The organism is Providencia sp., assembly GCF_003533305.1.
In the GTDB taxonomy this organism is placed as follows: domain Bacteria; phylum Pseudomonadota; class Gammaproteobacteria; order Enterobacterales; family Enterobacteriaceae; genus Providencia.
Map to the genome: position 1 here is coordinate 115,344 of NZ_DOEH01000023.1, position 48,829 is coordinate 164,172.

At 40.4% G+C, this 48,829-nt stretch carries 40 protein-coding genes (1 of these 40 running past the window's edge); 24 read left to right on the forward strand and 16 right to left on the reverse strand.

Going from position 1 to position 48,829, the window contains the following annotated elements:
* On the reverse strand, positions 1 to 640 hold the 5' portion of the coding sequence (gene rdgC, locus DD649_RS14935; protein ID WP_294108351.1) for a recombination-associated protein RdgC. Its footprint begins 266 nt before the window's first position; only the first 640 of its 906 coding nucleotides appear in the window; the start codon lies at positions 638 to 640; its stop codon lies off the left edge, out of view.
* 211 nt (positions 641 to 851) lie between these two features.
* On the opposite strand from rdgC, the gene mak reads away from it, so the two are divergent.
* Both mak and DD649_RS14945 read left to right on the forward strand, forming a co-directional pair.
* Positions 852 to 1,757: a fructokinase gene (mak, locus tag DD649_RS14940; protein WP_294108354.1), complete on the forward strand. Its 906-nt coding sequence runs from the start codon at positions 852 to 854 to the stop codon at positions 1,755 to 1,757.
* Positions 1,758 to 2,341: 584 nt separating this feature from the next.
* Positions 2,342 to 4,294, forward strand: coding sequence for a bifunctional 2',3'-cyclic-nucleotide 2'-phosphodiesterase/3'-nucleotidase (locus tag DD649_RS14945; protein ID WP_294109052.1), 1,953 nt, complete (start codon positions 2,342 to 2,344; stop codon positions 4,292 to 4,294).
* A 207-nt stretch (positions 4,295 to 4,501) separates the two neighbouring features.
* On the opposite strand, the gene DD649_RS14950 is transcribed toward DD649_RS14945, so the two are convergent.
* The 3 genes from DD649_RS14950 to DD649_RS14960 all read right to left on the reverse strand — a co-directional run bounded on the left by DD649_RS14950 (position 4,502) and on the right by DD649_RS14960 (position 7,125).
* The gene (locus DD649_RS14950) at positions 4,502 to 4,801 is read right to left on the reverse strand and encodes a hypothetical protein (RefSeq protein ID WP_294108356.1); all 300 of its coding nucleotides are present in this window, start codon (positions 4,799 to 4,801) and stop codon (positions 4,502 to 4,504) included.
* Positions 4,802 to 5,255: 454 nt separating this feature from the next.
* The gene (locus DD649_RS14955; RefSeq protein ID WP_294108358.1) at positions 5,256 to 5,855 is read right to left on the reverse strand and encodes a nitroreductase family protein; all 600 of its coding nucleotides are present in this window, start codon (positions 5,853 to 5,855) and stop codon (positions 5,256 to 5,258) included.
* Positions 5,856 to 6,264: 409 nt separating this feature from the next.
* Entirely contained in the window at positions 6,265 to 7,125 is an 861-nt protein-coding gene (locus DD649_RS14960) for a MetQ/NlpA family ABC transporter substrate-binding protein (RefSeq protein ID WP_294108363.1), read from the reverse strand.
* A 264-nt stretch (positions 7,126 to 7,389) separates the two neighbouring features.
* Between DD649_RS14960 and DD649_RS14965 the strand changes: the two genes are divergently transcribed.
* A complete protein-coding gene (locus tag DD649_RS14965) occupies positions 7,390 to 8,424 on the forward strand; it encodes a 2-oxoglutarate and iron-dependent oxygenase domain-containing protein (protein ID WP_294108365.1) in 1,035 nt (344 codons plus the stop codon).
* 43 nt (positions 8,425 to 8,467) lie between these two features.
* Positions 8,468 to 9,751, forward strand: a complete 1,284-nt coding sequence (locus DD649_RS14970) for a cystathionine gamma-synthase family protein (RefSeq protein ID WP_294108367.1) — start codon at positions 8,468 to 8,470, stop codon at positions 9,749 to 9,751.
* 62 nt (positions 9,752 to 9,813) lie between these two features.
* On the opposite strand, the gene DD649_RS14975 is transcribed toward DD649_RS14970, so the two are convergent.
* Both DD649_RS14975 and sbcD read right to left on the reverse strand, forming a co-directional pair.
* A complete protein-coding gene (locus tag DD649_RS14975; protein ID WP_294108368.1) occupies positions 9,814 to 13,497 on the reverse strand; it encodes an AAA family ATPase in 3,684 nt (1,227 codons plus the stop codon).
* Positions 13,494 to 14,714: an exonuclease subunit SbcD gene (gene sbcD, locus DD649_RS14980; RefSeq protein WP_336430901.1), complete on the reverse strand. Its 1,221-nt coding sequence runs from the start codon at positions 14,712 to 14,714 to the stop codon at positions 13,494 to 13,496. The genes DD649_RS14975 and sbcD overlap by 4 nt, the downstream gene beginning before the upstream one ends.
* Positions 14,715 to 15,058: 344 nt before the next feature.
* Between sbcD and phoB the strand changes: the two genes are divergently transcribed.
* The 3 genes from phoB to brnQ all read left to right on the forward strand — a co-directional run bounded on the left by phoB (position 15,059) and on the right by brnQ (position 18,899).
* Complete coding sequence (gene phoB / locus DD649_RS14985) at positions 15,059 to 15,748, forward strand: phosphate regulon transcriptional regulator PhoB (RefSeq protein WP_336430902.1); 690 nt, start codon at positions 15,059 to 15,061, stop codon at positions 15,746 to 15,748.
* A 23-nt stretch (positions 15,749 to 15,771) separates the two neighbouring features.
* The gene (phoR, locus tag DD649_RS14990; RefSeq protein ID WP_294108374.1) at positions 15,772 to 17,073 is read left to right on the forward strand and encodes a phosphate regulon sensor histidine kinase PhoR; all 1,302 of its coding nucleotides are present in this window, start codon (positions 15,772 to 15,774) and stop codon (positions 17,071 to 17,073) included.
* A 500-nt stretch (positions 17,074 to 17,573) separates the two neighbouring features.
* Positions 17,574 to 18,899: a branched-chain amino acid transport system II carrier protein gene (gene brnQ / locus DD649_RS14995; RefSeq protein WP_294108376.1), complete on the forward strand. Its 1,326-nt coding sequence runs from the start codon at positions 17,574 to 17,576 to the stop codon at positions 18,897 to 18,899.
* A 75-nt stretch (positions 18,900 to 18,974) separates the two neighbouring features.
* Here the strand turns inward: brnQ and ggt are convergent, their stop codons facing one another.
* The 3 genes from ggt to DD649_RS15010 all read right to left on the reverse strand — a co-directional run bounded on the left by ggt (position 18,975) and on the right by DD649_RS15010 (position 22,422).
* The gene (ggt, locus tag DD649_RS15000) at positions 18,975 to 20,756 is read right to left on the reverse strand and encodes a gamma-glutamyltransferase (RefSeq protein WP_294108378.1); all 1,782 of its coding nucleotides are present in this window, start codon (positions 20,754 to 20,756) and stop codon (positions 18,975 to 18,977) included.
* A 274-nt stretch (positions 20,757 to 21,030) separates the two neighbouring features.
* A complete protein-coding gene (locus tag DD649_RS15005; RefSeq protein WP_294108380.1) occupies positions 21,031 to 21,630 on the reverse strand; it encodes a peroxiredoxin C in 600 nt (199 codons plus the stop codon).
* Between the two features lie 180 nt (positions 21,631 to 21,810).
* Complete coding sequence (locus DD649_RS15010; RefSeq protein WP_294108382.1) at positions 21,811 to 22,422, reverse strand: ACP phosphodiesterase; 612 nt, start codon at positions 22,420 to 22,422, stop codon at positions 21,811 to 21,813.
* Positions 22,423 to 22,874: 452 nt separating this feature from the next.
* Between DD649_RS15010 and queA the strand changes: the two genes are divergently transcribed.
* The 11 genes from queA (at position 22,875) to pgpA (ending at position 33,142) form a co-directional block, all read left to right on the forward strand.
* Positions 22,875 to 23,945, forward strand: a complete 1,071-nt coding sequence (gene queA, locus DD649_RS15015; RefSeq protein ID WP_294108384.1) for a tRNA preQ1(34) S-adenosylmethionine ribosyltransferase-isomerase QueA — start codon at positions 22,875 to 22,877, stop codon at positions 23,943 to 23,945.
* Positions 23,946 to 24,047: 102 nt separating this feature from the next.
* A complete protein-coding gene (gene tgt / locus DD649_RS15020; protein WP_336430904.1) occupies positions 24,048 to 25,175 on the forward strand; it encodes a tRNA guanosine(34) transglycosylase Tgt in 1,128 nt (375 codons plus the stop codon).
* A 293-nt stretch (positions 25,176 to 25,468) separates the two neighbouring features.
* Entirely contained in the window at positions 25,469 to 25,801 is a 333-nt protein-coding gene (yajC, locus tag DD649_RS15025) for a preprotein translocase subunit YajC (RefSeq protein WP_294108388.1), read from the forward strand.
* A gap of 27 nt (positions 25,802 to 25,828) precedes the next feature.
* Positions 25,829 to 27,676 carry a protein translocase subunit SecD gene (gene secD / locus DD649_RS15030; protein WP_294108391.1) on the forward strand — a complete coding sequence of 616 codons (1,848 nt, stop codon included), beginning with the start codon at positions 25,829 to 25,831 and terminating at the stop codon, positions 27,674 to 27,676.
* 10 nt (positions 27,677 to 27,686) lie between these two features.
* The gene (gene secF / locus DD649_RS15035; RefSeq protein ID WP_294108393.1) at positions 27,687 to 28,655 is read left to right on the forward strand and encodes a protein translocase subunit SecF; all 969 of its coding nucleotides are present in this window, start codon (positions 27,687 to 27,689) and stop codon (positions 28,653 to 28,655) included.
* A 267-nt stretch (positions 28,656 to 28,922) separates the two neighbouring features.
* On the forward strand, positions 28,923 to 29,372 hold the full coding sequence (gene nrdR, locus DD649_RS15040) for a transcriptional regulator NrdR (RefSeq protein WP_294108395.1): 450 nt from the start codon (positions 28,923 to 28,925) through the stop codon (positions 29,370 to 29,372).
* 8 nt (positions 29,373 to 29,380) lie between these two features.
* Complete coding sequence (ribD, locus tag DD649_RS15045; RefSeq protein WP_294109062.1) at positions 29,381 to 30,493, forward strand: bifunctional diaminohydroxyphosphoribosylaminopyrimidine deaminase/5-amino-6-(5-phosphoribosylamino)uracil reductase RibD; 1,113 nt, start codon at positions 29,381 to 29,383, stop codon at positions 30,491 to 30,493.
* A gap of 102 nt (positions 30,494 to 30,595) precedes the next feature.
* The gene (gene ribE, locus DD649_RS15050; RefSeq protein ID WP_336430905.1) at positions 30,596 to 31,066 is read left to right on the forward strand and encodes a 6,7-dimethyl-8-ribityllumazine synthase; all 471 of its coding nucleotides are present in this window, start codon (positions 30,596 to 30,598) and stop codon (positions 31,064 to 31,066) included.
* A gap of 28 nt (positions 31,067 to 31,094) precedes the next feature.
* Positions 31,095 to 31,511 (forward strand): transcription antitermination factor NusB, encoded by a 417-nt coding sequence (gene nusB / locus DD649_RS15055; protein ID WP_294108399.1) that lies wholly within the window; start codon positions 31,095 to 31,097, stop codon positions 31,509 to 31,511.
* Positions 31,512 to 31,659: 148 nt separating this feature from the next.
* Positions 31,660 to 32,649 carry a thiamine-phosphate kinase gene (gene thiL, locus DD649_RS15060; protein ID WP_336430907.1) on the forward strand — a complete coding sequence of 330 codons (990 nt, stop codon included), beginning with the start codon at positions 31,660 to 31,662 and terminating at the stop codon, positions 32,647 to 32,649.
* Positions 32,642 to 33,142: a phosphatidylglycerophosphatase A gene (gene pgpA / locus DD649_RS15065; RefSeq protein WP_294108403.1), complete on the forward strand. Its 501-nt coding sequence runs from the start codon at positions 32,642 to 32,644 to the stop codon at positions 33,140 to 33,142. The genes thiL and pgpA overlap by 8 nt, the downstream gene beginning before the upstream one ends.
* 258 nt (positions 33,143 to 33,400) lie before the next feature.
* Here the strand turns inward: pgpA and DD649_RS15070 are convergent, their stop codons facing one another.
* From DD649_RS15070 to fixA, 5 genes are all read right to left on the reverse strand, one after another.
* Complete coding sequence (locus DD649_RS15070; protein ID WP_294109082.1) at positions 33,401 to 34,729, reverse strand: MFS transporter; 1,329 nt, start codon at positions 34,727 to 34,729, stop codon at positions 33,401 to 33,403.
* A gap of 80 nt (positions 34,730 to 34,809) precedes the next feature.
* Entirely contained in the window at positions 34,810 to 35,097 is a 288-nt protein-coding gene (gene fixX / locus DD649_RS15075) for a ferredoxin-like protein FixX (protein ID WP_336430909.1), read from the reverse strand.
* The gene (fixC, locus tag DD649_RS15080; RefSeq protein WP_336430911.1) at positions 35,094 to 36,380 is read right to left on the reverse strand and encodes an FAD-dependent oxidoreductase FixC; all 1,287 of its coding nucleotides are present in this window, start codon (positions 36,378 to 36,380) and stop codon (positions 35,094 to 35,096) included. The genes fixX and fixC overlap by 4 nt, the downstream gene beginning before the upstream one ends.
* A gap of 54 nt (positions 36,381 to 36,434) precedes the next feature.
* Positions 36,435 to 37,376 (reverse strand): FAD-binding protein, encoded by a 942-nt coding sequence (locus DD649_RS15085; RefSeq protein ID WP_336430912.1) that lies wholly within the window; start codon positions 37,374 to 37,376, stop codon positions 36,435 to 36,437.
* 11 nt (positions 37,377 to 37,387) lie between these two features.
* On the reverse strand, positions 37,388 to 38,161 hold the full coding sequence (fixA, locus tag DD649_RS15090; RefSeq protein ID WP_294108412.1) for a putative electron transfer flavoprotein FixA: 774 nt from the start codon (positions 38,159 to 38,161) through the stop codon (positions 37,388 to 37,390).
* 532 nt (positions 38,162 to 38,693) lie between these two features.
* Here fixA and caiT point away from each other — a divergent pair.
* The 6 genes from caiT (at position 38,694) to caiE (ending at position 45,799) form a co-directional block, all read left to right on the forward strand.
* A complete protein-coding gene (gene caiT, locus DD649_RS15095) occupies positions 38,694 to 40,211 on the forward strand; it encodes an L-carnitine/gamma-butyrobetaine antiporter (RefSeq protein ID WP_294108414.1) in 1,518 nt (505 codons plus the stop codon).
* Positions 40,212 to 40,249: 38 nt separating this feature from the next.
* Positions 40,250 to 41,392 carry a crotonobetainyl-CoA dehydrogenase gene (caiA, locus tag DD649_RS15100; RefSeq protein ID WP_294108415.1) on the forward strand — a complete coding sequence of 381 codons (1,143 nt, stop codon included), beginning with the start codon at positions 40,250 to 40,252 and terminating at the stop codon, positions 41,390 to 41,392.
* Positions 41,393 to 41,462: 70 nt separating this feature from the next.
* Positions 41,463 to 42,683, forward strand: coding sequence for an L-carnitine CoA-transferase (caiB, locus tag DD649_RS15105; protein ID WP_294108417.1), 1,221 nt, complete (start codon positions 41,463 to 41,465; stop codon positions 42,681 to 42,683).
* Positions 42,684 to 42,755: 72 nt separating this feature from the next.
* Entirely contained in the window at positions 42,756 to 44,312 is a 1,557-nt protein-coding gene (caiC, locus tag DD649_RS15110) for a crotonobetaine/carnitine-CoA ligase (RefSeq protein WP_294108419.1), read from the forward strand.
* A gap of 83 nt (positions 44,313 to 44,395) precedes the next feature.
* Positions 44,396 to 45,181 carry a crotonobetainyl-CoA hydratase gene (gene caiD, locus DD649_RS15115; protein ID WP_294108421.1) on the forward strand — a complete coding sequence of 262 codons (786 nt, stop codon included), beginning with the start codon at positions 44,396 to 44,398 and terminating at the stop codon, positions 45,179 to 45,181.
* A 24-nt stretch (positions 45,182 to 45,205) separates the two neighbouring features.
* Complete coding sequence (gene caiE, locus DD649_RS15120) at positions 45,206 to 45,799, forward strand: carnitine operon protein CaiE (protein WP_294108424.1); 594 nt, start codon at positions 45,206 to 45,208, stop codon at positions 45,797 to 45,799.
* 79 nt (positions 45,800 to 45,878) lie between these two features.
* On the opposite strand, the gene caiF is transcribed toward caiE, so the two are convergent.
* Positions 45,879 to 46,280, reverse strand: a complete 402-nt coding sequence (caiF, locus tag DD649_RS15125) for a carnitine metabolism transcriptional regulator CaiF (RefSeq protein WP_294108426.1) — start codon at positions 46,278 to 46,280, stop codon at positions 45,879 to 45,881.
* Positions 46,281 to 46,893: 613 nt separating this feature from the next.
* Positions 46,894 to 48,762 carry a 1-deoxy-D-xylulose-5-phosphate synthase gene (gene dxs, locus DD649_RS15130; RefSeq protein ID WP_294109102.1) on the reverse strand — a complete coding sequence of 623 codons (1,869 nt, stop codon included), beginning with the start codon at positions 48,760 to 48,762 and terminating at the stop codon, positions 46,894 to 46,896.
* Positions 48,763 to 48,829: the final 67 nt, after the last annotated feature.

Below are 48,829 nucleotides of genomic sequence, written 5' to 3' on the forward strand. Positions count from 1 at the left end.
AAATGAGATCTTGTTTCTTACAGCGGATAATACCGCCTTCTTCTAAGATAGCCTTTAACTCTGCCTCATCCATAACGGCAAAACCCTGAGGTAAAGATCCAGAACGGATCCACTCAGTGAGTGTGAGCTCAATAGGATCTTTAAAAGTTAGAGGAACAACGGGTAATGAACCTAAGCTTTTACGTAATAAAGCTAAGTTATCTTCAGCTCGTTTGGCACTTGCGGCATCGACAATAATTAATTGATTGACGGTATCAATCCAAATGTAAGTTTTACTAAATTTACTAAAAGCACGAGGTAGTAAGGTATGGACGACTTCATCTTTTAAGGCGTCTTTTTCTGTTTTTTTCAGTTTACGGCCTTGGTCTGCTTCAATCTTTTCAATTTTATCTTGTAATTCTTGCTTAATGACAGGAGATGGCAGCATTTTCATTTCTTTTTTTGCACAAATAAGAATTTGATTGCCTGCTGCATGAGTCAGTGCATCTGCACCGCGCATAGGGGATACCCAACCTGTTTTCATCATATCTTGACTGCCACATGGCTGATAGGCTAGCGGGGCAAGCTGTCTTTCCAAATCATCTGCAGAGAGCGCCAAATCACGATTTAGGCGATAGACCAATATATTCTTGAACCACATGAAAAACCTACCTTTGTTGAAAAATTGCCAGTTATAGCCGGGAGCTATGATAGCGAATTGTCAGTTATTAAGCGAAAAAAAATGTCATTTAGCAATTATCTTTCTTTTTAGTTAATTTTATCAATCGTCTCTCAATTTTACTTTCTGCATATTGATATCAATAATGTATATAGGCAATGATATGTAAAATTGATAATAAGAGAGAGTCACAATGAGAATCGGTATTGATTTAGGCGGCACAAAAATAGAGGTGATTGCATTAGATGATGCGGGTGACTCCTTGTTTAGAAAGCGTATACCGACCCCGCGGGGGGATTATTTAGCCACATTGAATGCAATTGTAGGCTTAGTTAATGAGGCTGAAGCAGCAACCGGTATGACAGGTACTGTAGGTGTTGGAATTCCAGGGACTCTTTCTCCTGTGACGGGGAAAGTGAAAAATGCCAATTCAACATGGTTAAATGGGCAATACTTTGATGCAGATTTGTCTAAGTTGCTTGAACGTCCAGTAAAGGTGGCAAACGATGCTAATTGCCTTGCTGTTTCTGAAGCGGTCGATGGTGCAGGCGCAGGCGCTAAAGTTGTTTTTGCCGTCATTATTGGAACCGGTTGCGGCGCAGGAATTGCCATCAATGGGCAAGTTCATTCAGGTGGAAATGGAGTTGCTGGTGAATGGGGACACAATCCTCTACCTTGGCAGGATGATAAAGACAGATTATTTCTCGATGATGAGATTTGCTACTGCGGCCTAACAGGTTGTACAGAGTTATTTGTTTCAGGTACAGGCTTCATCGCTGATTATAAAAAGCTTTCAGGGGAACAAAAAACAGGTTTGGAAATTGTTAAGTTAGCGCAAGAAGGCAATAAACAAGCCGCCATAGCGATGGACCACTACCAAACACGTTTAGCAAAAGCACTGGCTCAAGCAATTAATATGCTGGACCCCGACGTCATCGTGTTAGGCGGGGGAATGAGCAATGTCGATAGTTTGTATGATGCACTGCCAGAAAAGATCCGCAATTGGGTGTTTGGTCGAGAGTGTGATACGCCGATTCGAAAAGCGGTGCATGGAGATTCGAGCGGGGTGCGCGGCGCCGCATGGTTATACTCGTCATAATTACAAACTGTAGGGGTGTTGGCTGCGCTCAGCTACAATTTGAATTATTTAGAGTATAAAGCTTGAAATGAAAGTGCTTGAAATGAAAGGTTTTAGATAAAAATTTAAGTGAAGAGTCTGAGGTGATGAGTTTTTAGCAAATATTCAAATGAAGGACTTTAGGTTAAATTAAATAAAAATTTCTGATATAGCTTATTTGCCACAAATTTAATTTTTCTGACTCTATGTTTAATGATACTTATTGCCGTATTGCTGCAATAAGTGATGTAAATCACACCCCTTTATTTCAGCACTAAAATTGAGTCGGTTATTGTTCATATAACTTCAATAATTTTGGCTTTATAACTCAACATTAATTCATTTTTGTGACCGATATTAAAGTCGGGGTCTATAAAAAGACTAAAACCGTGATTTAGTCACATTTAATGGTTACTGTTTGCAGTGTAATATCATTAAAAATTGAAGTAATGCACATTGTAGACAATTGTAGTCCTAATTTCGTTGTTTATTTAACCAATGGGCTAGAACTGAATATAACGATTCGAGAGGCAACTTTGTCTCGTTAAGGGCAGCTAAGGGGATTCATAGTGAATAAAGTATTGAAATTATCATCGCTTGCTTTGCTAGTCGCATTTAATGCGAATGCAGCAACTGTTGATTTACGTGTTATGGAAACATCAGATGTTCACAGTAATCTGATTGATTTTGATTATTATAAAGATAAGCCAACAGAGCAGTTTGGCTTGGTACGTACAGCGACTTTGATTAAAGCCGCTAAAAAAGAAGCGACTAATGCCGTTTTAGTCGACAATGGTGACTTGATCCAAGGTAGCCCGCTTGCTGATTACATGGCAGGCAAAGGCTTGAAAAAAGGGGAGTCACACCCAGCACATAGTTTGATGAACACCATGGGTTATACCGTGGGTAACTTTGGTAATCATGAATTTAACTTTGGTTTAGAATACCTGCAAAAAGCTATTGCAGGTGCACAATTCCCATATATTAATGCCAATATTATAGATGCGAAAACAGGTAAAAACTATTTCAACCCTTATATCATTGTTGATACCCCAGTTAAGGATCGTGATGGTAAAACGCATAATCTAAAAATTGGTTATATCGGCTTTGTGCCACCACAAATTCTAATTTGGGATAAGCCAAATCTAGAAGGAAAAGTGGTTGTTAATGATATTACTGAAACAGCTAAAAAATTCGTTCCTCAAATGAAAAAAGAGGGAGCAGATATTATTGTTGCTATCCCTCACTCAGGCTTTTCACAAGAGCCATACAAAGCAATGGCTGAAAACTCGGTTTATTATCTCAGTGAAGTACCGGGTATTAATGCCATCATGTTTGGCCACTCACATGGGGTTTTCCCAAGTAAAGAGTTTGCAGACATCAAAGGCGTTGATCTCACTAAAGGAACCGTTAATGGCGTTCCAGCAGTAATGCCGGGTCAGTGGGGCGATCACTTAGGTGTGGTTGATCTTGTAGTCAACAATGACAAAGGTAACTGGGAAGTTGTTAATGCAGCGGCACATGCGCGCCCTGTCTATGATAAAGCCAATAAAAAGGCACTCGTAGAGCGTGATGAAAGCCTGGTTAAAATTATCAATGAACAACACGAAGGTACTCGTGACTTCGTCGGTAAGTTAATTGGTAAAGCATCTGAAAATATGTACAGTTATTTGGCCTTGGTTCAAAGCGATCCAACTGTTCAAATTGTTAATGATGCACAGATTGATTACACCAAAACCTTTATTCAAGGCGATCCAGATCTTGCAGATTTGCCGGTATTAGCTGCGGCAGCACCGTTTAAAGCGGGCGGTCGTAAAAATGCACCATCTGAATTTATCGAAGTTGAAAAGGGTGATCTAACCTTCCGTAATGCTGCGGATCTTTACCTCTATCCAAATACTTTAGTTGTTGTAAAAGCAACAGGTGCAGATGTGGTTGAGTGGTTAGAATGCTCGGCAGGTATGTTTAATCAAATTGACCCACAATCAACAGCACCACAAAGTTTGATTAACTGGGGCGGTTTCAGAACATATAATTTTGATACAATTAGTGGTGTTAATTATCAAATTGATTTAACGCAACCTGCTAAATACGATGTTGATTGCCAAACTGTAAATAAAGATGCGAATAGAATCAAAAATGTCACTTACCAAGGCAAGCCAATTGATCCGAAAGCAACATTCTTAGTCGCTACCAACAACTATCGTGGATACGGCGGTAAATTTGCAGGAACAGGCGATAACAACATTGCGTTTGCTTCTCCAGATGAAAACCGTTCAATCTTAGCGGCTTATATTGCGAAAGTTTCTAAAGAGAAAGGTGAAATAACGTCTAAGGCTGATAATAATTGGTCATTCACACCAATTAAAACGGATAAGAAGTTAGATGTTCGTTTTGAAACTTCACCAAGCGATAAAGCAGCTGAATTCATTAAAGAACATGCTCAATATCCTATGAAGCAAGTGGGTACTGATGAAATCGGTTTTGCAATTTATCAAGTAGACTTAACTGAGAAGTAATTATCTTAGTTGAGATATAATGGCCTACCAAGGATTGGTAGGCTTTTTCATATGCAGTATATTGAAAAAGCGGTTAAGGTTATTTACCTTAATTACGGTTGTTAATTTGCGAATAAGTTAAATTTAGATTATTAATAAAATTCAGGATACTTAGAACTGATAATAAATTAAGTATCCTGAATTATGATTATTTCGAATTTCATTAATTTATTCATAAATTACATTCAACATAGGTAATTTTCTTGTTCTATCATATTCAACTTTTACATAGTCAGACTCTATTTTTTTCCCATCTTTCAATGAGCCAGTCGTCGATATGTTTTTACCATTTCTAAAGCACTGAACATTTATTTGACTTTTATTGGTTAAATTTATTTCACATTGAGGCTCATATACATAGCCTGAAAACGAGATTGTTCCTCCTGTAGAATTAGAAGTTGCATAACTAAAGGAACTGCTTGAAATGAGTATTGCTACAATGGTTGTAAATAAAGATAAACGTTTCATAGTCCACCTCGATAATAGCACTAACTAACATTTAACTGTGCAATTTTGCTCTTATATTTAGTGTAGTTCAAATATTGATAATACATAATAAAAAATGGAAATTATTTTAAAAATATCTTTGGTGTGATTTAATGTGTTGATTTTAAATCAAAAAAACATAAGCTAAATGTTGTTCGATTGATTGAAAATCAATTAAATATATAGATATGTTAATAGGGGGTTGTAATGAGGAATGTTTGTTTCGTTAATGTTTTTAAGTATATTATTTATTTATAAATAAGAAAATATTACAACTAATTTAAGATAGGTTTATTTATTATTGTTGTTTTATTTGTTAAGTATTATTTTACCCTGATATTGGCATATATTATCAACTTAAATTGATTAAAACTGAGTTCTCTCAATAATAAGATAAGTGAGAGAACTCAGATGAAAATTAATTTAAAGCTAGTGCTTATTTGAAAATTTTGAAACGAACTTCGTCATCCATAAAGCCTTTATCGCCAGCGGGCTCATTAATTGAACCAAATACCATCTGAGCGCGTAATATCCAGTTAGCTGGAATATTCCATTCCTTTTGAACTTGGCTATCAATAATCGGATTATAGTGCTGTAGAGATGCACCGACATTTTCTTGTGCTAATGCAGTCCATACGGCAAATTGAGCAATACCACTTGCTTGTTCAGACCAAACAGGAAAATTGTCCGCATATAATGGGAATTGCTCTTGTAACCCAGTAACTACATCTTTATCTTCAAAAAATAAAATAGAGCCAGCGCCAGCAGCGAAGCTATCAATTTTTTGTGCTGTACCTGCAAAAGCTTGCTCAGGAACGATAGCGCGCAAAGTTTCTTTCACCATATTCCACAGTTTCTTATGCTCAGCACCAAATAAAACAACGACGCGAGAAGTCTGTGAGTTAAATGAAGATGGAGAATGTTTAACCGCTTCTTTAATTAATTTTGTGACATGCTCTTCAGATACGGGTAATGCATCGCCAAGGTTATAAATTGTACGACGGTTTTTAATCATTTCGATAAATGCGTTAGACATGTTGTCTCCTAGCTTTAGTTAGCACACGGCAGTTATTGAATAAATCTCAGAAGCCGCAGATTGTTTCGATGGTTATTACTATAGCGAGATAGCTTAAAAATCATAGGAAAAAAATTTAACGATAAGGTTCAAATTTTTGCGTGTAGATCTTAAAGAGATTAACTTCATTTAAATCAGAGTGATATATGAAATAGTATCTTACAAAATAATATTTCTATCATCAAGTGGGCAAAAAATGGGATAGTGAGTATAAAAATATTGAGGAAAAAGGATAGAAAAAGACAAATTGATGAGATTTTTTGTTTCCATTAATGTTCATCACACTGAAAGTTACATGATTATTGACTAATCGATTTTAACCGAGTCACATCGTTTATCCATGCTTCTCGGTTAATGATATGTATTAAGGTTAATTCAATTCGCTGAGATCCTTTTTAATTTGTATTTTTGTACCGCCAAAATTATCATCAATATATTTCTTTACGGCTTCGCTATGATAGAGATCGTTTAATTTAGCAAATTTAGGATCGTTTTTATTATCAGATTTAGTAACTAATATATTAATATTATTTTTAATAGTGTCATCGTTTTGCTCTCTAAATAAAGAGTCTTTTAAAACGTTAAGTCCACCTTCTTGTGCAGCTGTATTTCCGATTACTGCAATGTCTACATCCGGTAGCGCTCTAGGACCATGTGCATATTTTATTTGTCTAAAGACTAATTCTTTAGGATTATTTGTAATATCACTAATAGATCCCGTGGCTTGATTGAATTCAGGTTTCAAGCTGATTAACTTTGAGTTCTCTAATAGTTTAAGTGCTCTTGCATGATTGGCTGCATCGTTTGGGATCGCGACAATCGCTTTGTTGGGTAAATCAGCTAAATTTTTATATTTTACAGAATAGATCCCCATCGGTTCAAAATAAGTCGTGAAGATTGGTGAGAGCTTATTATCATGATTTTTATTGAAATCTTTTAGAAATCCCCACGATTGAAAGGCATTGACATCCACATCACCATCGATGGTGGCGACATTCAAGGTGATCCCATCGTCAATGATTTTAACATCAATATCTAAATTTGCATCTTTAGCGCTTTGAGATTCCGCGATAAAATTCCAGATATCAGCATCACTGCCATGGCTGCCAACGATGATTTTTTGTTTGGGATCTTTTTGTTGAGGTGCTTTTTCAGCAGTGCTGTCCTCAGGTGAGCAAGCCGTTAAAGCAGAAACCGACAATGCCAATATTAATGCAGTTATTTTTTTCATTTTAAATTCTCATTAGTTATTTGTTAGTAATATCTAATCAGACAAGATCTGACTTTTATAAATAATATTTAATTATTTATTTGTGTTTTTTGTTATATGGATTAGAAAGTATCTATTCATTGAAATGGTTATATCGATATAGTTTTATATTATTATTAGTATTTTTAAAGTTGGTATTTAATCGACTGTTAAATAGATGAATAGCTATTTTTATTATTCACTAAATTCATATTCTATAAATACAGAGAGTGAAAAGGATTAAATATGTCAGCGACTCAATTACCTATTATTGATTTAAATGAACTTGATAACCCAGAGACGCAAGCAGATTTTTATAAGAAATTACGCTTCATTGCGCGGGAAATTGGCTTTTTTTACCTTGTTGGACATAATATTACGCCTGAAACTCGGGAGCAGTTGTTGGCAATAACAAAACAGTTTTTTGCTTTGCCAAAGGATGCCAAAGAACAAATCTCAATGAGTCATTCAAGACACTTTCGCGGATATACAGCCTCAACACAAGAGAGTACGAGAAATCAACCTGACTTTCGTGAACAAATTGATATTGGTGAGGAATTGCCGGCTTTACAACTAACTGACCAAGATCCGATTTGGCTGAATTTACAAGGACCAAATCAGTGGCCACAAGCATTGCCTGAGTTGAAAACACAAGCCCTTGCATGGCAAAAAGAGATGCGAGATATCGCTATTAAGTTAATTAAAGCCTTTTTGGTTGCACTTGAGTTACCTGAAAATAGTTTCGATAGCGTTACCGCCGAACCGGCACAGCATTTATTAAAATTAATACATTACCCTGCTCGTACTGATAATCATGAGGGAGAGCAAGGCGTTGGTGCCCATAAAGATGCGGGGATTTTGACACTACTTTGGCAAGATAATAGCGGTGGACTACAAGTTGAGACAGATAATGGCTGGATAGATGTCGCACCATTAGAAGATGCATTTGTAGTAAATATTGGTGAGGTATTTGAATTAGCAACCAATGGTTATTTACGTGCAAATGTTCATCAGGTTGTTAGGGGGAAAAATAGCGATTCACGTTATTCTATCGCTTATTTTATTACCCCAAGTGTTTTTGCCGATGAAGTTCCCTTATTGCCGCTACCTTCCTATTTAGCTCAACAAGCGTTGGGGCCTGATAGCGATCCTTTAAATCCATTATTTACCAATTTAGGCAAAAATGTCATTAAAGGCCGTTTGCGTTCCCATTTATCTGTTACTCGCCAATTTTATCCTCACGAGTACGAGCAAATTATTAACAATAGTAATATTGTATAACTGATAATGTGATGATTTATGAATAAAAAGTTGGAGCTTGTGAATGTCAGATAAAAGCGATAAAAAAGATTTAAATGGGAGAGAACTATCCCCTGAAACATTAATGATGAGCTATGGGTACGACCCACAATTATCGGAAGGATCGATAAAACCTCCTGTGTTTCTGACATCAACTTTTGTCTTTAAAACGGCTCAAGAAGGTAAAGATTTTTTTAACTTGGTTAGCGGACGCGTACAAGCGCCTGATAACCAAAAACAAGGTTTGGTTTATTCGCGCTTCAATCATCCCAATAGTGAAATTGTTGAAGATAGATTGGCTCTTTATGAAGGGGCGCAAAGTGCTGCTTTATTTTCATCAGGTATGTCGGCTATTACGACTTGCTTGATGGCAGTCTTAAAACCTGGCGATGTATTGCTACACTCTCAACCTCTATATGGTGGTACTGAAACCTTATTTTTGAATACGTTAACACGGTTTGGTATTACTTCAGTTCCTTTTCAAAATGGTTGTGATTTAGCGGCTATTCTTGATGTAGTAAAAGGGATTGGGGCAGGTAAAAAAATTGCGGCGATTTATATTGAGACACCGTCAAATCCGCTAAATACGGTGGTGGATATTCAACTGCTCAGTCAAGCTGCCAAGCAAATTGCACATCAACAAAATGGCGAAATTCCATTATTGATTTGTGATAATACGTTACTGGGGCCCATATTCCAGAAACCTATTGCGCTCGGTGCTGACTTAAGTGTGTACTCACTAACAAAATATGTCGGTGGGCACTCTGATCTGGTTGCGGGTGCCGTTGTCGGAAGTCGCGATTTAGTCAAAAAAGTCAAAGCGCAGCGTAATGCGATTGGGACACAGCTCGACCCACACTCAAGTTGGATGTTGGGGAGATCTTTAGAAACACTGCAACTTAGGATGGAAAGAGCCAATGATAATGCAAAAATTTTGGCCCATTTTCTCAACCAGCATCCTAAAGTCGGTAAAGTTCATTTTCCTGAATTTTTGCCGAAAGACAGTGCAGAGTATCGAGCTTATCAACAACAATGCTCAGGCGCAGGCTCTACATTCTCAATCAATGTTGGCGAAAATGAAGCCGATGCCTTTCGTTTTTTAGATAATTTGGCGTTATTTAAACTTGCGGTGAGCTTAGGGGGCACAGAGTCATTAGCGAGCCACCCTGCATCGACTACGCATTCAGGTGTAGCGCAAACTGTTCGTCAAAATATCGGCATCAGCGATAATTTAGTGCGTTTATCTATTGGCATTGAAAATGTCGATGATTTGAAATATGCGTTACAGCTAGCGCTAGACGCAGTTTAACTTACTCCATGATGGCAGAGAATTTAAACTCTCTGCCATTTGTTTGGCTAAATCATAGTGGGTTAATTGATTCGATACTGCGCTGGCAACTCGCTAAATCCGAGACCATTCACTTTTTTCACCGGAATTTGCACTGGAATTCGTTCTTTCATTGCTTCAACGTGGCTGATCACCCCAATCGTTTTACCGGATGCATTTAAACTTTCTAATGCATCGAGAGCGATATCTAAGGTTTCTGCATCGAGTGTGCCAAAGCCTTCATCCAAAAATAGTGACTCTAATTGGGTTCTGTTACTCACCATATCGGATAGTGCTAGGGCTAATGCGAGACTGACTAAGAAGCTTTCACCACCCGATAAGGTTTTGATGTCTCTGAGACTATCAGCTTGCCACCCATCGATAACTTGTAGTTCAAGGTTAGTTTGATGACTACGTTGTAGTAGATAGCGGCCGTGTAATTTATCGAGCTGCTGGTTGGCTAAGGTAATGAGACAATCAAGTGTTAAGCCTTGTGCATAACGGCGGAATTTATCCCCTTCGGCGGAGCCAATGAGCGTGCTGAGATAACTCCAATCATCATAACTAAGCTGTCCATCTTCAATTTGTTGTAGTAAATCTCGTTGCTGGTGGCGCTGCTGTTTATCCGTTTCTAACTGGCTGATAATTCTACCCTGTTCTTGATTAAGATTTTTTATTTCTTCATCAAATTGAGCAATTGCTTGTTTTAATTGCTCTTGTGAAATGCCTGTAAAATCTTCAAGACGTTGTTGTTCATGGGCGGTTAGCGCCAGTAAAGCTTCTTTATGACGGGTTTCGCTTTGCAGTAATGCTTGGCTAATATTTTGTTTTAGCTGTTCTAATTGTATTTTTTCTTCAGTGGCTAGTAATGCATTGAGGAAGATTTGCTGTGAATCAAATGGGCTTTGGGTTAATGCTTGATTAAATTGTGTTTGTGCATTTATCAATAATTGAGTGATTTTCTTAACCGATTCAATGATGGCTTGATGGCTGCCATTGAGGACGGAAATATTTCTTTCAATGTCATTGATATTTTTGGTTAAGAGTTCTAATTGATGGGCTAAACGAGTTTGTTTTTCCTGCATCCCTTCAATAAATTGGCTGACAGTGAGTCCATTTAATAAGTTTTGGCGTTGATTTTTTTTCTCAATCAGCTCATTACTGCATTGTAATTGCTGTTGTTTTCCATTTTCGAGCTGTTTCAATAATTGCGTTTTTTGTGCTATTTCAGCCGCCAATGTCGCATTACTGACATCTATTTGTTGCGTGAGTTTCTGTGCCGCTATTTTTTGTGATTCGTAGAATTGACTGCGTTGTTCAATGTTGCTGAACCATGCATCAAAATCATTATTTTCGGGCAATATTAACTGAAATTGAGTGAGGGCTGACTGTAATTGCTCTGTTTGTTCATTTTTGCGTTGTTGTAGCTGATTTTGTTCTTTTTGCATCTCATCAAACATCTGAGCGTGATATTTAAGACGTTCTTCGAGTAATGCGAGAGTGGCTTGCTGTTGTTTAACGAGCGCTTGTTGCTCATTTAATTGATTTTTAGCCTGCTGATAATCGCGTTCTAATAGCGTGAAATCCGTAATCACTTTTTGTTTTGTGGATAACTGTGTTTTTAAATCAGCAAGAAGTAAATTAACCGCTTGTTCGGTTTGCGCTAATTCTGGAGTAAGTGCTTGCTCACAGGTACTACGCCATTTTTGATTTAATTCATCAAGCTGTTCGGATAGTTGTGTTTTGAGCTGTAAATTTTCACTTTGACGCAACTTTTGATTTTGTAAGTACGATTGTTGCTCTGATAATTTGATCTTATTGCTATCGAGTTGCTCAGTGAGTTGTTTTAAGCGCTGTTGTGTATCTGAGGATTTTATTAATTGATAGGCCTCAACCGCAGGGTGCTCGTGAGAGCCACAAAGTGGACACGGGGAACCTTCAATGAGTTGCTGGCGCTCTTTTTCTAAGCTAACAATTTTTTGCTCTAATTGCAGTTGTTGTGTGAGATCTTGAATATGGGGCTGTAAATTGCTGATATTCGTTTGTACTGATGCTAATTCTTTTTCAGTTTGAGCAATTGATTCAATTAATAAAATCTGCTGTGTTGCTTGCTTTTGTGATTGAACTTGTTGAGCGAGACACTGTGACAATATAAAGGGTAATAATTGCGCATGTTGTAGCTTGGTTTGTAGTTGTACAATAGAGTGATTTACTTCATTAATATTCTGTTTTTCTTGGCAGTTTTTATAGTTATTTTCTAATTGATTAAACGCGTCAGTTTCTTTGTCTAAAGCCGTTTGCGTTTGTGTCAACTGAGCGGATTGCGTTTGTTTTTCTGCCTGTAATACTTGCAGTTCTTGTGAAATTTTGTGCTGCTTTTGGGTTAGTATCGAGAGCTGTTCAGTAAGTTCATTGAGGTAACGTGCTTGTTGCTTCCAACTGCCTAGTTGCCCGCTAATTTCTGCATCTTTTTGTTTTTCTTTTAGAAAAACATTTAGTTGTTTCAGTTGGTTATTTGCGTGTTGTAACTTCACCTCGGCTTCATTGATAGACTGTTGTTTTTGGTCATATTCAGATTGAAATTGGGTTACAAGCTTAGAGAGTTCACTGAGTTGTTGGTTAAGATGCGTTATTTGGTTATCCAACGGGCGAACTTCGTTATCAATTAATTTATTCTGCTGCTGCATATACGCCAAAAATTGCGTATTTTCATTGTTAGCTTGATCTTGTTTTGCTTTCAGTGGTGCAAGTTGTTTCTGCATTTCCTCAAGACTTTGTTGAAGATGTTGTTGCTTTTCATTGTGTTCAGCTAACGACTGTTGTTGGCGCTGAACATCTTGCCATAAAGGACGCAAAGCCTCTGCGGGAGCGCTGTCTGCTAATTTTTGTAGACTGGGTTTTGCAGCCTGAAAATCCTGTTCTGACTTGTCTAGCTCTGCTTGTAATTGTTGTAAGCGTTGAGTCAGTTGGTGCTGTTGTTGCCACCAATTTATGGCTTGTTGATAACGATTTTTTTTATGGCTGATTTGTGCGGCTTGTTGTGCGAGTACCGTTTGTTGTTCTAATCGTTGTTGGTGCTCAGATTCAGTCAGCAAATTAATGCTTTGTGCTCTCGCCTTCAGTAAGTCTAATTCGGTTTTGACTTGTTTGTGTTGGTTATAAATATAAATTGAGATTTGGCTATAGATTTCAGTCCCAGTTATCTCTTCTAAAAGGTCAGCGCGTTCTTTTTCTGTTGCGTTTAAAAAGGCGGCAAAATCCCCTTGGGAAAGTAGAATCGATTTAGTGAAACGACCAAAGTCGAGTCCCGTAATTTGAGTGATCCGCTCTCTAATTTCAGTGACTTTAACCGCAAGTATTTGCCCATCAGCTACCGTCGCTAGCTCGGCTTTAGGCTGTTGAAGGTTTCCTTCAGATTTACCGCCTGCACGACGTTGGCTCCAAAATGCGCGGTAAGCAACACCTTTTACTTCGAATTCAACTTCCGCTAAACATTCGCCCGTATGGCGCGTCATGAGCTCATTTTGGCTAGCAGATAGAGAGCCTAAACGAGGTGTTTGATGGTAAAGCGCGAGACAAATCGCATCCAGTAAGGTGGTTTTACCTGCACCGGTCGCACCAGTTATCGCAAACAATCCTTGGCTAGCAAAAGGTTCTTGCGTGAAATCAATTTTCCATTCGCCTTTTAGTGAATTAATATTTTTTAAGCGAAGACTCAGGATTTTCATGCTTGACCCTCTTGTTCTGAACGTAGTGCGTCATAGGATTGTTTGAACAGTTGTCGCAAGCGTTGTTCTTGTTCGGCATCGTCAAGTGATTCTTCTGCAAGACGGCGTAAAAAGACCTCTTCAGCAGTTAATTCATTGAGTGTTTCATTGGCTAATACACTTTGCTGTCCTTGCTTTTGTTTACGTGCTCGGCGCAGTAATACGACCTCAACTGGTAAGGTTTGGGTTAAGGCTTCTATACGTTGTTGGATATCTGAAAGATAGTCTTGTGACGCGACTTCGATATCTAACCATACCGGTTTATCACCTTGATAGTCTTGCCAAACTTCCAGTTGTTGCTGGATTTCTTTTAGAGACCCTTTGACACTTTGTAGTGGCTGCGAAATTGGAATTGGTAATTGAGTGATATCAGTAAGCGTGCTGCCATTAAACTCAACCAGACAGACACTTTTTTGTTGTTGTGCTTCATCAAAACTTAATGGAATTGGTGAACCGCAATAACGAATATGTTGTTGGCCACCAATGACTTGGGGTCGATGAATATGCCCTAGCGCAATGTAATCTGCGGGTGGAAATGCGCCAGAAGGAAACGCGTCAAGTGTGCCAATATAGATGTCGCGGACTGAATCTGTCAGCGCCGCGCCGACAACGGTGAGATGCCCTGTCGCGATAATCGGGATATCAAGGCCTAGTGTTTCTCGTTGTGCGACGGCAAGTTGGTAGCTGGCTTGGTAATAGTCATGAATGGCCGTTTGCAGTGATAATTGTTTTTCTTCACTACTTTGTCCTGCAATACTTATCTGAATGTCTCGAGGGCGCAGGAATGGGATGGCGCAGACGAGGCCGCTAGGCAATCCTTGGTTATCCATTAAAGTAATAATATTAGGTTCAGCGCCAGAGGTTATTACGCTGGTATTGAGGTAAGCCAGCAAAGAGCTGGATTCATTGAGAACGGAAACGGAATCGTGGTTTCCACTTAAAATAACCAACTGGCATCCAGTTTTTTGTAAATCGACGATAAATTTATTATAGAGTTCTCGTGCATAGCTCGGCGGTGAGCCAGTATCAAAAATATCCCCTGCGACAATCACTGCGCTAACCTGATGGAGCGTAACTTGTTCAATAAGCCAATTTAAAAAACATTGATGTTCAGCGGCACGACTTTTAGTGAAAAAATATTGGCCAAGGTGCCAGTCAGAAGTGTGGATCATGCGCATGAGCTATCATTCCTTGTGATTGTGCCATTTTATTAGTGAAGAGGCCTCGATATTCTGTCGGTCAGTATACCTTATCGCGGTAATACGATGGAGTGTTATGCAATGGAAAATGATGCTGTGATATGAATAAAGCCGTTAAAATTGTTATTACAGTAAGATAATTATTAGTCTGCAAATGGATGATAATTATATTGCGCTATGTGATTAATGTTTCACTTAGATGATCTTTTCCTGTAATTATTAGGTGGAATGTCAGTCATCACCGATAATAGTCATAATTCTGTCATAAAAGTGACGCATAATGCGTTCACATTAAAAATATCTTCTTATTTACAGGAACAATCATGGCAAGACGCATTCTAGTTGTTGAAGATGAGACGCCCATCCGTGAAATGGTTTGTTTTGTATTGGAACAGAATGGTTTTCAGCCGATTGAAGCTGATGATTATGACTCTGCAATTGCGCAGCTTGTTGACCCGTTACCTGATTTAGTTTTACTCGATTGGATGATCCCAGGTGGCTCTGGCATTCAGGTTATTAAACATATGAAGCGTGATAGCGCAACTCGCGATGTCCCTGTCATGATGTTGACTGCCAGAGGTGAGGAAGAGGATCGCGTGAAAGGTTTAGAAGTGGGCGCGGATGATTTTTTAATCAAACCCTTTTCGCCAAAAGAATTGATTGCTCGCGTAAAAGCGATTTTACGCCGAATTTCGCCAATGGCGACAGAAGATATTATTGAAATGAATGGCTTGATGCTTGACCCAACCTCTCATCGTGTTACTTGTCGTGAAATTCCTATCGATATGGGACCAACCGAATATAAATTATTACATTTTTTTATGACTCATCCGGAGCGTGTTTATAGCCGTGAACAGCTATTAAATAATGTTTGGGGAGCCAATGTTTATGTTGAAGATAGAACCGTAGATGTTCATATTCGTCGTTTAAGAAAAGCACTGGAAACAGAAGGGCATGATAAAATGGTACAAACAGTACGTGGTACTGGATACCGTTTCTCTGTTCGTTACTGAGAATTCATTAGGGAGAGACCCAAGTGCTTGAACGTTTATCCATAAAACAGCTAATTTGGGGGCTGTTTTTATTTATTTTACCCGCACTCATATTATCAGTATTTATAGGCCATCTAGCATGGCTTTTAGTCATTTCTTTGCTAGCTGCATTATTTTGGCACGGGTATAACCTGCTAAAATTATCCTATTGGTTATGGTTAGATAAAAGCATGCTTCCACCCGCAGGTAAAGGGGGTTGGGAGCCAATATTTTATGGCATTTATCAAATGCAGCAACGTAACCGTAAACGTCGTCGTGAGCTAGGGCAGCTAATTAAGCGTTTTCGCAGCGGGGCTGAATCATTACCCGATGCGGTAGTGATGATGACAACGGAAGGTAATATTTTTTGGTGTAATCGCCATGCGCAGCATTTATTAGGTTTTCGTTGGCCTGAAGATAATGGGCAGCATATTTTTAATCTGTTGCGTTATCCTGATTTTAGCCGCTATTTTACGGTTAAGAGTTATGATCAAGCGCTGACAATTGAGCTTAACAGTGGTGAAATTGTCGAGTTTCGTATTTTGCCTTACACTGAGGGGCAGCTTTTAATGGTTGCCCGGGATGTGACGGAAAAACGACGATTAGAAAAGGCTCGTAGAGACTTTTTTGCTAACGTGAGTCATGAATTACGTACACCATTAACGGTCATTCAAGGGTATCTTGAAGTGATGGATGATCAAGAAGGGACCTCTGCGGTTAACAAAAAAGCCTTGAATGTGATGCAAGAGCAAGCTTATCGAATGGATAATCTGATCAAGCAGTTATTGCAGTTATCACGAATTGAAATCGCCCCTCATATTAATCTGGACGAACAAGTTAATATTCCCGTTATTCTTAAGATGATTGAACAAGAAGCGCTGAGTCTGAGTCACGGCCAGCACCAATTTGAGTTTAATGTTGATGAAAAATTACGCGTAAATGGCAATGAAGAGCAACTACGTAGTGCCGTTGCTAACCTTGTGTACAATGCCATTAACCACACACCTGAGGGAACTAAAATACGGGTTGATTGGCAGAAAACCAGTCATGGTGCTCGTTTTAGTGTCAGTGATAATGGCCCTGGTATCCCTACGGAGCATATATCGCGTTTGACGGAGCGTTTTTATCGAGTGGATAAAGCGCGTTCGCGCCAAGGTGGTGGTGGAACGGGGCTTGGATTAGCTATTGTGAAACATGCAGTTCAGCACCATAGCAGTCAACTCGTAATTACTAGTCAATTAGGTAAAGGTAGTGAATTTTCTTTTACACTCCCTCCTGTTTTAATTGTGTCTGATAAAAAAAGCTAAAACAGGGAAAATAATCACCTTATTAATATTAATCATAGGGTTAGTAAGGTGAATTTATCTGTGATATTTATTAAATTCGCAATTTATTTAATAATCGCGACATATTCTCCCTAAAACTATTTATATTTTTTTATCTTATCCTACCTTTTAATAAAAACGATGAGTGATAAAATGATTAAGTGATGATTTTTTAAACAAATCATATAACGGATATTCTAATTTTACTGACAGTAATCACTAGTTCTGAAAATTAGTTTGGTTGTTTATTCTTGTTTTGGGGTTTGCTATTGCCTTTTTGCCCTATAAAAGTTTTACTTGTCGTCAGTTATTGGCGGTTTTTTCTGTTTTTTAACGTTTCATTTCAAATGATTTAATAAATCATATATTTTATATTGTTAATGATATGTTTTATCAGAATTCTATCTCGTCATATAAATTTCAAAGGGTTGCTAGTTAAATACCCATATCTTTTTATTTTCGTTACTTAAAATTAACATAATATGGCTCATCGTTTATCATCAAGAGATATTATCGCGTTAGGTTTTATGACCTTTGCGTTATTTGTTGGAGCAGGAAATATCATTTTCCCTCCTATGGTTGGTTTGCAAGCAGGTGAACAAGTTTGGACGGCTGCACTTGGCTTTCTGGTTACTGGTGTCGGTCTTCCCGTTTTAACCATTATCGCACTGGCAAAAGTGGGTGGTGGTATTGAAGCGTTAAGTACTCCAGTAGGTAAAAAAGCCGGATTATTACTCGCTGTTGTCGCATACTTATCCGTCGGTCCATTATTCGCAACACCAAGAACCGCCACCGTATCGTATAAAGTCGGTATCGCCCCATTGTTTGGTGGTGAATCTGATATGTTATTATTGATTTACAGCGTGGTTTATTTTGTCTTAGTGATTGGTATTTCACTTTACCCAGGCAAATTACTCGATAGCGTCGGTCATATACTTGCACCCGTTAAAATGCTCGCACTTGCGCTTCTAGGTGTTGCTGCGGTGTTATGGCCTGCCGGTTCTCCTATCCCGTCTACTATCGAATATCGCGATATGGCATTTTCAAATGGCTTTATTAATGGCTATCTCACCATGGATACACTTGGGGCGATGGTATTTGGTATTGTGATTGTGAATGCAGCACGTTCAAGAGGTATTGATAATTCGTCATTGTTAACCCGTTACACTATGTGGGCTGGGTTAATAGCGGGGGTTCTGCTCACACTGGTTTATCTTTCACTTTTCAAACTCGGTGAAAACAGTGGTTCTTTGATTCCGAATCCGGCGGATGGCGCAGATATTTTGCATACTTATGTGCAATATACCTTTGGCGATTACGGTAGTTTCTTCCTTGCGGTATTGATTTTCGTTGCTTGTATGGTGACCGCAGTTGGGCTAACTTGTGCATGTGCCGAATTCTTCAGTCGCTATGTGCCGATTTCTTATCGTAGCTTAGTGTTGATATTGGGCCTCTTCTCGATGGTTGTTTCTAACCTAGGCCTGAGCAAATTAATTGCATTCTCATTACCTGTGTTGGTATCGATTTATCCACCTTGTATTGTGCTTATATTAATGAGTTTTACGCTGAGATGGTGGCGAAATCCAACGGTCGTGATTGCACCAACGATGCTGACAAGCTTTGTAGTGGGATTAATTGGCGCAGTGAAAGCCTCGGATAACCTGAAAACGTATATCCCAGAATGGATGACGTCGATTCCATTGTATAAGCAAGACCTTATGTGGTTATTACCATCTTTAGTGGTATTGGTTGTTGCAGTGCTTTGCGATAGATTTATTTCACCTTCAGTTGTGCATAAACAAGCTTAATTAATTGTGCTTGTATTGTGATAAAACCCACTAATCAGTGGGTTTTATCATTTATAGTCTCAGTTAATTAATGCATTAATTAACACCTACTGCGCTACCTGCTGGTCGACGGACATCATTAGAGCCGTAGATAAAGCCCTCTCGTACTTTTCCTGAAACCGCTGAGTCGTTACCTGATGATTTGGTACTAACACCCGCGCCTTCAGGTATCCCAACCATAATCAGTTCGGCTGCACCCCAAGGTGTTTGTTCAACCATCTTGTATCCCATTTTATCTAGTAACACTAAGCTATCTTTAGATAAGCCTCTTTGCTCATAGTAAACTTCATCTGGTAGCCATTGATGGTGAATTCTGGGCGCATTGACCGCTTCTTGTGGTGGCATTCCGTGATCAATAATATTCAATGCGGTTTGCAAGGTAATTGAAATAATTCTTGAACCACCCGGGGAGCCGAGCACTAAGAAAACTTTACCATCTTTCGTCACGATTGTTGGGCTCATGGAAGATAGTGGGCGCTTACCGGGGGCGATAGAATTTCGTTCCCCTTGTACCAAGCCATAAAGATTTTTTTCACCTACTTTAGTGGTGAAGTCATCCATTTCATCATTTAAGAAAAAGCCTGTTCCGGGTGGAATAACCACAGAACCAAAACGCCCATTAATCGTATAAGTGGTGGAAACGGCATTACCTTTGTCATCAACGACAGAATAATGGGTAGTTTCTGGTTTTTCATGTGGACCGATACCCGGTTGTACCTGTGTGGATGCAGTGGCTTGATTCGGTTTGATCTCTTTGCGTAACTCTTCTGCATAAGCTTTGCTGAGCAGTTTATCTGTTGGGTTATTGACGAATTCAGGGTCACCTAAGAAGGTATTGCGATCCATATAGGTATGGCGCATTGCTTCAGTGAGTGTATGAACGTAATCAGCTGAATTGAACCCCATTTCTTTTAAGTCATAGCCTTCTAAAATATTGAGAGTTTGGCAGATAGTGACTCCACCAGAACTCGGTGGTGGTGCAGAGATAAATTTGTAGCCGCGATAGGTACAGCTAATTGGTGTAGTATCACTGATGGTGTAGTTTGCAAAATCTTTAGCGGTGAGAATTCCACCATTTTTCTTGGCGGCTTCTTCAACAATTTTTGGAATATCACCTTCATAGAAGGCTGAAGGGCCATTTTTAGCAATTTTTTCAAGAGTATTAGCTAAATCTGTTTGTACGAGTTTGTCACCGGGTTGGTAAGTGCTTCCATCTGGTTTTAAGAATATGCGGGCCACTTCGGGGTCCTGTTTGAATCGTTCTGTCGTGGTGTCTAAAACATCGGTATCCGCTCGAGTTAACGTGAAGCCGTCTCTGGCAAGTTTAATCGCAGGTTCCATGACTTGCTGGCGGTTCATCGTGCCATATTTTTCTAATGCATAATCTAAGCCTTTGACTGTACCGGGAACCCCGGAAGCTAGGTAGCCGTACAGGCTCGCATCTTTGATTAATTTTCCATCTTTATCTAAATACATATCTGCGTTAGAGGCGGCAGGGGCAGTCTCTCTGAAGTTGATAAATAGGTCTTTACCATCGGCAAGGTGAATTGTCATGAAACCACCCCCACCAATATTGCCACAGCAGGGATTTACAACTGCTTGAGCATAGCCTACCGCGACAGCGGCATCGATGGCATTACCACCAGACTTTAAAATGTCAGCGCCAATTTGAGAGGCTAAATGTTGGGATGAAACAACCATACCTTTTTGTGCTTCAACTGCGGGCTCTGAAGCCGCATACAGTTGTGTTGAGACAAGCAAAGAAAGTACAGATAAAGAGCGAAGTAGCACAGAGGGTGCCGATGATTTTTTTATCATTAGTATCTCCGGATAGCAGTGGATGTGATATCTATTTGCGTTGATTGTTATTTAAATAAAAATAATTTGTTAATTATTTGTGTCTATAATTTATAGCACGAAATGGTGGGAAGGGTTGAACATTTGAGTTAAGAAATATTAACTAGTGGGAGATACTTGAAATAATTGTTACAAAAAAGGGTTATTAAGTTGCATATGGAGAGGTTTTTTTTAAAAAAAAGCGGATTTAGACCTTTGATCTAAATCCGCTTTTAAAAGACTGAATCAGTTTTAATTACAGAGCAGTAGCATTCTTAGTCAGGTAGTCTGCAACGCCTTTAGGAGATGCATTCATACCTTCTTTGCCTTTTTCCCACTGAGCTGGACAAACTTCACCGTGCTCTTCGTGGAATTGCAGTGCATCAACCATACGTAACATTTCATCAATATTACGGCCTAATGGCAGGTCGTTAACGACTTGGTGACGGACAACGCCTTCTTTATCAATTAAGAAAGAACCACGCAGTGCAACACCTTCTGGGTGCTCGATACCGTAAGCTTTGATGATTTCGCGTTTGATATCAGCAACCATCGGATATTTAACTTCACCGATACCGCCTTTATCTACAGGCGTTTTACGCCATGCATCATGAACAAACGCAGAGTCAAAAGAAACACCAATGATTTCTACGCCGCGTTTTTGGAATTCTTCAAAACGGTGATCAAATGCGATCAACTCTGATGGACAAACAAAAGTGAAGTCCATTGGCCAGAAGAAAATGACAGCAGGCTTGCCATCGATATGTTTTTTCAGATTGAAATTTTCATTAATTTCGCCGTTACCAAGAACAGCTGCTGCAGTAAAGTCGGGGGCTTGACGTGTAACCAGAACCATAATTTACTCCTATGAGTGTGAATTAAAGGTTTTTATAGATTATAAGATGATAAGGAATTATCTCTTAGTAAGAAAGACATTAAAACCAATCATTGTGATAGTTTTTACCTATCAATAGTAATGGTTTAGCTACCTAATATCAATAAGATAGTTTTATTTCACTAAAGTTCAAGCATTAATTTACTTTAACTCATTAATTGTGAGGGATTGTGCAAAAAGTTGTTGTTGCGCTTTACTCATCATTTGTGGATAAAACTGAAAGAAAATTTGTTCAAGCTGCCCATACTGTAGCAAAAAATCATCGAAAGAGCCGCTAAGCGCACTGAGTTTTGGTCGTCTGCTCGCCATTCCGTTAAGTGATTTACCAATATAATCCTTTTGACTATAACGTGTCAGCCATTGCTGGGGCCACATATATTCATTTAACTCCTGAAATTTTTCAGGCGTATGACAAAGATTCGGCTCAATGGTATTTCGAGCCATACTGACAAACTCAGGCAATGTGATTGATGCTTCGATTTTAGACCAATGTAAAGATAAAAAATGATCCCAAATTAAATCAAGCGTAATTGGAGCCACTCGCCGGTAATCGGGGCGAAAGAGTGCGCGAGCCTGTTTGACTAATGGGTGTGAGTCGGTAGCTTTGTCTACAGAACGGTGCATATAGATGCCCGAGACAACGTCAGGCTCGTAAAGACCTGTAGGGTTGCCGCGAACGAAGTCGGCTAATATGTTGCCCAGTAGGGAGCTTTGGGCTGTGTGGGCTAGGTGGAGGTGAGCGAGATAATTCATGTTCTTACTATACCCCTAATGTCCGTCGTCTTTCAATTCACAGGGGTGTTGGCTGCGTAAAAATACCCGAATCACATACTATTGTATGCTCATCGGGATATTTTTATCTTGCCGCCTACCTGTGATTTGAAATCCATAGGACATCTATAGGATATCCTGATATCTTTCGTTCGCTCTAGTCGCTGCTTCTAGGGCTCAGTTTGCTTGCTGCCTTGCTTTAATCTGAAATTCATGGGGATTGTACTGAATCTAAAAACGAGAAAATTAAAGATTAGAAAGCTAAAGTGGGAATAATTGAGCTGGTGATTGGGTCTGTGAGCAGTAATTTTTAATTTTACTTCAATATTTGTTAAATAATGGTGCTTTTTTCGGCGATTTTACGCTTATATCTTGCGCTAGAGGCAGGTCGGCACTAGACTAGTCGCCTGTTTTTTTAGATTGATGTCAATACAATGCGTGTTTCCGATTTTACTTTTGAGTTACCAGAAGAACTTATAGCCCACTATCCTCAGACAGAGCGCAGCTCATGTCGATTGTTAAGCCTTGATGGTGAGACAGGAAAGCTCACGCAGGGTGTTTTTACCGATATTTTTGAAAAGCTGGAGCAAGGGGATCTGCTAGTGTTTAACAACACGCGTGTTATTCCTGCAAGATTGTTTGGGCGAAAAGTGAGTGGCGGTAAAATTGAAGTGCTTATTGAGCGTATGCTTGATGAACATCGCGTGCTAGCGCATGTAAGAGCCTCAAAAGCACCGAAAGAAGGCGCAGAGCTTTTATTAGGGGATGATGAGAGCGTTAAAGCGACAATGTTGGCGCGCCATGGGGCTTTGTTTGAACTGCGTTTTGATGATGAACGAGATGTGCTTAGCATTCTTAATCAAATCGGTCATATGCCACTTCCGCCTTATATTGCTCGCCCTGATGAAGAATCTGATAAAGAGCTTTATCAAACAGTATATAGCCAGCGTCCAGGTGCGGTAGCTGCACCAACAGCCGGTTTGCATTTTGATGAGCCTTTATTAGAAGCACTGCGTCAAAAAGGTGTTGAAATGGCGTTTGTGACACTGCATGTCGGGGCCGGTACATTTCAACCCGTTCGCGTTGATACTATTGAAGATCACATTATGCATTCTGAATATGCAGAAGTGCCTCAAGACGTGGTTGATGCGGTATTGGCCTGCAAGGCGCGAGGAAATCGTGTTGTTGCTGTTGGGACAACTTCTGTGCGTTCATTAGAAAGTGCCGCGAAAGCCAGCCAAAATGCACTTATTGCTCCATTTTTTGATGATACCCAAATCTTTATTTATCCAGGGTATGAATATCAAGTGATTGATGCGCTCATCACTAATTTCCACCTACCGGAATCGACACTGATTATGTTAGTTTCTGCGTTTGCGGGATATAAAAATACCATGAGAGCTTATCAAGAAGCGATAACGCAAAAATATCGTTTCTTTAGTTATGGTGATGCAATGTTCATCACGCCAAATTCCAACGCTCGTTTTGAGCAAGTGGGCGAATAACTTTCAATCAGCGACGGCGACGCTGTTGGCTTATTGAGAGTGACTGATTTACTTAAGTTAATATACAGCATCAGACTGTTTTTCTGATGTTAGGAGAGCAATGTGAAATATGAATTACACACGACCGATGGCAATGCACGTCGTGGTCGTCTAGTTTTCGAACGCGGCGTTGTAGAAACCCCTGCGTTCATGCCAGTTGGAACCTATGGTACGGTCAAAGGAATGACGCCGGAAGAAGTGAAAGAGACCGGTGCTCAAATCCTGTTGGGCAATACTTTTCATTTATGGTTACGTCCAGGGCAAGAAATCATGAAGTTACATGGCGATCTCCATGACTTTATGCAATGGCAAGGACCTATTTTGACGGACTCCGGTGGTTTCCAGGTCTTCAGCCTTGGTGCGATGCGTAAAATTAAAGAAGAAGGCGTACATTTTCGTAATCCAATTAATGGGGATAACGTCTTCTTAAGTCCTGAAAAATCAATGGAAATTCAGTACGATCTCGGTTCAGATATCGTGATGATTTTTGATGAGTGCACGCCATATCCGGCGGATTGGGATTATGCCAAAACGTCAATGGAAATGTCCTTACGTTGGGCAGCGCGTAGTCGCCAACGTTTTGATGAGCTCAATAATAAAAATGCATTATTTGGCATAATTCAAGGTAGTGTTTACGAAGATTTACGTGATATTTCTGTTAAGGGACTGGTAGAAATCGGCTTTGATGGGTACGCTGTAGGCGGCCTTGCCGTTGGTGAACCAAAAGATGATATGCATCGTATTTTAGAGCATGTTTGTCCTCAAATTCCAGCGGATAAACCTCGCTATTTGATGGGCGTTGGTAAGCCGGAAGATTTAGTTGAAGGTGTTCGTCGTGGTATTGATATGTTCGATTGTGTGATGCCAACTCGAAATGCACGAAATGGTCATTTATTTGTGACTAACGGCGTGGTAAAAATTCGTAACGCTAAGTATAAGTCAGACACTTCAACACTCGATGCTGAATGTGATTGTTATACTTGTCGCCATTATAGCCGTGCTTATTTGCATCACCTTGATCGTTGTAATGAAATCCTAGGTGCAAGGTTAAACACAATTCATAATTTACGCTATTATCAACGTTTGATGGCCGGTATTCGTCAAGCGATTGAAGAGGGTAATTTTGAAGAGTTCGCGAAAGATTTTTATTTGAAGATTGGTAAAAGCCAACCTTCGTTAAATCTAGAATGAATTTAAGTGCGAAGTTGTCATAACCTGTGTAGCATAAGTAGGTCATACTTCAAGCTGCTTAAGCGTTGATGACGTCTAGCTATCCGAATCACTGTGACATAAGTGGCATAGATTTCTATGTTTATCGGAATGGCTTTATTTGTCGTCTTCATGCAACTTGCACTATTTAGAGTTCGTAGTAGGTCTTACTTCAAGTGGCATATGTATTCTTTTGATTTATATGTACTATATGCAACTTGAATTACTTAGAGTGTATGTTTTAGATTGCTTTCAATAACAATGAGGAAAGTTGAATGAGTTTTTTTATTTCTGAAGCTGCGGCATCTGCAGGCGCACCAGGGCAAGGTAGCCCATATACAATGGTTATCATGCTTGTTGTTTTCGCGCTGATTTTTTACTTCATGATCCTGCGCCCACAACAAAAACGTGCTAAAGAACATCGTAAACTGATGGAATCTATCGCTAAAGGTGATGAAGTTTTGACTACTGGCGGTTTAATCGGACGTGTTACTAAAGTTTCTGAGACAGGTTATGTTGTACTTGAGCTGAGCGAGAATACTGAAGTAACTATCAAACGTGATTTCGTTGCTGCCGTGTTACCTAAAGGCACCATGAAAGCTATTTAATTCTGATTTGTCCCGAAGGGAACTGCCGTGCTAAACCGTTATCCTTTGTGGAAGTATCTGATGTTGATCGTTGCGATCCTCATCGGTTTGCTTTATGCACTTCCAAACCTATATGGTGAGGATCCGGCTGTTCAGATCACTGGTGTGCGGGGAACCGCCGCCAGTGAACAAACGCTGATCCAAGTCCAAAAGTCTTTAGAGACTGATAAAATACAGAGTAAGTCGATTACTCTTGAAAATGGGGCAATTTTAGCCCGATTTAACAACTCAGACGTTCAATTACGCGCTCGTGAAGTTATTATGAATGCGTTAGGTGATCAGTTTGTTGTTGCATTAAACCTTGCACCTGCTACGCCTAAATGGCTAGAAGCTGTCGGCGGTGAGCCGATGAAGCTAGGTCTTGACCTTCGTGGTGGGGTTCACTTCCTCATGGAAGTTGATATGGATACTGCATTAGGTAAATTGCAGGAACAAAACATGGATGGTTTGCGTAATGACTTGCGTCAAGCAGGAATTGCGTACTCTTCTATTCGTAAAAGCGATGATTATAGTGTCGAAGTCCGTTTTCGTAACTCAGATGATCGTAGCTTAGCTGAGAAAACGCTAGCACGTAAATACCCAGACCTCGTATTTTCTGATGGCAGCAATAACACAATGATTGCTGTTATGACAGATGAGCGTTTACGTGAAGCCCGTAGCTATGCAGTATCACAAAATATCACCATCATTCGTAATCGTGTAAACCAATTAGGCGTTGCAGAACCTTTAGTTCAACGTCAAGGTGCCGATCGAATTGTCGTTGAGTTACCCGGTATTCAAGATACCGCACGCGCTAAAGAAATTTTAGGTGCAACCGCGACACTTGAATTTCGTCTAGTGAATACTAGCGTTGATAGTTCAGCGGCTGAAACTGGTCGTATTCCAGGTGATTCAGAGGTTAAATCTGATCGTAATGGGGTGCCATACATCCTGTATAAGCGTGTCATTTTAACCGGTGATCATATTACAGACTCAACGTCTGAAATGGATGAAAACGGCGCACCACAAGTCAGTATTAGTCTCGATAGCGCTGGTGGCTCTATCATGTCTGACTTTACTCGTGATAATCAAGACAAACTAATGGCGACGCTATTTGTCGAATATAAAGACAGTGGCAAAAAAGATGCAGCCGGTCGTTCAATCTTGGTAAAAGATGAGAAAGTGATTAATGCGGCTCGTATTTCTGCGCGTTTTGGCAGTAAATTCCGTATTACAGGTATTGATAACGGCAATGAAGCGCGTCAGCTCTCTTTACTGCTTCGTGCGGGTGCATTGATTGCGCCAATCCAAATAGTGGAAGAGCGTACAATCGGTCCAACCCTTGGTCTACAGAATATTGAACAAGGTTTGAAAGCTTGTCTTGCTGGTCTATTAGCTTCTATTTTGTTTATGATTATTTATTATCGTAAATTTGGTTTGATAGCGAGTAGTGCCCTAATGGCAAACTTGGTGTTAATTGTGGGAGTGATGTCTCTGTTACCAGGAGCAACATTAACCATGCCAGGTATTGCAGGTATCGTTCTAACCCTTGCGGTAGCGGTCGATGCTAACGTTCTTATTAATGAACGTATCAAAGAAGAGCTACGTAATGGGCGATCGGTTCAACAAGCGATCCATGAAGGGTATAAAGGCGCTTTCTCAAGTATTATCGATGCAAACTTAACGACACTAATTACTGCAATTATTCTTTATGCAGTAGGTACAGGCTCGATTAAAGGCTTTGCAATTACGACAGCTATAGGTGTCGCAACCTCTATGTTTACAGCTATTATAGGAACACGTGCAATTGTGAACCTACTGTACGGCGGTAAACGTATTAACAAGCTGTCAATTTAAGGAGCACGTTGTGGCACAGGATTATACTGTTGAACAATTAAACCACGGGCGTAGAGTCTATGACTTTATGCGCTGGGACAACGTTGCCTTTAGTATTTCAATTATATTACTGATCGCCTCTATTGCCATTATTGGTGTTAAAGGCTTTAACTGGGGTCTTGATTTTACCGGTGGTACAGTAATTGAAATCAACTTAAGTCAGCCTGCTGATTTGGATAAAATTCGCGATAGCCTTTCGAATTCGGCTCATAAAGATCCGCTTATCCAAAACTTCGGTAGTAGCCGCGATATCATGATTCGCTTACCGCCAATTGAAGGCTCAGCGGGTCAGGAAGTTGGTAAAGAAATCATCACTATCATCAATACTGATGTGGATGATAAAGCAACGGTTAAGCGTATCGAATTTGTTGGGCCGAGTGTTGGGGCAGAACTTGCTCAAACTGGTGCTTTAGCTTTGTTGGCTGCGCTGATTTGTATCTTGATTTATGTTGGATTCCGTTTTGAGTGGCGTTTGGCAGCGGGTGCTGTTATTGCACTTGCTCATGACGTTGTCATTACATTGGGTATTTTATCTCTATTTCATATAGAGGTAGATATGACCATTGTGGCATCATTGATGTCAGTTATTGGTTACTCACTGAATGACAGTATCGTGGTATCTGACCGTATTCGTGAAAACTTCCGTAAAATTCGTCGTGGTACACCTTACGAAATTATGAACGTCTCTTTGACTCAAACATTGAGCCGTACCATTATGACCTCAGCAACAACCTTGTTGGTCGTTCTGATGCTGTATTTGTTTGGTGGTAGCATGCTGGAAGGTTTCTCACTGGTTATGTTAATCGGTGTGACTATCGGTACTGTTTCATCTATTTATGTTGCTTCTGCACTGGCACTGAAAATGGGTATGAAACGTGAGCACTTAATTCAGGCGAAAGTCGAGAAAGAAGGCGCCGACCAACAGTCTTTATTGCCTTAATTTCGAAAAATTATTAAGCAACATTAAATTGATTTTCAGTACTTGAATCGCATTTAATACTCAAAATAATTCTTGTTGTGAGTAGGCAGCAAGCGACGATATCCCTAGGAGCATACATAAGTATGTGACTAGGGTAGCGGAGTGAAGCTAACAACCTCACAATAAGAAGTATGAAGAGTCACGAGCACCTTGTAAGTTACCTTACAGGGTGTTTTTCATTCCAGTCTAGGGTAAACTATCTACCCGAAAACAGAATCAGGAAACGCTATGCATTGCCCATTCTGCTCCGCTGTAGATACGAAAGTTATTGACTCGCGTCTCGTTGGTGAAGGTTCCCAAGTACGTAGACGTCGCCAATGTCTGCTTTGCCACGAACGTTTCACCACTTTTGAAGTAGCCGAGCTGGTGATGCCACGGGTAATTAAAAGTGATGAAGTCCGTGAACCTTTCGATGAAGAGAAATTGAATCGAGGGATGCAAAAAGCCTTAGAAAAACGCCCTGTTAGTTCTGATGCTATAGAACAAGCCATTATCTCTATCAAATCTCAGCTTCGCGCCACTGGTGAACGAGAAGTACCTTCAAAATTGATTGGTAGTTTGGTGATGGATGAACTGAAAAAATTAGACAAAGTGGCTTATATCCGTTTTGCCTCTGTTTACCGGAGCTTCGAAGATATCCGGGAATTTGGTGAAGAAATAGCGAAATTACAGGATTAAGTTAGATGATTGAACAAGACCGCATTTATATGGCTCGGGCATTTGAACTTGCCCAAAAAGGTCGCTTTACCACATCTCCTAACCCTAATGTTGGTTGTGTTATTGTGCGTGATGGCGAAATCGTCGGGGAAGGCTATCATCAGAAAGCCGGAGAGCCTCATGCGGAAGTTCATGCTTTACGGATGGCCGGTGAAAAAGCACAAGGGGCAACGGCTTATGTGACCCTTGAGCCTTGTAGCCATCATGGCCGTACACCACCTTGTGCAGAAGCTTTGATTAATGCGGGTATCAGCCGTGTTGTTGCATCAATGCAAGATCCTAATCCTCAAGTCGCTGGTCGTGGCTTGTATATGCTTTCTAAAGCGGGTATTGAGACTGCGAGTAATATTTTATTAGAAGATTCAGAAGCGCTTAATCGCGGGTTTTTAAAGCGTATGCGGACTGGGTTTCCGTACATTCAGTTAAAACTTGCGGCTTCTTTAGATGGTAAAACAGCTCTCGAGTCAGGGGAAAGTAAGTGGATAACTAGCCCAGCGGCAAGGCAAGATGTGCAACTTTTACGTGCTGAGGCCAGTGCAATTTTATCCACTAGCAACACGGTTATCGCTGATGATCCTTCATTAACGGTGCGTTGGAATGAATTACCAACTGAAATACAACAAATATACCCAGAAACTCAGTTGCGCCAACCTATTCGCATAGTGTTAGATAATCATAATCGGGTGACACCTGAGCATAAAGTGACTCAGTTAGAGGGTGAATGTTGGTTAATACGTTCAAAGCCTGACGTTAATGTCACTTGGCAAGGTCAGGTTGAACAATTCTCAGTACTTGCGGATGACAATGGCATCGATTTAGTTGTGTTAATGATGCAACTCGCTAAGAAAAATGTGAATAGCATTTGGGTTGAAGCGGGACCGACACTTGCAGGCGCCTTGTTAAAACTGGGCTTAGTTGATGAACTCATTGTGTATATTGCGCCTAAATTACTGGGTGATAGCGCGCGCGGTCTAGTGAACTTTTCACCATTAGCAGCCTTATCCGATGCGCCAAAATTTGAATTTACTGATGTGACCAAAGTCGGAAATGACCTACGAGTTAGGCTCCGACCAATAGGGTAATTGTATTTTTTTAACCGTTTGCTGAAAATCACTCGCACGGTCGATGAAAGAATGTGATAAAATCCGCGCCCCGCGGGTTATAATTAATATTAGAGGACGACTATGAACGTAATCAAAGGTGTTGTTGCCGCGCCACAAGCGCGTGTTGCTATCGCTATCGCTCGTTTTAACAATTTTATTAATGATAGTCTGTTGGACGGTGCGATTGATGCGTTAGAGCGTATTGGTCAAGTCTCTCAAGACAATATTGCTGTCGTGTGGGTCCCAGGTGCATATGAGCTACCGTTAGCCGTAAAAGCACTGGTTGAAACCAATAAATATGATGCAGTTATTGCTTTAGGTACCGTTATTCGTGGTGGTACTGCGCATTTTGAATTTGTTGCGGGTGAATGTAGTTCAGGCCTTTCCCATGTCGCGTTGAACAGTAATGTACCTGTCACGTTTGGCGTGTTAACGACTGAAAATATCGAGCAAGCGATTGAGCGTGCAGGTACGAAAGCCGGTAATAAAGGTGCAGAAGCTGCATTGACCGCATTAGAAATGATTAATGTAATGAAAGCCATAAAAGGCTGATATAGTTTTTTTATTTAAGGGGAATCTTGTGAAACCTGCTGCTCGTCGCCGCGCTCGTGAGTGTGCTGTACAGGCCATCTATTCATGGCAGTTATCTGGTAATCCAATTGCCAATGTGGAATATGAATTTATTGCCGAACAGGATATGTCGGACGTAGACGTACCTTATTTTCGTGAATTGTTGTCAGGTGTTGCAAATAATGCAATTAAGCTTGATCAACTGATGATGCCTTATTTGTCTCGTCAACTTGAAGAGCTAGGCCAAGTTGAAAAAGCGATTCTGCGTATTTCTATGTATGAACTGAGCTATCGCCAAGACGTACCTTTTAAAGTTGCAATCAATGAAGGTATTGAACTTGCTAAAGTATTCGGTGCAGAAGATAGCCATAAATTTGTTAATGGTGTATTAGATAAAGCAGCACCTGTAGTTCGTCGTAAAAAATAAAAAATTCAGGGTTCCCCCCTGTAACACTAGAGTATAAATAGGTAGGCTGAATTTTGGTCTACCTTCGTATTTTTGTGTCTTGATTTCAGGTAATAGGCTTGATTTCAAGTAACATGAAAGTAGGTATAGCGAAAATGGAAAATCTACCATGTCATATGGCGAATTTGACCTCATCGCGCGTTATTTTAATCGTCAAACGACAAACCGACGTGATGTAAATATCGGTATTGGTGATGACTGTGCGTTGATGACTATCCCGGAAAAACAGCAATTAGCTGTTAGTACTGATACTTTAGTTTCTGGTATTCATTTCCTTCCTAATATTTCTCCTGCTGACCTTGCTTATAAATCATTAGCATCAAATTTAAGCGATCTAGCTGCTATGGGCGCAGACCCTGCTTGGGTTTCTTTAGCAATTACACTACCTTCAATCGATAGTGCCTGGTTAGCGTCTTTCAGTGATAGTTTATTTGAACAACTCAATTATTATGGAATGCAATTAATTGGTGGTGATACCACTCGTGGGCCAATGAGCTTAACTTACACTGTTCATGGTTTAGTACCTGTTGGTAAGGCTCTGTCACGTTCAGGCGCACGTAATGGTGATTGGATCTATGTGACAGGGACATTAGGTGATAGTGCAGCAGGACTTGCTATACTTCAAGATAGGTTACATCTTGAAAACTTACAGCATAAAGAATGGTTAGTGGGGCGACATTTACGACCTCAACCACGAATTTTGCAAGGACAAGCATTGAGAAATCTAGCGTCTTCAGCAATCGATATTTCAGATGGTTTAGTGTCTGATCTTAACCATGTGCTTAAAGCTAGTGGCTGTGGTGCGCGGATTAATCTTGATGCATTACCGCAGTCAGAAGCATTAAAACAAAGCTGTACAACGGAGCAAGCGCGCACTTGGTCATTAAGTGGCGGTGAAGATTACGAACTTTGTTTCACTGTTCCTGAGATAAATCGAGGCGCTTTAGAAGTGGCATTGGCACATACAGGCTCAGGTTTCACTTGTATTGGCCAAATTAAGCCACAATCCGAAGGGATCAGCTATTTTTGTCATAACCAAGCGGTGGATATCAGCCTAAAAGGTTTTGATCATTTTGTTTCGGAAGGTATTTATGGATGAAGCAAAGAAACGGCTAAGTATGCGTAATCCGTGGCACCTGTTGGCGACGGGGTTCGGAAGTGGTTTGTCTCCTATTGTGCCGGGGACAATGGGCTCGTTAGCCGCGATCCCTTTTTGGCTCTTAATGGCAAAAATGCCAATCTGGAGTTGTTGGGTTATCATTGTGGTCGGCTTTTGGATTGGATGCTTGATTTGCCAACGCACTTCAGATGACATGAAAGTTCATGATCATGGCAGCATTGTCTGGGATGAATTTATTGGCATGTGGATAACCTTGATGGCTATTCCAGCTCTAAATTTTGAATGGGTAATGACTGGATTTTTTATTTTTCGTATTTATGACATGTGGAAGCCGTGGCCTATTCGTATTTTTGATAGAAAAGTCGGTGGCGGTTTCGGCATTATGATCGATGATATAATTGCGGCAATTTTTGCGTATATCACCATATGGTTGTTGGTTATATATGATGTGATGCCATTTTCTGCGAATTAATCATACTTTACTCGTCATACTTCGAGCTGTGGCTGTGTTGGCTTCACTCAGCCCCTTGGGTCACATACTTGTGTATGCTCCCCAAGATGTCTTCATTTGCCGCCTTGCCACAACTCGAATTATTTAGAGTATAAATTTTGGTGAAAACTGAAAACTGAAAACTGAAAACTGAAAACTGAAAACTGAAAACTGAAAACTGAAAGTATTTATTATGACTAAGTTTAATGCTTAATTAATAGTGTATTAGTACGGTCTTTACTATTTTTTCTTGCGTCCCATTTCCATTACTGATGTTTGTGCTAGGGTTAATCCTTTGGTTTCTGGCGCAAATAATACCGATACCACCAGTCCAAGTAACGAAACGCCTGCCCCCATTAACATCACGTTGTTGATGCCATATTCGCTAATGAACGTTGGTAAGGCCCATGTCGAGAAAATAGTACCGATACGGCTAATTGACATAATAACGCCGACCGCGGAAGCGCGAATATCGGTTGGAAACAGTTCATTCGGATAAAGCCACTGTAAAATGCCGGGCCCCCCGGAGAAAAAAGCATAGACGGCAAACATGATGATAACTAAGCAAATACCGAGATTGGAAAATAATCCAAGGATGGCCAGTGCTATGGTCATTAGTGCAAAGCTACCAATCAGTAATGGACGCCTGCCCATTTTATTTAACCAGTACATGGCTGGGATGCAACCTAACATAAAGAATAAGCTGATAACCACATTACCAAGCGCGGCACTTTTACCTTGATCCCAACCGAGTAAACCAACAATTTGTGGGCCAAAGGTGTAAATGGCAAACATCGGGATCACTTGGCAAGTCCAAATGATGGCAGTAAATAGAACAAAGGAAAAATGTCGTTTATTAAACAATTGAATAAATCGTGTTTTTTGAGGGGCTTCAGCTTCAAAAATAACCGGTTGGCCAAATAATTTGGTCATCATTTGATTACATTCTTTGATTCGACCTTTACGTATTAACCACAGGGGAGATTCGGGCAAATCAAAACGACCAATTAAAATAACGACACAAGGAATGACAGCACTGCCGAGCATCCAACGCCAACCATCTTGTACATCATATAATGCGTAGCCGACAAGATTGGCACAGGTTGCACCGACGTACCACATGGCCGCGATGAAACCGACCGCAAAAGCTCTTTGTTTAGTATTTGAAAATTCGGTGATCATTGACGTGGCAATAGGGTAGTCAGCGCCAATCACAATACCGATTAAAAAACGCATTAATAGTAGTTGCAAAGGCGTTGAGACAAACATGGTTGCAACTGAAATAACGCCAATAGCAACGATATCAATTAAAAACATTTTTCGACGCCCTACTTGGTCACAAATATAACCAAACAGAGACGTACCGATGAATAGTCCAGCTAAAGTGGCGGCACCAAGTAAACCAATCCATTCGCTGTCTAAGCTGAGTAGTGGAGTTAATTGCTCTAAAGCAACACCAATGAGGACTAATACATAGCCGTCAAGAAAAGGTCCTCCGCTGCCCCATAGCATGATGCGGCGATGCACGGAGGAGAATTGAATATCATCAAAATTTTTCGGTTGCATTATAAGTCCCTGAGTCAGCCTAGACAAATAAGTAAAACTCTCGAAGCTGAAAGTTTAAGCCTCGAGAGTTACGCCTAGCAAAATCAGCCGTAACGAAATTCAATACCAAATGTGCCGCGTGGGTATTCCCATTTTTCTAAGGCACTGTCTAGCCCAAGAATGCGACAAGTTCCACATTCTAGGCAGCCGGCGTAATCGAAACGAACTGAACCATCATCTTGTTTTTTATATAAGCCTGCGGGGCAAGCTTTGGTTAATACTTCCAGAATTTGCATGTCTGGACTTTGTTTTATGACAATATGTGGGTTTTCTTCATCGACATTAAATTTATTAATCCCGAGTTTGACATCTACGTTTACAGGCGCACTCATATCGCTCTCACTCCTTTTATTCCATCTTTGAGCAGATTCATAAAACCGACTCTTTTTGCATGCTGTATCATGGTTTTACGTAAAGGAATTGGGGCTTCATCTGAGATGGTGAACAGTTTTTTAGCGATACCCACGGCCATCTCCGGGTAGGCACCGAACATACGAGGGTTGTCCAAGAAATCAGGCATTTTTTGATACATTTTCATATCACGTAATGGACCATCATTCAGTAACTTAAGGTATTCACTTAAGCCTTGTTTGCTAAAGTCTGCGCTTTTCATGGCATTAAGTACCGTATTCGCAGCAGCTTCGCCGGAGGCAACCGCTAAGTCCATTCCTCGAATGGTAAAGCCTAAATTCATGCACATACCCGCAGCATCACCAGCGATTAATACGCCATCACGGACTAACTCTGATTGCATTTTTAGTCCGGCTTCAGGTACAACGTGAGCTGCATATTCAATCATTTTTCCCCCTTCAATAAGAGGCGCAACGATAGGATGTTGTTTGAAGTCTTCTAACATCTGAGGAACGGATTTTTTAGCCTCTTTAAGGTGATGTAACCCACAAACGAGTCCGAGTGAAATGGTTGAATCATTCGTATATAAAAAGCCACCACCCATCAAACCATCTGTAGGGGAACCTGCAAATAGCCAAGCCACACCTTCTTTATCTTGTAGATTGAAGCGGTTTTGTAATACTTCTTTTGGTAATTCAATAAGCTCTTTAACACCAACAGCGACATGTTCAGCACTAACAGGTTTAGTCATGCCAAGTTGCTCTGCGAGTAATGAATTGACGCCATCAGCGAGGATCACGACTCTCGCTTCGAGAACGTCACCATCTGCTTCAACACCAATAACTTTGCCATCTTGTTCAACCAGCTTATCGACTCGAATGCCTGTAATACATTGAGCGCCTGCATTTTCAGCTTGTTCTACTAGCCAAGGGTCGAGTTTTCCACGTAACACTGACCAAGAAGTCTCATTTGGGTTTTGTTCTGCCCCATTTTGATAATCAACGGTAACGGCGCCAGTATCCGTCATGAAAGATAGTTTTTCACGGGTGATCATGCGTTCAATGGGCGCTTCTTGGGTAAATCCAGGTATGATCCTTTCTAAACTGTGAGCATACATGCGCCCACCTGAGACATTCTTCCCGCCTGCATAGTTTCCTCGTTCGATTAGGAGAACTGAAGCACCTTCACGGGCGAGAACCAGTGCAGCAACGGAACCTGCAGGACCGGCTCCTACAATGATTGCATCAAAAATATCATCGGACATAGTTTCTCCAAAATTTACGACAACAGCAGGGAGGATTTCCCTACTGTTTTAAGGTCAATTAGCCAGTTGGTGAGTTAATGCCGGGAGGATCTTGAATAAATCTCCGACGATTCCATAATCTGCAAATTGGAAAATAGGCGCGTTTTTGTCTTTATTAATTGCAACAATGAATTGTGCGCCATTGGCGCCGACCATATGTTGAATCTGACCAGAAATCCCGACAGCAAGATAAAGTTCGGGTTTTAACATCAAATTAGAAATTCCAACATAACGCTCATGTTCCATCCATTTTTCGTTTTCGGCGACAGGACGTGAACAGGCAACTTCAGCGCCAATTGCTGTTGCGAGTGCTTGTGCGATAGCAATGTTTTCTTGGCTACCGATCCCACGCCCTACGCTGACGACTAGGCGAGCTTTATCTAATTCAACTGAGCTGCTTTCTTTTTTCTGGACATTGGTACGCGCAATTGCGTGTTTTGGTGCCACCCATGATGCCGATTGAGCTGTTCCTGTGCGTGATGCATCACTTTGTGCTGCTTCGAAGGTGCCTGTCGTTGTGGTGATAACGGAAAAGACTGTTTTTAGCGTTTCTTCACCAAAGGCTAATCCTCCGTACACCATGTGTTTGATTACTGGAGTGCCTGAATCAACAGTGACAGAAGCTGCATCATTTGACACCGCAGCTTGCAGTCTTGCACCTAAACGTGCCGCTAAAAGCTTACCGCGACGTGAGTTTGGTAATAAAAGTAATCCTGTGTCGCCATGCTGTTTGATGACGCTCACAATGGTATCTGCATAATCTTCAATAATGCGGTCGTCGGGCTTGCCATCTAATTGAAAAACGTGCGTAGCGCCAAGTTGAAACGCGAGTGTACTTTGCGCTTCATCTAGAGCGAGCACATTCACTTGTTCACCAAGCGTTAGTGCGCCACCCATTAATTCAGCTAAGCGAGAAGTCATGTCACTGAATACCCAAACGGTCGATAATTTGCTCATAACTCCCCCAATTAATTAATGATTTTTCTTAAATGTTCAGCAAACTGTGCAATTTGGTCATCGCCATCACCTTCAATAATGATACGTTGACGTACTTTTTGTTTTGGTGCTGCGATGACTTGTGCTGACAAAGTAGGCACTTCATCTAAGCCAATATCTGCAATATTCCAAGCTTGAACCGGCTTTTTCGCTGCGCCAAGAATCGCTTTCATTGAAGGGATTGTAGGGACGTTAATATCCGATGTGACGGCGATGATGGCAGGTAAGGTAATTGATAAAGTTTCAATTTCATCTTCGAGTTCACGCTCAACAACAAGCGTGTCTTGAGTGATTGAAATAATTTTTTTAATGCCGTTAATAGCTGGAATTTGGAGCTCTTCACCCAGTAGCATGCTGACTTGTTGAGCATTAAGATCGGCAGAACCATCGCCGCAAATAATAAGATCGAAGCCAATTTTTTTTGCTGCATTACTCAGAGCGACTGCACTTTGATGAGGAAGGGCATGTTCGAATTGGTCATCAATGACCACGACTAATTCATCAGGGCCACGAGATAGTACATCTTTACGACCTTTCATATTGGTAAGCGCTTTGCCTCCAATACTTAATGCAATAACTTGGCTATCAGATTGTTGTGCTTTTATTTGATTTGCAGTTTCTATTGCATTTAAATCATATTGGCTAATCTTAGTCTCAGCACGAGAAAAATCTAAAGAACCATCTGAGCTATTAACAATAATGTCTTGCTCATCGGGGACAGATTTATAGCATGTAATAATTTTCATTACATCTCCTGGAAATATGTTTAATAGATATAGTCTGTGTTTTACTAATATATAATTATCATTAAATTAATATTTAAAAATAAAACCTAAGTCACCAATATTGAAAACCTTAAATTAAAGGCGATTTAAGTTTTCATGTTGCTACACTACTCACCAATATTGTAAAAATCATCCACTTAGCGATGAAATGTTCAATATTGGTACACTAATCACCAATACTGAATGCTTTAATTAACATTAAAGTCACAATATATTTTATCCATTTGTATTTATTGTAGTTTTTGATTTGTTTAAATTAAAAAAACAATAACATTTAATGAACACGAATAATATTGTGACCTTACTAACAGAATTGTTAATGACTAGCCGACATGATTTGAATAGTGAATTAATGATTAATTAAGTTGATTTAAATTTAATGATAAATAAATGAGGGTGTGTTGGAATAATATTTATTTAAACACTATTACATGAATGTTAAATATTTATTATTTTAAAGGTTATAAATTAAATAATAAATTAGGATCCACCTATGAGCAAAGAAAACAAAAAGGCAGGAATAGAACCTAAAGTTTTTTTCCCGCCATTAATAATTGTTGGAATATTGTGTTGGTTAACAGTACGTGATTTAGATGCATCGAATGCCGTTATCAACGATGTATTTAGTTATGTCACTAATGTGTGGGGATGGGCCTTCGAATGGTACATGGTTATCATGTTCGGAGGTTGGTTCTGGTTAATTTTTGGTCCTTATGCCAAGAAACGTCTTGGTGATGAAAAACCAGAATTTAGTCGTGCGAGCTGGATTTTTATGATGTTCGCATCTTGTACCTCCGCTGCGGTACTTTTTTGGGGCTCAATTGAAATTTATTACTATATTTCAACACCGCCATTTGATTTTGAGCCTTATTCAAATCAAGCCAAAGGAATTGGTCTCGCCTATAGCTTATTTCACTGGGGGCCTTTACCGTGGGCGACTTATAGCTTCCTTTCAGTTGCTTTTGCCTACTTCTTTTTTGTCCGAAAAATGGATGTTATCAGACCAAGTAGTACGTTAGTGCCACTTGTGGGCGAAAAACATGCTCATGGCTGGTTCGGTACAATTGTCGATAACTTTTATCTAGTCGCTTTAATTCTCGCAATGGGGACCAGCTTAGGTTTGGCTACACCGCTTGTTACTGAGTGTATTCAGTACTTATTTGGTATTCCACATACCTTAGCGCTTGATGCCATTATTATCTTTTGTTGGATAATCCTGAATGCTATCTGTGTTGCATTTGGTTTACAAAAAGGGGTACGTATTGCCAGTGATGTGCGTAGCTACCTCAGTTTCTTAATGCTTGGATGGGTTGTTATCGTTGGTGGCGCCAGCTTTATGGTGAACTACTTTACTGAATCTATCGGCACTTTAATGATGTATATGCCACGTATGCTGTTTTATACCGACCCAATCGGTAAAGGCGGCTTCCCACAAGGTTGGACCGTGTTCTATTGGGCGTGGTGGGTTATCTATGCCATCCAAATGAGTATTTTCCTCGCGCGTATTTCAAAAGGGCGCACCGTACGTGAGCTGTGTCTAGGAATGGTCGCAGGACTGACCGCAGGAACGTGGTTGCTCTGGACCATCTTAGGCAGTAACACACTGCAACTGATTGATAAAAATCTAATTAACATTCCACAACTGATTGAAGAGTTCGGCGTTGCCCGCGCCATCATTGAAACATGGGCTGCCTTACCATTGAGCACTGCAACAATTTGGGGCTTCTTCATCCTCTGCTTTATTGCCACTGTAACATTGATAAACGCCTGTTCTTATACGTTAGCCATGTCGACTTGTCGTGCTGTGAAAGATGGCGAAGAGCCACCGCTATTAATTCGTATCGGTTGGTCGGTCTTAGTTGGTGTTATCGGTATTGTTTTACTGGCTTTAGGGGGATTGAAACCGATTCAAACCGCAATCATTGCCGGAGGATGCCCACTTTTTTTCGTCAACATCATGGTAACGCTCTCCTTTATTAAAGATGCAAAAGTGCATTGGAAAGACAACTAATTTACCTATACAGACACAACATTTAAGAGGTTATTGATATGGATTTTAGATTGAATGACGAGCAAGAACTGTTTGTCGCCGGGGTAAGAGAGCTGATGGCCAGTGAAAACTGGGAAGGTTATTTCGCACAGTGTGATCGTGACAGCAAATACCCTGAACGCTTTGTTAAAGCATTAGCCGATATGGAAATTGATAACCTGCTGATCCCTGAAGAACACGGTGGCTTAGATGCAGGGTTTATTACCGTTGCTGCTATCTGGATGGAACTTGGACGCTTAGGTGCGCCAACTTATGTGCTGTATCAATTGCCGGGTGGTTTTAATACGGTGCTTAGAGAAGGAACTCAAGAGCAAATTGATAAAATTATGGCATTTCGTGGTACAGGTAAACAAATGTGGAACTCTGCGATCACCGAACCGGGTGCAGGTTCAGACGTAGGTAGTTTGCAAACTAATTATACGCGTCGCGATGGCAAAGTTTACTTAAATGGTAGCAAATGTTTTATCACCAGTAGTGCATATACCCCTTATGTGGTGGTGATGAGCCGTGATGCAAGTTCGCCTGACAAACCTATTTTTACCGAATGGTTTGTTGATATGACTAAACCGGGCATCAAAGTAAACAAGTTAGAAAAACTGGGTTTACGCATGGATAGCTGCTGCGAGATCACGTTTGATAACGTCGAGCTTGAAGAAAAAGACATGTTTGGTCGTGAAGGTAATGGTTTTAATCGCGTAAAAGAAGAGTTCGACCATGAACGTTTCTTGGTGGCGTTGACCAACTACGGTACGGCGATGTGTGCATTTGAAGATGCGGCGCGTTATGCAAATCAGCGTGTGCAATTTGGTGAAGCCATTGGTCGTTATCAACTGATTCAAGAAAAATTTGCACATATGGCGATCAAGCTCAATTCAATGCGCAACATGTTATATGAAACTGCATGGAAGAGTGACAACGGTTTAATCACTTCTGGTGATGCAGCCATGTGTAAATTCTTTTGTGCAAATGCGGCATTTGAAGTTGTTGACTCTGCAATGCAAGTCCTTGGTGGTGTTGGTATAGCGGGTGAACACCGAATTTCACGCTTCTGGCGTGACTTACGTGTTGACCGTGTCTCTGGCGGTTCTGATGAAATGCAAATACTGACACTTGGTCGCTCAGTACTGAAACAGTATCGTTAATAGCTGAATTATCGCGGGTTGGCTCAGAGTTGAGTTAGTGGGTCAACCCAGTTTCGCAGGAGATTTAACCATGACAGAACATTTACCAATGCCACAGTTTGGCCCACTTTCTGGTGTCAGAGTGGTTTTTTCAGGGATTGAAATTGCAGGACCCTTTGCGGGACAAATGTTTGCAGAGTGGGGCGCTGAAGTTATTTGGATAGAAAACGTCGCATGGGCAGACACGATTCGCGTACAGCCTAACTACCCACAATTGTCTCGCCGTAATTTACGTGCACTATCGCTGAATATTTTTAAGGATGAAGGGCGCGATGCATTCTTAAAGCTAATGGAAACTACCGATATATTCATTGAGGCAAGTAAGGGTCCTGCCTTTGCCCGACGTGGTATTACCGACGAAGTCCTTTGGCAGCATAATCCAAAATTGGTTATCACTCACTTGTCTGGGTTTGGTCAATATGGCGATCCGCAATATACCAACCTTGCAGCCTATAACACTATTGCTCAGGCATTTAGTGGCTACCTCATTCAAAATGGTGATAAAGACCAGCCAATGCCGGCTTTTCCTTATACCGCTGATTATTTTTCAGGTATGACGGCAACAACCGCAGCATTAGCGGCATTGTATAAAGCGCGTGAAACAGGAAAAGGTGAAAGTATTGACGTTGCCATGTACGAGGTCATGTTGCGTATGGGGCAATATTTTATGATGGATTATTTCAATGGTGGCGAAGTTTGCCCAAGAATGACCAAAGGGAAAGATCCGTACTACGCAGGTTGTGGTTTATATAGCTGTAACGATGGTTATATCGTGATGGAAATTGTCGGTATTTCGCAAATCCAAGAGATTTTTAAAGACATTGGTCTTGCGCATTTATTGGGAACGCCTGAAATACCAGAAGGCACTCAGCTTATTCATCGTGTGGAATGCCCTTATGGCCCATTAGTTGAAGAGAAGCTAGACGAATGGTTAGGTGCTCGCTCGATAGATGAAGTGCTAGCAAGGTTATCTGAAATTAACATTGCTAGTGCGAAAGTTTTGACCATCCCTGAACTTGAAAGTAATCCACAATATATTGCCCGTGAATCCATTACCGAGTGGCAAGCAATGGATGGACGTACCTGTAAAGGTCCTAACGTAATGCCTAAATTTAAAAATAATCCAGGGCAGATCTGGCGCGGTATGCCATCACACGGCATGGATACTACCGATATCCTCAAAAATATTGGTTATAACGAAAATGATATTAGGGGGCTAGTCGATAAGGGGCTGGCCAAAATTGTTGAGTAATTGAATGAATTATCAGGTCAATAACTTAAATTGGCCTGAAGATTCATCAGGGAAATGATGGGATAACAATTGATGGATGTAATCGGTAAACAAAATTTGCGCCAAATGTGGGATGACCTTGCTCAAACCTATAAAAATAAAACTGCGCTTATCTTTGAATCCTGTGAAGGGAATGTACGCGAGTTAAGTTATTCACAAATGAATCAACATATTAACCGCACTGCAAATCTCTTTTTAGCTCATGGTATACAAAAAGGAGACAAAGTTGCTTTGCATTTAGATAATTGCCCGGAATTTTTCTTTTGCTGGTTTGGTCTAGCAAAAATAGGCGCAATTATGGTGCCGGTGAATGCAAGATTTAGATATGAAGAAAGTGCTTGGATCATGGAAAATTGTCAAGCTCGGATGGTCGTCACTCGTCCTCATTTTGCTGATATTTATCAGCGTATTTTAGATGACAACAGCACAATACTTGAGCATGTTTTTCTTATTTCTGATACGCCGCTTGAACCACAAGATGGCATATCAGATTTTATGCATGAACTCGCTAAGCACTCCCCAGAATTAACGCAATTAATTGAAATCGACGTTGGTGATACTGCTGAAATATTATTTACCTCGGGAACGACATCTAAACCTAAAGGTGTCGTTATCACCCATTATAATTTACGTTTTGCGGGATATTACTCTTCTTGGCAGTGCGCATTACGTTCAGATGATGTGTATTTAACTGTCATGCCTGCTTTTCATATTGATTGTCAATGTACTGCATCAATGGCAGCTTTTTCAGTTGGTGCCACCTTCGTTTTATTAGAAAAATACAGTGCTCGTCGTTTTTGGCAGCAAATAGTCAAATATCGCGCCACAGTGACGGAATGTATTCCTATGATGATGCGAACTTTATTGAGCCAGCCTATTGCTGACAATGAAAGTAATCATCAACTACGTGAAGTTTTATTTTATCTCAATCTTAGCGATGAAGAAAAAGACCAGTTCATTGAACGTTTTGGTGTTCGGCTTTTAACGTCTTATGGTATGACCGAAACCATTGTGGGCTTGATTGGAGATAGACCTGGCGATAAGCGTCGTTGGCCATCTATTGGCCGTGTAGGTTTTTGTTATCAAGCACAAATTCGCGATAAACAAAATCAGCCCGTTGCTACGGGGGTCATTGGTGAACTGTGTGTGAAAGGTGAACGAGGAAAAACGTTATTTAAAGCCTATTACAACAATCCCGAAGCAACAGAAAAAGCTTATGACAGCGATGATTGGCTACATACTGGCGACTTTGCTTATCAAGACGACGACGGTTTTTTTTACTTTGTCGATCGAAGTTGCAACATGATTAAACGCGGTGGTGAAAATGTGTCTTGTAGTGAAATTGAAAATATCATTGCATCACATCCGGCTATTGTCGATGTGGCGGTGATTGGTGTCGCAGATGATATTCGTGATGAGGCTATTAAGGCATTTATTGTACTCGAAGAAGGCGCAATTTTGACAGAGGAAGAGTTCTTTGCCTTTTGTGAGAAACAAATGGCGAAATTTAAAGTGCCATCATGGGTTGAGGTTCGTCAGGATCTACCACGTAACTGTTCTGGTAAGGTGTTGAAAAGGCATCTGAAATAATTGAGCGAACTGATCATTTTACTTTTAATTGTCAGTTTTCAATTTTAACGCACAAGGTATTTTAATAATTAAGGGATTGAACTATGAGCGAATCATTAAAAGTAACACGCAATGGATCGGTACTGGAAATTGTTCTCGATAGACCAAAAGCCAATGCGATTGATGCTAAAACTAGCTTCAAAATGGGTGAAGTATTTTTGAATTTTCGTGATGATCCAACACTGAGAGTGGCGATTATTACAGGGGCAGGGGAGCGATTTTTCTCCGCCGGTTGGGATCTTAAATCTGCAGCTGAGGGCGAAGCCCCTGATGCAGATTTTGGCCCCGGTGGTTTCGCAGGGTTAACTGAAATTTTTAATCTGAATAAACCTGTTATTGCCGCGGTAAACGGTTATGCCTTTGGTGGTGGATTTGAGCTTGCGCTCGCGGCAGATATGATTATTTGTGCGGAAAACGCCAGCTTTGCTTTGCCAGAAGCACAATTAGGTATCGTACCAGATAGTGGCGGTGTCCTGCGTTTACCTAAAATATTACCCGCGCCAATAGTGAATGAAATGGTGATGACAGGCAGACGTATGGATGCGCAGGAAGCATTACGCTGGGGTATTGCTAACTATGTTGTTCCTATCGATGAATTAATGACTAAAGCACGTGAGATAGCTGAACAAATCACCCAGAGTGCGCCATTAGCGGTTGCCGCATTAAAAGAGATTTTCCGTGCTACAGCGGAGCTATCTGTCGAGGAAGGCTATCAATTGATGCGTAGTGGTACGTTAACAAATTATCCAGATGTTCTTCACTCTGAAGATGCGACCGAAGGACCTTTAGCATTTGCAGAGAAAAGAGAGCCAAACTGGAAAGGTCGTTAAACTTAACGTAATAATAGAGGCATTATGAGCTTTTATGCATTTGAAGGGGTGATCCCCGTGGTTCATCCAACCGCTTATATCCATCCCTCAGCTGTTATTATTGGGGATGTTATTATTGGCGAAGGTGTATTTGTTGGGCCACATGCCTCTTTACGTGGCGATTATGGACGCTTAATTATTGAAGCTGGCGCAAATATCCAAGATGGTTGCATTATGCACGGATACAGCAATGTAGAAACAATAGTTCGTGAATGTGGTCATATTGGTCATGGCGCAATACTGCACGGTTGCATTATTGGTCGTGATACATTAATTGGTATGCACAGTGTGATTATGGATGGTGCAGTTATTGGCGATGAAAGTATCGTGGCGGCAATGAGCTTTGTGAAAGCAGGGTTTGTTGGGGAAACAAGGCAGCTTCTTGTGGGCAGTCCCGCTCGCTATCTTCGCCGAGTCACTGATGATGAAATGTATTGGAAGCGTTTAAACACCAAAGAATATCAAGATTTAGCGGGGCGATACCATTTAGGATTACAAGAAACAATGCCATTAACTGAGATCGAGGCAAACCGTCCTTTGCTATTCGGCACAACAGATGTCAAACCGAAAGGGCAGTAAATAAATAAGTTCTACGTGATTAGATAATGTAAAACGCAGTTATAAAAATTCAATAAACCTGCGTTTTACAGGATCAATATTAAATCGCTTCACGGCGCTGTGCTTTTGACAGCATCCACTGCCATTTTTGTTCTCTATTAAGCTCAGTAGGCGGAACCGCTGCCATTTTAGCAGGAGAGCTAAGCGTTACTTTTTCAGATTGATAGCCTCTAAGACGAGAATAGAGTTGGTTATCAATACCTTTGACTTTAATCAGCCTTTGGCACTGACATCCTCTACCTGCAAGTTTATTTGGTATCATTTTAATTTCACATTGGATCTCAGTCACATCTGAAAGAATATAAGAGATAATATTGACCGCATTAGGATGCGGAATATCAAAATTATTTGATATTTCTCGGGCTGTTGTCCAACGGTCTTGCTTTAAGATCCAACTTGCAATAGATAAATACAAGGGTTCATTAATATATTGTCCACACATAAGCACTCCAAAATCTAATAATTAAATTCTTCTAATAAAGAGAAACTATATGCTAATTTTAGTTTGACTGGTGAATAACTGTTATTAAGTTATTAAATAAGAATATAAATATATCGATTAATTAATTTCGGGTTAAATTTGTTAAATTAACACGGTTAATATTATCACTTTTATAAATTTGCTTTCTTATGTCTAAGCCGCTGCATACATAAGGTAAGCATTCCCAGACTACGGGCGTTTAATGAGATTAATTCAATATTTAAATTATCATGAAACACCGTGATACACTTCATACTAATAGATTTTAAAATAATTTGCATGCCTTTATTTGTAATATTTACATTTAAATCAGATGTTCTTGTTTTAATAAAAAGTAAAAATAATTATTTTACTTATAAATAAATTTTAATTATGTTTTTTTATTAGATTGAATGATATTGAGATACGTTTAAAATGTAAATAAAAAGGATTTAAAGTTATTTATATTTAAATGGTAATATAAATGAATACTATTACTCACAAGCGGTGTGAAGCTGTTCTTCGGTGTGGTTTGCTTTTTATGCAATAAAATAGAAGTAGGCACTGCGTATTGCAATGCCTAATGAACTAAAGATTAAGGTTTGTCGAGATAAGTGGTGATCGAGCGAACAATGCCAACGCAATCTAGACCAAGTTCTGAGATTAGCTCTTCTTGGCTGCCTTGAGAGATAAAAAAATCAGGTAATCCAAGATTTAATACCGGTAAAATTTTCTTTTCACGCATCAAAAATTCATTAACACCACTACCTGCACCACCCATGATGGCATTTTCTTCCAGTGTCACAATGAATTCATGGTTGTTTGCCATATCAAGGATTAGTGCCTCATCAAGTGGCTTCACGAAGCGCATATCAACAACAGTGGCATTGAGTTGCTCAGCGGCTTCTAATGCGTGGCTTAATAAAGTACCAAAGCATAAGATAGCGATTTTCTCACCTTGACGACGAATAATACCTTTACCTATTGGTAGCGGCGATAGCGGCTTAAGTTCCACACCGGTTCCCGTTCCTCTTGGATAACGAACTGCGGTTGGGCCATCTTGGTATTGATATCCTGTATGTAACATTTGGCGACATTCATCTTCATCACTCGGTGTCATGATGATCATAGTTGGAATGCAGCGTAAGAATGAAATATCAAATGATCCTTGGTGGGTTTGTCCGTCAGCGCCAACAATTCCTGCGCGATCAATAGCAAACATGACGGGCAGTTTTTGAATAGCCACATCGTGGATCACTTGGTCGTAGCCACGTTGTAAGAAAGTCGAATAAATCGCTACAATCGGTTTATAACCGCCAATAGCTAGACCAGCGGCAAAGGTAACTGCGTGCTGCTCAGCAATCGCGACATCGAAATATTGGTCAGGATATTCTTTTGAGAAACGAACCATACCCGAGCCTTCACGCATTGCTGGTGTGATAGCCATCAGTTTTTCGTCATCTCGTGCTTCTTCACACAGCCAGTCACCAAAAATTTTAGAGAATGTGGGACCTGTTTCTTTACTTTTAGGTAGTGTGAATGTGCTTGGATCGAATTTAGGCACTGCATGCCAGCTGATAGGATCTTTTTCTGCTGGCTCGTAGCCACGACCTTTTTTGGTCATAATATGCAAAAATTGAGGACCTTTAAGGTCTCGCATATTTTTTAAGGTCTGGGTTAAGGCAACAACATCATGGCCATCAACAGGACCGATATAATTAAAACCTAATTCTTCAAACATAGTACCAGGTACTACCATGCCTTTTATGTGCTCTTCAGTTTTCTTCAATAATTCTTTAATAGGCGGAATGCCTGAGAAAACTTTTTTGCCACCTTCACGTAGCGTAGTATACAGCTTGCCTGAGAGTAGATGCGCTAAATGATTATTCAGTGCGCCAACGTTTTCAGAAATAGACATTTCGTTATCATTGAGGATCACCAACATATCTGTTTCTGCATCGCCCGCATGGTTCATTGCTTCAAAAGCCATACCCGCAGTAATCGCACCATCACCAATTACACAGACAGTTTTACGATTTTTATTCTCTTTTTTGGCGGCAATCGCCATACCTAAACCTGCACTAATTGAGGTTGAGGAGTGACCTACACTTAAAATGTCATATTCACTTTCAGCGCGCCAAGGGAAAGGGTGCAAACCATTTTTTTGGCGAATAGTATCAATTCTATCGCGACGACCCGTTAAAATCTTATGTGGATAGGCTTGGTGCCCAACATCCCAGACAAGGTTGTCGAAAGGGGTTTTATACACATAATGTAATGCCACGGTAAGCTCAACGGCACCAAGACCGGAAGCAAAGTGACCGCTTGAACGTCCCACGCTATTAAGTAAAAATTGCCTAAGCTCATCACAAAGCTTAGGCAAGCTCTCTTTAGGCAGCAGACGAAGTTCATCTGGTGTCTCGGCTAGTGCCAGCGTAGGGTATTTAGCGATGTCGATACTCATTAGGTGCTCACTTTTAATTAATAAAAAAATACCCGTCATACTTCAAGCTGTAGGGGCGTTGGTTTCG

Excerpts from the sequence above, each read along its gene's own strand:
- fixC (WP_336430911.1), bottom strand. The coding sequence starts at position 36,380 with ATGTCCGATGATATTTTTGATGCAATCATTGTAGGAGCCGGTCCTGCA.
- nrdR (WP_294108395.1), top strand. The coding sequence starts at position 28,923 with ATGCATTGCCCATTCTGCTCCGCTGTAGATACGAAAGTTATTGACTCG.
- yajC (WP_294108388.1), top strand. The coding sequence starts at position 25,469 with ATGAGTTTTTTTATTTCTGAAGCTGCGGCATCTGCAGGCGCACCAGGG.
- fixX (WP_336430909.1), bottom strand. The coding sequence starts at position 35,097 with ATGAGTGCGCCTGTAAACGTAGATGTCAAACTCGGGATTAATAAATTT.
- sbcD (WP_336430901.1), bottom strand. The coding sequence starts at position 14,714 with ATGCGCATGATCCACACTTCTGACTGGCACCTTGGCCAATATTTTTTC.
- phoB (WP_336430902.1), top strand. The coding sequence starts at position 15,059 with ATGGCAAGACGCATTCTAGTTGTTGAAGATGAGACGCCCATCCGTGAA.
- caiF (WP_294108426.1), bottom strand. The coding sequence starts at position 46,280 with ATGTGTGGACAATATATTAATGAACCCTTGTATTTATCTATTGCAAGT.
- queA (WP_294108384.1), top strand. The coding sequence starts at position 22,875 with ATGCGTGTTTCCGATTTTACTTTTGAGTTACCAGAAGAACTTATAGCC.
- dxs (WP_294109102.1), bottom strand. The coding sequence starts at position 48,762 with ATGAGTATCGACATCGCTAAATACCCTACGCTGGCACTAGCCGAGACA.
- caiB (WP_294108417.1), top strand. The coding sequence starts at position 41,463 with ATGACAGAACATTTACCAATGCCACAGTTTGGCCCACTTTCTGGTGTC.
- ggt (WP_294108378.1), bottom strand. The coding sequence starts at position 20,756 with ATGATAAAAAAATCATCGGCACCCTCTGTGCTACTTCGCTCTTTATCT.
- ribE (WP_336430905.1), top strand. The coding sequence starts at position 30,596 with ATGAACGTAATCAAAGGTGTTGTTGCCGCGCCACAAGCGCGTGTTGCT.
- caiA (WP_294108415.1), top strand. The coding sequence starts at position 40,250 with ATGGATTTTAGATTGAATGACGAGCAAGAACTGTTTGTCGCCGGGGTA.
- thiL (WP_336430907.1), top strand. The coding sequence starts at position 31,660 with ATGTCATATGGCGAATTTGACCTCATCGCGCGTTATTTTAATCGTCAA.
- caiD (WP_294108421.1), top strand. The coding sequence starts at position 44,396 with ATGAGCGAATCATTAAAAGTAACACGCAATGGATCGGTACTGGAAATT.
- caiT (WP_294108414.1), top strand. The coding sequence starts at position 38,694 with ATGAGCAAAGAAAACAAAAAGGCAGGAATAGAACCTAAAGTTTTTTTC.
- DD649_RS14975 (WP_294108368.1), bottom strand. The coding sequence starts at position 13,497 with ATGAAAATCCTGAGTCTTCGCTTAAAAAATATTAATTCACTAAAAGGC.
- pgpA (WP_294108403.1), top strand. The coding sequence starts at position 32,642 with ATGGATGAAGCAAAGAAACGGCTAAGTATGCGTAATCCGTGGCACCTG.
- DD649_RS14960 (WP_294108363.1), bottom strand. The coding sequence starts at position 7,125 with ATGAAAAAAATAACTGCATTAATATTGGCATTGTCGGTTTCTGCTTTA.
- DD649_RS14970 (WP_294108367.1), top strand. The coding sequence starts at position 8,468 with ATGTCAGATAAAAGCGATAAAAAAGATTTAAATGGGAGAGAACTATCC.
- DD649_RS15005 (WP_294108380.1), bottom strand. The coding sequence starts at position 21,630 with ATGGTTCTGGTTACACGTCAAGCCCCCGACTTTACTGCAGCAGCTGTT.
- DD649_RS14955 (WP_294108358.1), bottom strand. The coding sequence starts at position 5,855 with ATGTCTAACGCATTTATCGAAATGATTAAAAACCGTCGTACAATTTAT.
- DD649_RS14965 (WP_294108365.1), top strand. The coding sequence starts at position 7,390 with ATGTCAGCGACTCAATTACCTATTATTGATTTAAATGAACTTGATAAC.
- fixA (WP_294108412.1), bottom strand. The coding sequence starts at position 38,161 with ATGAAAATTATTACATGCTATAAATCTGTCCCCGATGAGCAAGACATT.
- caiC (WP_294108419.1), top strand. The coding sequence starts at position 42,756 with ATGGATGTAATCGGTAAACAAAATTTGCGCCAAATGTGGGATGACCTT.
- DD649_RS14950 (WP_294108356.1), bottom strand. The coding sequence starts at position 4,801 with ATGAAACGTTTATCTTTATTTACAACCATTGTAGCAATACTCATTTCA.
- caiE (WP_294108424.1), top strand. The coding sequence starts at position 45,206 with ATGAGCTTTTATGCATTTGAAGGGGTGATCCCCGTGGTTCATCCAACC.
- brnQ (WP_294108376.1), top strand. The coding sequence starts at position 17,574 with ATGGCTCATCGTTTATCATCAAGAGATATTATCGCGTTAGGTTTTATG.
- DD649_RS15010 (WP_294108382.1), bottom strand. The coding sequence starts at position 22,422 with ATGAATTATCTCGCTCACCTCCACCTAGCCCACACAGCCCAAAGCTCC.
- DD649_RS15085 (WP_336430912.1), bottom strand. The coding sequence starts at position 37,376 with ATGAGCAAATTATCGACCGTTTGGGTATTCAGTGACATGACTTCTCGC.
- mak (WP_294108354.1), top strand. The coding sequence starts at position 852 with ATGAGAATCGGTATTGATTTAGGCGGCACAAAAATAGAGGTGATTGCA.